General features: G+C 64.9%; 48 protein-coding genes and 4 tRNA genes. 31 read left to right on the top strand and 21 right to left on the bottom strand.

The window, feature by feature from the left end:
- Positions 1 to 34: 34 nt before the first annotated feature.
- The 6 genes from ACLQI9_RS13350 to orn form a co-directional block, all read right to left on the bottom strand.
- Positions 35 to 172, bottom strand: a complete 138-nt coding sequence (locus ACLQI9_RS13350; protein WP_442380583.1) for a helix-turn-helix domain-containing protein — start codon at positions 170 to 172, stop codon at positions 35 to 37.
- A gap of 280 nt (positions 173 to 452) precedes the next feature.
- The gene (locus ACLQI9_RS13345; protein WP_442380582.1) at positions 453 to 719 is read right to left on the bottom strand and encodes a hypothetical protein; all 267 of its coding nucleotides are present in this window, start codon (positions 717 to 719) and stop codon (positions 453 to 455) included.
- Between the two features lie 372 nt (positions 720 to 1,091).
- Entirely contained in the window at positions 1,092 to 1,739 is a 648-nt protein-coding gene (locus ACLQI9_RS13340; RefSeq protein ID WP_442380580.1) for a hypothetical protein, read from the bottom strand.
- Positions 1,736 to 1,939 (bottom strand): excisionase family DNA-binding protein, encoded by a 204-nt coding sequence (locus ACLQI9_RS13335; RefSeq protein WP_442380578.1) that lies wholly within the window; start codon positions 1,937 to 1,939, stop codon positions 1,736 to 1,738. Before ACLQI9_RS13335 ends, ACLQI9_RS13340 begins: the two co-directional genes overlap by 4 nt.
- Before the next feature lie 390 nt (positions 1,940 to 2,329).
- Positions 2,330 to 2,402: transfer RNA gene (locus ACLQI9_RS13330), tRNA-His, on the bottom strand.
- A 47-nt stretch (positions 2,403 to 2,449) separates the two neighbouring features.
- Positions 2,450 to 3,097 carry an oligoribonuclease gene (gene orn, locus ACLQI9_RS13325; RefSeq protein WP_442380576.1) on the bottom strand — a complete coding sequence of 216 codons (648 nt, stop codon included), beginning with the start codon at positions 3,095 to 3,097 and terminating at the stop codon, positions 2,450 to 2,452.
- 115 nt (positions 3,098 to 3,212) lie between these two features.
- Between orn and ACLQI9_RS13320 the strand changes: the two genes are divergently transcribed.
- Entirely contained in the window at positions 3,213 to 4,742 is a 1,530-nt protein-coding gene (locus ACLQI9_RS13320) for a helicase HerA-like domain-containing protein (RefSeq protein WP_442380574.1), read from the top strand.
- Between the two features lies 1 nt (position 4,743).
- Here the strand turns inward: ACLQI9_RS13320 and cmrA are convergent, their stop codons facing one another.
- A complete protein-coding gene (gene cmrA, locus ACLQI9_RS13315; RefSeq protein WP_442380572.1) occupies positions 4,744 to 5,547 on the bottom strand; it encodes a mycolate reductase CmrA in 804 nt (267 codons plus the stop codon).
- 23 nt (positions 5,548 to 5,570) lie between these two features.
- On the opposite strand from cmrA, the gene ACLQI9_RS13310 reads away from it, so the two are divergent.
- Positions 5,571 to 6,899 (top strand): MFS transporter, encoded by a 1,329-nt coding sequence (locus ACLQI9_RS13310; protein WP_442380570.1) that lies wholly within the window; start codon positions 5,571 to 5,573, stop codon positions 6,897 to 6,899.
- A gap of 7 nt (positions 6,900 to 6,906) precedes the next feature.
- Here ACLQI9_RS13310 and ACLQI9_RS13305 read toward each other — a convergent pair whose 3' ends face one another.
- The 3 genes from ACLQI9_RS13305 to ACLQI9_RS13295 form a co-directional block, all read right to left on the bottom strand.
- Positions 6,907 to 7,662, bottom strand: coding sequence for an MmpS family transport accessory protein (locus ACLQI9_RS13305; protein WP_442380568.1), 756 nt, complete (start codon positions 7,660 to 7,662; stop codon positions 6,907 to 6,909).
- 91 nt (positions 7,663 to 7,753) lie between these two features.
- Positions 7,754 to 9,424, bottom strand: a complete 1,671-nt coding sequence (locus ACLQI9_RS13300; RefSeq protein ID WP_442380567.1) for a GMC oxidoreductase — start codon at positions 9,422 to 9,424, stop codon at positions 7,754 to 7,756.
- A gap of 119 nt (positions 9,425 to 9,543) precedes the next feature.
- Positions 9,544 to 10,185 carry an SACE_7040 family transcriptional regulator gene (locus ACLQI9_RS13295; protein ID WP_442380565.1) on the bottom strand — a complete coding sequence of 214 codons (642 nt, stop codon included), beginning with the start codon at positions 10,183 to 10,185 and terminating at the stop codon, positions 9,544 to 9,546.
- A 98-nt stretch (positions 10,186 to 10,283) separates the two neighbouring features.
- Here ACLQI9_RS13295 and ACLQI9_RS13290 point away from each other — a divergent pair, with 98 nt between their 5' ends.
- From ACLQI9_RS13290 to ACLQI9_RS13255, 8 genes are all read left to right on the top strand, one after another.
- Positions 10,284 to 11,834 (top strand): carboxyl transferase domain-containing protein, encoded by a 1,551-nt coding sequence (locus tag ACLQI9_RS13290; protein WP_442380563.1) that lies wholly within the window; start codon positions 10,284 to 10,286, stop codon positions 11,832 to 11,834.
- Positions 11,835 to 11,839: 5 nt separating this feature from the next.
- Positions 11,840 to 13,846 (top strand): acetyl/propionyl/methylcrotonyl-CoA carboxylase subunit alpha, encoded by a 2,007-nt coding sequence (locus ACLQI9_RS13285; RefSeq protein ID WP_442380561.1) that lies wholly within the window; start codon positions 11,840 to 11,842, stop codon positions 13,844 to 13,846.
- The gene (locus ACLQI9_RS13280; RefSeq protein WP_442380559.1) at positions 13,843 to 15,003 is read left to right on the top strand and encodes an acyl-CoA dehydrogenase family protein; all 1,161 of its coding nucleotides are present in this window, start codon (positions 13,843 to 13,845) and stop codon (positions 15,001 to 15,003) included. The genes ACLQI9_RS13285 and ACLQI9_RS13280 overlap by 4 nt, the downstream gene beginning before the upstream one ends.
- Entirely contained in the window at positions 15,000 to 15,509 is a 510-nt protein-coding gene (locus ACLQI9_RS13275) for a MaoC family dehydratase (RefSeq protein ID WP_442380557.1), read from the top strand. The genes ACLQI9_RS13280 and ACLQI9_RS13275 overlap by 4 nt, the downstream gene beginning before the upstream one ends.
- Complete coding sequence (locus tag ACLQI9_RS13270; RefSeq protein ID WP_442380555.1) at positions 15,509 to 16,327, top strand: HpcH/HpaI aldolase/citrate lyase family protein; 819 nt, start codon at positions 15,509 to 15,511, stop codon at positions 16,325 to 16,327. Before ACLQI9_RS13275 ends, ACLQI9_RS13270 begins: the two co-directional genes overlap by 1 nt.
- Before the next feature lie 129 nt (positions 16,328 to 16,456).
- A complete protein-coding gene (gene pdhA / locus ACLQI9_RS13265; protein WP_442380553.1) occupies positions 16,457 to 17,548 on the top strand; it encodes a pyruvate dehydrogenase (acetyl-transferring) E1 component subunit alpha in 1,092 nt (363 codons plus the stop codon).
- A complete protein-coding gene (bkdB, locus tag ACLQI9_RS13260) occupies positions 17,548 to 18,597 on the top strand; it encodes a 3-methyl-2-oxobutanoate dehydrogenase subunit beta (protein ID WP_442380552.1) in 1,050 nt (349 codons plus the stop codon). Before pdhA ends, bkdB begins: the two co-directional genes overlap by 1 nt.
- Positions 18,594 to 19,841 (top strand): dihydrolipoamide acetyltransferase family protein, encoded by a 1,248-nt coding sequence (locus tag ACLQI9_RS13255; protein ID WP_442380550.1) that lies wholly within the window; start codon positions 18,594 to 18,596, stop codon positions 19,839 to 19,841. The genes bkdB and ACLQI9_RS13255 overlap by 4 nt, the downstream gene beginning before the upstream one ends.
- A 214-nt stretch (positions 19,842 to 20,055) precedes the next feature.
- On the opposite strand, the gene ACLQI9_RS13250 is transcribed toward ACLQI9_RS13255, so the two are convergent.
- From ACLQI9_RS13250 to ACLQI9_RS13230, 5 genes are all read right to left on the bottom strand, one after another.
- On the bottom strand, positions 20,056 to 20,556 hold the full coding sequence (locus ACLQI9_RS13250) for a hypothetical protein (RefSeq protein WP_442380549.1): 501 nt from the start codon (positions 20,554 to 20,556) through the stop codon (positions 20,056 to 20,058).
- A gap of 23 nt (positions 20,557 to 20,579) precedes the next feature.
- Positions 20,580 to 21,338, bottom strand: a complete 759-nt coding sequence (locus ACLQI9_RS13245; RefSeq protein WP_442380547.1) for an enoyl-CoA hydratase — start codon at positions 21,336 to 21,338, stop codon at positions 20,580 to 20,582.
- Positions 21,339 to 22,535: 1,197 nt separating this feature from the next.
- Entirely contained in the window at positions 22,536 to 23,936 is a 1,401-nt protein-coding gene (locus tag ACLQI9_RS13240; protein WP_442380545.1) for an FAD-dependent oxidoreductase, read from the bottom strand.
- Between the two features lie 427 nt (positions 23,937 to 24,363).
- Positions 24,364 to 24,633 carry a DUF3761 domain-containing protein gene (locus ACLQI9_RS13235; protein WP_442380543.1) on the bottom strand — a complete coding sequence of 90 codons (270 nt, stop codon included), beginning with the start codon at positions 24,631 to 24,633 and terminating at the stop codon, positions 24,364 to 24,366.
- A 211-nt stretch (positions 24,634 to 24,844) separates the two neighbouring features.
- Positions 24,845 to 24,918, bottom strand: a tRNA-Arg gene (locus ACLQI9_RS13230).
- A 191-nt stretch (positions 24,919 to 25,109) separates the two neighbouring features.
- Here ACLQI9_RS13230 and ACLQI9_RS13225 point away from each other — a divergent pair.
- The 10 genes from ACLQI9_RS13225 to ACLQI9_RS13180 all read left to right on the top strand — a co-directional run bounded on the left by ACLQI9_RS13225 (position 25,110) and on the right by ACLQI9_RS13180 (position 42,818).
- Positions 25,110 to 26,363, top strand: coding sequence for an alpha/beta hydrolase fold domain-containing protein (locus tag ACLQI9_RS13225; RefSeq protein ID WP_442380542.1), 1,254 nt, complete (start codon positions 25,110 to 25,112; stop codon positions 26,361 to 26,363).
- 225 nt (positions 26,364 to 26,588) lie between these two features.
- Positions 26,589 to 28,064: a wax ester/triacylglycerol synthase family O-acyltransferase gene (locus tag ACLQI9_RS13220; RefSeq protein WP_442380540.1), complete on the top strand. Its 1,476-nt coding sequence runs from the start codon at positions 26,589 to 26,591 to the stop codon at positions 28,062 to 28,064.
- Positions 28,061 to 29,737, top strand: a complete 1,677-nt coding sequence (locus ACLQI9_RS13215) for an HAD-IB family hydrolase (protein WP_442380538.1) — start codon at positions 28,061 to 28,063, stop codon at positions 29,735 to 29,737. Before ACLQI9_RS13220 ends, ACLQI9_RS13215 begins: the two co-directional genes overlap by 4 nt.
- Positions 29,734 to 32,070 carry a glycerol-3-phosphate 1-O-acyltransferase gene (locus ACLQI9_RS13210; RefSeq protein WP_442380536.1) on the top strand — a complete coding sequence of 779 codons (2,337 nt, stop codon included), beginning with the start codon at positions 29,734 to 29,736 and terminating at the stop codon, positions 32,068 to 32,070. Before ACLQI9_RS13215 ends, ACLQI9_RS13210 begins: the two co-directional genes overlap by 4 nt.
- A gap of 33 nt (positions 32,071 to 32,103) precedes the next feature.
- Positions 32,104 to 34,110, top strand: coding sequence for a cytochrome c oxidase assembly protein (locus ACLQI9_RS13205; protein WP_442380534.1), 2,007 nt, complete (start codon positions 32,104 to 32,106; stop codon positions 34,108 to 34,110).
- Between the two features lie 406 nt (positions 34,111 to 34,516).
- On the top strand, positions 34,517 to 34,984 hold the full coding sequence (gene ssb / locus ACLQI9_RS13200) for a single-stranded DNA-binding protein (protein WP_442391752.1): 468 nt from the start codon (positions 34,517 to 34,519) through the stop codon (positions 34,982 to 34,984).
- Between the two features lie 128 nt (positions 34,985 to 35,112).
- A complete protein-coding gene (gene ettA, locus ACLQI9_RS13195) occupies positions 35,113 to 36,789 on the top strand; it encodes an energy-dependent translational throttle protein EttA (protein ID WP_442380530.1) in 1,677 nt (558 codons plus the stop codon).
- A 49-nt stretch (positions 36,790 to 36,838) separates the two neighbouring features.
- A complete protein-coding gene (locus ACLQI9_RS13190; RefSeq protein ID WP_442380528.1) occupies positions 36,839 to 41,749 on the top strand; it encodes an NAD-glutamate dehydrogenase in 4,911 nt (1,636 codons plus the stop codon).
- Positions 41,746 to 42,159 carry an acyl-CoA thioesterase gene (locus tag ACLQI9_RS13185; protein WP_442380526.1) on the top strand — a complete coding sequence of 138 codons (414 nt, stop codon included), beginning with the start codon at positions 41,746 to 41,748 and terminating at the stop codon, positions 42,157 to 42,159. Before ACLQI9_RS13190 ends, ACLQI9_RS13185 begins: the two co-directional genes overlap by 4 nt.
- A 32-nt stretch (positions 42,160 to 42,191) precedes the next feature.
- Positions 42,192 to 42,818, top strand: coding sequence for a hypothetical protein (locus tag ACLQI9_RS13180; RefSeq protein ID WP_442380596.1), 627 nt, complete (start codon positions 42,192 to 42,194; stop codon positions 42,816 to 42,818).
- Between the two features lie 33 nt (positions 42,819 to 42,851).
- On the opposite strand, the gene ACLQI9_RS13175 is transcribed toward ACLQI9_RS13180, so the two are convergent.
- Genes ACLQI9_RS13175 through ACLQI9_RS13165 form a run of 3 tightly spaced genes read right to left on the bottom strand, consistent with a single transcriptional unit; the run spans position 42,852 to position 45,909 of the window.
- Positions 42,852 to 43,886 carry a pyridine nucleotide-disulfide oxidoreductase gene (locus ACLQI9_RS13175; protein ID WP_442380524.1) on the bottom strand — a complete coding sequence of 345 codons (1,035 nt, stop codon included), beginning with the start codon at positions 43,884 to 43,886 and terminating at the stop codon, positions 42,852 to 42,854.
- Positions 43,887 to 43,939: 53 nt separating this feature from the next.
- Entirely contained in the window at positions 43,940 to 45,514 is a 1,575-nt protein-coding gene (locus ACLQI9_RS13170; protein WP_442380522.1) for a glycoside hydrolase family 13 protein, read from the bottom strand.
- The gene (locus ACLQI9_RS13165; protein WP_442380520.1) at positions 45,514 to 45,909 is read right to left on the bottom strand and encodes a globin; all 396 of its coding nucleotides are present in this window, start codon (positions 45,907 to 45,909) and stop codon (positions 45,514 to 45,516) included. The genes ACLQI9_RS13170 and ACLQI9_RS13165 overlap by 1 nt, the downstream gene beginning before the upstream one ends.
- A 156-nt stretch (positions 45,910 to 46,065) precedes the next feature.
- Between ACLQI9_RS13165 and ACLQI9_RS13160 the strand changes: the two genes are divergently transcribed.
- The 3 genes from ACLQI9_RS13160 to ACLQI9_RS13150 all read left to right on the top strand — a co-directional run bounded on the left by ACLQI9_RS13160 (position 46,066) and on the right by ACLQI9_RS13150 (position 47,483).
- Positions 46,066 to 46,728 carry an HNH endonuclease gene (locus ACLQI9_RS13160; protein ID WP_442380518.1) on the top strand — a complete coding sequence of 221 codons (663 nt, stop codon included), beginning with the start codon at positions 46,066 to 46,068 and terminating at the stop codon, positions 46,726 to 46,728.
- A 64-nt stretch (positions 46,729 to 46,792) separates the two neighbouring features.
- Complete coding sequence (gene ctaJ / locus ACLQI9_RS13155) at positions 46,793 to 47,029, top strand: aa3-type cytochrome oxidase subunit CtaJ (RefSeq protein ID WP_442380595.1); 237 nt, start codon at positions 46,793 to 46,795, stop codon at positions 47,027 to 47,029.
- Positions 47,016 to 47,483, top strand: coding sequence for a DUF5130 domain-containing protein (locus ACLQI9_RS13150; protein ID WP_442380516.1), 468 nt, complete (start codon positions 47,016 to 47,018; stop codon positions 47,481 to 47,483). Before ctaJ ends, ACLQI9_RS13150 begins: the two co-directional genes overlap by 14 nt.
- A 15-nt stretch (positions 47,484 to 47,498) precedes the next feature.
- Here ACLQI9_RS13150 and pepN read toward each other — a convergent pair whose 3' ends face one another.
- Positions 47,499 to 50,078 carry an aminopeptidase N gene (gene pepN, locus ACLQI9_RS13145; protein WP_442380514.1) on the bottom strand — a complete coding sequence of 860 codons (2,580 nt, stop codon included), beginning with the start codon at positions 50,076 to 50,078 and terminating at the stop codon, positions 47,499 to 47,501.
- A 130-nt stretch (positions 50,079 to 50,208) separates the two neighbouring features.
- Between pepN and ACLQI9_RS13140 the strand changes: the two genes are divergently transcribed.
- From ACLQI9_RS13140 to ACLQI9_RS13125, 4 genes are all read left to right on the top strand, one after another.
- Complete coding sequence (locus ACLQI9_RS13140; RefSeq protein ID WP_442380512.1) at positions 50,209 to 50,820, top strand: mycothiol-dependent nitroreductase Rv2466c family protein; 612 nt, start codon at positions 50,209 to 50,211, stop codon at positions 50,818 to 50,820.
- 42 nt (positions 50,821 to 50,862) lie between these two features.
- Positions 50,863 to 51,345: a ribose-5-phosphate isomerase gene (locus ACLQI9_RS13135; RefSeq protein ID WP_442380510.1), complete on the top strand. Its 483-nt coding sequence runs from the start codon at positions 50,863 to 50,865 to the stop codon at positions 51,343 to 51,345.
- Between the two features lie 5 nt (positions 51,346 to 51,350).
- On the top strand, positions 51,351 to 52,157 hold the full coding sequence (locus tag ACLQI9_RS13130; protein WP_442380508.1) for an Fpg/Nei family DNA glycosylase: 807 nt from the start codon (positions 51,351 to 51,353) through the stop codon (positions 52,155 to 52,157).
- A 385-nt stretch (positions 52,158 to 52,542) separates the two neighbouring features.
- Positions 52,543 to 53,289: a hypothetical protein gene (locus tag ACLQI9_RS13125; RefSeq protein ID WP_442380506.1), complete on the top strand. Its 747-nt coding sequence runs from the start codon at positions 52,543 to 52,545 to the stop codon at positions 53,287 to 53,289.
- A 389-nt stretch (positions 53,290 to 53,678) separates the two neighbouring features.
- On the opposite strand, the gene ACLQI9_RS13120 is transcribed toward ACLQI9_RS13125, so the two are convergent.
- On the bottom strand, positions 53,679 to 54,881 hold the full coding sequence (locus ACLQI9_RS13120) for a serine hydrolase domain-containing protein (protein ID WP_442380593.1): 1,203 nt from the start codon (positions 54,879 to 54,881) through the stop codon (positions 53,679 to 53,681).
- 125 nt (positions 54,882 to 55,006) lie between these two features.
- Positions 55,007 to 55,080, bottom strand: a tRNA-Gly gene (locus ACLQI9_RS13115).
- A gap of 125 nt (positions 55,081 to 55,205) precedes the next feature.
- Here ACLQI9_RS13115 and ACLQI9_RS13110 point away from each other — a divergent pair.
- From ACLQI9_RS13110 to ACLQI9_RS13095, 4 genes are all read left to right on the top strand, one after another.
- A tRNA-Pro gene (locus ACLQI9_RS13110) sits at positions 55,206 to 55,279 on the top strand.
- 66 nt (positions 55,280 to 55,345) lie between these two features.
- Positions 55,346 to 56,806, top strand: a complete 1,461-nt coding sequence (tig, locus tag ACLQI9_RS13105) for a trigger factor (protein WP_442380504.1) — start codon at positions 55,346 to 55,348, stop codon at positions 56,804 to 56,806.
- Between the two features lie 95 nt (positions 56,807 to 56,901).
- The gene (locus ACLQI9_RS13100) at positions 56,902 to 57,510 is read left to right on the top strand and encodes an ATP-dependent Clp protease proteolytic subunit (protein WP_442391751.1); all 609 of its coding nucleotides are present in this window, start codon (positions 56,902 to 56,904) and stop codon (positions 57,508 to 57,510) included.
- On the top strand, positions 57,507 to 57,671 hold a 165-nt coding region (locus tag ACLQI9_RS13095), incomplete at its 3' end, for an ATP-dependent Clp protease proteolytic subunit (RefSeq protein ID WP_442391753.1). The genes ACLQI9_RS13100 and ACLQI9_RS13095, both read left to right, overlap by 4 nt.

Raw genomic sequence — 57,671 nt, 5'->3', positions numbered from 1 at the left:
ATTGGCCTGGGGCTGGTGATTAGTTCGTTGGACGTCAGTGGCGGCGGTACCGTACGTGCCGTCCGATTTTGGCGCTCCTGGGACCTTGGCCGGTGTACCGCCATTCGTAAAGTGTTTTGACGGGTAGCCGCAGGATGGCGGCAACGTCATTAATGTCAAGTAGCTCTGTCATATATTCACCTATTCGGGGGGTTCTGGGGGTGGGATTGTGGAGCGGCGAAAGTGCCGGGGTAAGGGATTTACACGGGCCACCGGGTTAACGTGGCTCAGCGTGGCGTCTAGGGGCCATTACGGGGCACGGTCAAACGGGGCCGCCGCGAACCTGACCAGCCGCTCAACCTCGCTCAGACTTAACGCAATGGTGCGCGGCCCACGAATCACAACCCCGCCACCGGGGCGGCGCTGAACAATCAACGGTCCACGCCCATCATCGCTGATATCAGAATAATCATTCACAAACGCTCCTCTAATTCGTCGGACTGCCGTTTTTGGGCGGCGCGCTGGTCCGCTTTACGTCGACGGTCAGCTTCCCGCTGCTCGTCGCGTTTCCTCAGCTCCTCGGCGCTGGTCTGCCACGACTGGTAAACCTCCGCGATCCGGTAATTCCCAGCATCGTCACACTCAATAACGCCAACCTCAACCAGGCGGGGGATGTGCTTGGTTTCCGCAACCATTTCCGCCTCGTCGGGCTTAAAAACCCCGTCCGACACCAGGGACACGGACCAGACCAACAGGTTGGTGAACGCCCTAAACTCGTCGCCGGTTAGACAACGTTGGAGGCGTCGGTCTGTCAGCATCGCGTACTGTAGTCGGGTGTCTAAAGATGTTTTAATCAATTCAATATTCCGTTTCGTAATCGTTTCTGCTCGGCCTCCTAGCCGAACCTTTCCTGTTCCTGTCCTAGCCTGTCCTTAGCCTTTGCTATCCTGTCCCTGTCCTGTCCTCTCCTAGGCAGTCCGCGTGACATCCTGCGGACAGTCACGTGGACATCCTGCGGACAAGAAACTTGAGGGAATTACGCGCTAACGCGCGGCATGGAAGAGGCGAATGGTCGGGGGTTGCGGTCAAGTTTCACCTTTGCGCACAGGGGCCTATTCCAGTCTCCTGCCGACGTACGGTGACACCCGAAATAGCACGCCGTTCGCGACGCGGTCATATTCCTCATGGAAACGCTCGAACAAATCGAAATAGCTCCTAGCTGTGTCCGGGTCCAGGTCGTCCAGGCTGGCTATTTTTCTCGCGCATCGAATCGCCGATTTCAGATGGTCAAGGAAAGCGCCCAGTTCGTCCAGGTCGGTGCGAGGGGCGGCCGTGGGAGGTGAATCGGCGCGTGGCTCCGGCTTCGGTGTGTTGTTGTAGGTCTTGCCGTCCGGGCCGGTGACCGCTCGCGGTGCAGTTGGGGAATTCTCCCCACCTGCTTTGGCTAGGTCGGATCGCACGGTGTTCTTGTCCACGCCCGTGACCGCCCCGATAGCCCGGTTGGACATACCCGACTCGGCAAGCCCTGTCACCACTGCCCGGCGCTCCTCGATCGGCAACTTGAATCCACCAAGCTCGCAGTCGCACCACTCAGCCCACGAGTCGTAACCCATCGGGAGCCAGATGCGACCGAAGTAGGCGCGTTTCACATCTTCGGCGGGGAAAGCTTTCACCCATGTTCGGATGCGGCCGGTGATCTTGGTGGCCTCATCTTCGGTCAGGTCGACAATCTCGGCGTTGACCACCGGCTCGACGGTCACACCGCTCCCCCAACCCTGCGACCCAACGCCAACACCTCGGCCCGGTCCAGCCGGATTAGTCGCGGGCCGACGCGGTAGGCGGTCAGTCGGCCTTCTGCGATCCAGCGCCGGATGGTTTTCGGGTCCACGCCGTGAAACTCGGCGGCCTGCCTGATACTGGGGCGTGGCGGCAGGTTTGCCGCGTGTGTCTGGTTTTGCATGGACAAATCGAACCACCGACTCGCGAAACGTCCCGGAACTCAAAAGGGGGCACACCCCCCATCGAAGCCCTCAGAGCCCACAAAAACCGAGGTCAGACCGATCAGACCGATTGTGCAACTCCACCTCGTTGTTGATCACCTCGGTGCAGAACGGCAGGTCAGCCGGTCTATGCGGTTTCGGCCCCCGGCTTGGTGTTCAGAGAATCAGCAACACTAGCCGTACCCGCAGGTCGTGTTGGTGACAACCTTGCTCACCAGCGCGGGGCAGGCAATGTTGAAGTTCTAGGCGATGTACTTGTAGTACCCAAATCCCCGCGAGGGTGCGCTAGGGGTGCAAAGGTCCATGGAATATAAAAAGGTCAGAGGGCGAAAATACCCTCTGACCTGCGGGGTGAGTGACGGGACTCGAACCCGCGACATTCAGGATCACAACCTGACGCTCTACCAGCTGAACTACACCCACCATTGCCGCCAGCCGGACCCGTAAGGCGACAGGCAGCAGCGTCGATACTAGCGGTTCGGGCCCTCGGCGGCCGAATCGATTCCCTCCGGCGTGGCCGCTTCATCGCCGAGCTCGACGGCTACCGCGGCAATGTCGCTGGTGGCAGGGCCCGGCGGCGGCACGAACGCGGTGCGCCGGTAGTATTGCAGTTCGCGGATGGATTCGTGAATGTCGGCCAGCGCCCGGTGCGCCAGCCCCTTGGCCGGCTGGCCGTAGTAGATACGCGGGTACCAGCGGCGGCACAGCTCCTTGATCGAGCTCACATCGATCATCCGGTAGTGCAGAAACGAGTCCAGGGCAGGCATATCGCGGGCAATGAATCCACGGTCGGTGGCGATCGAGTTGCCGGCCAGTGGCGCCGTTTTAGCTTGTTTGACGTGCTCACGGATGTAGTCGAGCACCATCGTCTCCGCGGCCGCGACATCCACGGTGGATGCCCGCACCTCCTCGATCAGGCCCGAGCGGGTGTGCATCTCGGTGACCACATCGATCATCGACGACAACGCCGCGTCGTCGGCGTGGATCACCACGTCGACGCCATCGCCAAGAACGTTCAGGTCAGCATCGGTGACCAGGGCGGCGATCTCGATCAACTTGTCCGAGCGCAGGTCCAGCCCGGTCATCTCGCAGTCAATCCACACCAGTTCGTCCCGCACAGACTTCACAGTAGGCAAAGTTAGCTGGCAGACCTGCAGCCACCCCGTCGAGGCGCCGCAGCAAGTAAGGTCATGCGTTGTCGGTACTACGACCAACAGGGGAGGCGGACGTCAGATGAGCTCCGATTCGACACCGGCCAGCGCATCGCCAACGTCGCCAGCGCAGGAGATCGCCAAAGGTTATGCCTTTCAGGGCCACGCCCTGGAGTTGGGCACGGTCGTCGTCGACGGCACGACCGACCCGGCCGCGCAGATCCGCATCCCGCTGGCCACTGTCAACCGGCACGGTTTGGTAGCCGGAGCGACCGGCACCGGCAAGACCAAGACGCTGCAGGTGATCGCCGAGCAGCTGTCGGCCGCGGGCGTGCCGGTGCTGATGGCCGACGTCAAGGGCGACTTGTCCGGCCTCTCGCGGCCCGGCGACAGCAACGACAAGATCACCGCGCGCGCCAAGGAAACCGGCGATAACTGGGAGCCGAGCGCATTCCCCGTGGAGTTTTTGTCGCTGGGCACCAAAGGCATTGGTGTTCCGGTGCGCGCCACCATCGCCAGCTTCGGACCCATCCTGCTGTCAAAAGTGTTGGGGCTTAATAGCACCCAGGAGTCGACGCTGGGCCTGATCTTCCACTGGGCCGGCCAGAAAAACTACGAGCTGTACAACCTGGCGGACTTGCGGGCGGTGATCAGCCACCTGACCAGTGACGAAGGCAAGGCCGATCTGAAGGATTTGGGCGGCGTTTCCGCGCAAACCGCGGGCGTCATCCTGCGTGCTCTGGTCAACCTGGAAGCCGAAGGCGCCGACACCTTTTTCGGTGAGCCGGAACTCGATCCCAACGACCTGTTGCGGCTCGACGACAAAGGCCGAGGGATCATTTCGCTGCTGGAACTCGGCGACCAAGCCGCGCGCCCGGTGCTGTTCTCCACCTTCTTGATGTGGGTGCTGTCCAACCTCTTCACGAACCTGAAAGAGGTCGGCGACGTTGACAAACCCAAGCTGGTCTTCTTCTTCGACGAGGCACACCTGTTGTTCACCGATGCGTCGAAGGCGTTTCTGGAACAAGTCGAGCAGACCGTCAAGCTGATCCGCTCTCGGGGCGTTGGGGTGTTCTTTTGCACCCAGTTGCCCACCGACGTGCCCAACGAAGTGCTGTCGCAGTTGGGTGCGCGGATCCAGCACGCGCTGCGCGCGTTCACTCCCGATGACCAGAAGGCGTTGACCAAAACCGTTCGCACCTACCCGAAAACCGATGTCTACGATCTGGCTTCGGCGTTGACGTCGCTGGGCATCGGCGAAGCCGTCGTCACCGTGCTATCCGAGCGTGGCGCGCCGACCCCGGTCGCGTGGACCAAGCTGCGCTCACCGCGCTCGCTGATGGCCGCCATCGGCGATGACGCGATCGGCGACGCGGCCAAACGCAGCTCGTTGTACGGCAAATACGGCACGACCAAAGACTCGGAATCGGCCTCGGAGAAACTGCAAGCCAAAAAGGAGCAGGACGCCCCGGCCGGTCAGCCCGCAGAAGCCAAGAAGCCCGGCCGGTGGAAGCGGTTCGTGAATAGCCGCGGCTTCCAGACCTTCCTCAGGGCGCTCGGTACTGAGCTCATCCGCAGCATGTTCGGCGGCAGCGGGCGTCGCCGTCGATAGGTCAGCCGCCCATCTTTTTGTAGAAACTTCCGACGATCGGCGCGACGATAGCGCGCGGGGCGTATTGACTCGCCACCGACATCGCCTTGGACGTCACGCCGGGCACGACGCGCATCTTGTTGCGCGCCAAGGCATCTAGCGACTTCTGTGCGGTGTACTCGGTGGAGATCCACAGGAAATCGGGCACCAGCTTCTCGACGATCGAGGCTTCGGCCGGGTCCGGTAGCTCGGTGCGCACCGGGCCGGGTGCCAGCAGCGTGACGTGCACACCGGACCTTCGCAGTTCACCGCGCAAGGATTCGCTGAACGTGTTCACGAACGCCTTAGTGGCCGCATAGGTCGCGTTGAACGGGATCGGTGAATTGCCTGCCGCCGAACCGGAAATCAAGATGCCGCCGGCCTTGCGCTCGATCATGCCCGGCAGCACCGCCAGCACCAGATCGTGCACGGCGATCGCGTTCAGTTGCACCTGGGCCTTTTCCGTCGCCGCGTCACGCGTCGAGACCGGTCCGAAGGTCGCGGTGCCCGCGTTGGCACACAGGATCGAGATGTCGCGGGTGGCCAACTCGTCGGTCAGTTTTGCGCGTTCCGCCGCATCGGCGAGATCGGCCGGTCGTACTTCGACAGCGACTCCGTATTTGTCGGTCAGGCGGCCCGCGATGTCGGTGAGGATATCCTCGCGCCGCGCGGTGATGATCAGGCTGTGGCCGCGGGCGGCCAGCTCGGTGGCCAGTGCTTCGCCGATGTTTTGCGAGGCTCCGGTGACAACGGCGCGAGCGTCGGGGCTGGGCGCGGGTACTGGCATCCGCCAATGGTAGACATGCGAGCATGAGCAACCCGGGATCGGGTTCGCGCAGATCCGAGCGATCCCGGGTGCTGACGTGGGCACTGTGGGACACCGGTGCTGCCGGCCTGAGCGCGATCGTGGTGACCTTCGTGTTCTCGGTCTATCTCACCGGTGCCGTCGCCAAGGGCTTGCCGGGTGGCGTCCCACCGGCGAGTTGGCTGGGTCGCGCGCTGGGGATCGCCGGGCTGACTGTTGCGCTCCTGGCGCCGCTGATCGGCGTGTGGGTGGAGGATCCGCATCGGCGGCGCACGTCCCTGACCGTGTTGACCGGTCTGACGGTGGCGCTGACGAGCGCGATGAGCCTGATCCGCGAGCAACCGCAGTATTTCTGGCTGGGGTTGGCGCTGCTGGCGGCTACTGCGGCGTCCGGCGATCTGGCCACCGTCCCGTATAACGCGATGCTGCGCCAGCTGTCGACTCCGGAGAACTCAGGCCGGATCTCCGGATTCGGCTTGGCGGCGGCATACGTCGGTAGCGTCATGCTGCTGCTGGTGGTCTATTTCGGTTTCATCTCCGGCAAGGGCGTTGCCCGCGGGTTGTTGCACTTGTCCGCCGGCGACGGCATGAACGTCCGGTTGGCGATGCTGCTTGCCGCCGGGTGGTTCGCGGTCTTCGCGTTGCCGCTGCTGCTGACCGCCCACCTGCTGCCTTCCGTCGTCGAGGTCGCCCGCCTCGAGGGGGGCATGCTGGCCGGTTACCGCAAGCTGTGGTCGGATCTAACGGCCGAATGGCACCGGGATCGCAACCTGGTCTATTACCTGGTGGCCAGCGCGCTGTTTCGGGACGGGCTGACGGGCGTGTTCACCTTCGGCGGCGTGCTCGGTGTCAATGCGTACGGCATCTCACCGGCCGAAGTGCTGATATTCGGCGCGGCCGCGAGTGTGGTGGCGGCGGTGGGCGCCGTGCTCGGCGGGCTGTTAGACGACCGCATCGGATCCAAGCCGGTGATCGTCGGATCACTGGCCAGCATCATCGCAGTGGGACTGACCTTGGTGGCGCTGTCAGGTCCCCGGTTGTTCTGGATCTGCGGACTGCTGTTGTGCCTGTTTATCGGGCCGGCGGTGTCGTCTGCGAGGACGCTGCTGTTGCGTATGTCGGGAGAGGGCAAGGAAGGTGTGGCCTTCGGCCTCTACACGATGACCGGACGCGCGGTGTCGTTCGTGGCGCCATGGCTCTTTTCGGTCTTCGTCGACGTGTTCGGCGCCGTCCGCGCCGGAATGGGCGGCCTATGTCTGGTCATGGGCGTCGGGCTGGTGGGCATGCTGATGGTGCGCGCCCCGCACCGAACCCTCACGGCCGACGCGGGTTGAGCCCGGTTCAGCCTGATCCGTTGCAGACCGTCAGGCCGGCGCCGGTGCGCTGGCTGACCTCGACCCCGTCCACAGTCACCGAACAGGTGACATCGTGGCCGATGTTGATGATTGTGATGTTGGGTTGCCGGCTGCCCGAATCCGGCAGGCTGACTTCCTTGCTCCACGGCAGCGCGACGTTGAATTCGGTCTGCATCATCCCGTCGTTGTCCACGTAGGTGATGCTGATCGCGCGGCCTTCGCCGGTGACGTTGTAATCCACGGTCTGCATCGCGCTGGCGTTCGCCGGCGGACTGGATTCGGTGCTGGATGGCTCGGAAGTGGCGGCGGGCGGCAAGGGCGACGTCGGTGCCGTCGACGCCGGGTTGGATGAACTCGGCATCTCCGGCAGTGGTGGCACCGCGGTTTGCTTCCTGGCCGTGCCATTGGCGATCACCAATGCGATGACCAGTCCAGCAACCAGCAGCACCGCCGCGGCAGCGACGATCCACAACCAGCGCGGTGCTTTCGGTCGCCTGGGTTCGGGTTCTTCTATCAGTTGATCCGTCGGAGGCTGACCGTGCAGCCAGTACTGGGGAATCTTCTCGGTCGGGTTCGTCGCGTTCGTGTTGGGTGATGAGCCGGGGTAATACGGGGGCGGGTAGAACGACTGCCCGCTGTAGGCCGGGTCGACGTACTGCGGATAAGGCTGACGGATTCGTCGGGTTTCCTCGGTCCCCTCGTGAGCCGAACCGGCGTGCTCGGACCGACGTGGATCGCTCATACCCACCTCATGCGTGCAGGGTACCTAAAGCACGACGCCCGCTGCCGAGACATCCGCTGAGCTGCCGGGATCCGTACTCGCTGTCCGTTTATCAGATTGCTGTTAGGCGAAGCGCCGCCGGTGCGCTGTCGGGCACGATCGGATTGTGCGGCCGAACCGGCGAAATCCGCTGATAAGTGGACTCCAGTGGAGGACGTGGGTCGGGTTCGCCCTTGTTGGGCCAGAGTGCGACCGCCCGTTCCGATAGCGCGGTGATGGTGAGGGCGGGGTTAACGCCCAGGTTGGCCGTGATCGTCGAGCCATCAATGATGTGTAGGCCGGGATACCCGTATAGCCGCTGATACGCGTCGACGACGCCCGTTGCCGGCGAATCTCCGAGGGGGCAGCCGCCGATGAAATGCGCGGTGCTCGGTCGGTTGACGATGTCGAAGTACCAGCCGCGCGGGTCACCATCGATCTTTGCGGCAGCACGTCGGGCTACGTCATTGCCGACCGGATTCCAGTTCGGATTGGGCGCGCCCACTCCCTGTCGGGAGGTCATCATCGCGCCGAACAGGCCGCGTTTGAGGTAGGTGGTCAGCGAATTGTTCAAATCCTGCATCACAAGCAGCGATATTGATCTCTCCGAAGCTCTCCGAGCGTTGAAGGAGCGGGCGAATGCGGTCGGATGGCGCAGATTTGTCAGCACCCATTTGGCGAGGCGGTGTCGGTCGCCGTCGACCAGGGTCGTGGTCAGTAGGAATGCCCAGTTGCTGCCCTTGCCAACGCGGAAGGCTTCGATGTGTGTGTTCGCGTCGGGGTGGATCGATGACGTCCCGGCCACACCGTGGGCCAGATCCGTGCGGGTTCGCGAGGTAGCCAGAAGGCTGACCTCGGAGTTGGTCCGCGCCAGTTCACCCAACCGCGCCGATATCCGGGGTAGTGATCCATTGGCCCGCAGTCGATGGAGCAGGTTTTGCGTGCCGAGCGCGGCAGCGGAGAACACCACCTGATCGGCGCGCCAGGTCTGGTGTTGTTTGCGAACCCACCGTCCAGTGTGGACGGTTTCAACCTGGTATCCGCCGGCAGGCGATTCATGGACGTCGACGACAGTTGTCATCGGGTGGACCTGCGCGCCAGCCTTTTCCGCGAGGTACAAGTAGTTGCTTTCGAGGGTGTTCTTGGCGTCGTGCGCGCATCCGTTGATGCAGCGCCCACAGAAGACGCAGCCGGCACGGTCTGGTCCGATGCCGCCGAAGTACGGGTCGGAAACCGTCTTGCCGGGCTCGCCGAAGAACACGCCCACCTTGGTCGGGTGAAACGTCTCGGCGACACCCAAATCGTCTGCGATCGATTTGAAGACGTCATCTGCGGGCGTCAACCTCGGATTCGTCGCAACGCCGAGCATCCGCTTGGCCTGGTCATAATACGGCGCTAATTCGGCCTTCCAGTCCGCGATCGAGGACCATTGGGGATCGTTGTAGAACTTCTCCGAGGGTTCGTAGAGGACGTTGCCGTAGATCAGCGAACCGCCACCCACGCCCGCAGCAGACTGAATAACGACATTCTTCAAAACGGTGAGCTGCAGAGGGCCAGTGAGGCCGAAACGAGGCTGCCACAGGGTCTTCCGCATAGGCAGACTGTCGGGCGGGTAGTCCTCCGGCCGCCAGCGCGCTCCCTGCTCGAGCACGCCGACGCGATATCCCTTCTCGCTCAGGCGAAGAGCGGTAACCGAGCCGCCGAAACCCGACCCGATCACGATCACGTCATACTCGGGACTCATCGAAGTCCTCTCGCAAGCTGTATGAAGGCCATCGATCGACAGCGATCGAGCGTTAGCAGGTTGACGCTGAGAATAGGCCTCCGAACCGGCTCCGCACGCGAAAATCGCGCGCGTGACTGTCAGGAAGCGCCGACGGCCAACGCGGCAAGCGTCATCGCCCGCATCACCGCCCGTGACCGCGCCGCCCTGCCGTCGGCGGGCTTCAGGCTGTGTGGAGTCGAGTTGAGTAGCCCGAACACGGCGTGTGCCATCAGCCGGGCGTCGGCCTCGGCGAGCGCCGGTTCGAGCTCACGGAGCACTGCCACCCAGACCTCTACGTACTGGCGCTGTGCGCGGCGCACCTGGCGTTGGGCCGCTGCCGGCAGATGGGCGAGGTCGCGGTCCTGAATCCGGATGAGATCCGGTTCACCCAGCGCGAAGTCAAGGTGGAAGTCGATCAAGCCGTCGAGCGCCGTGGCCGCGTCGGCTTCGCGGGACCGGACCTCGCGTGCGCCGGCGAGCAACCGGGTGCTGATGCCGACCAACAACTCGACCAGCAGCGACTCTTTGTTGGGGAAGTGCCGGTAGATCGCCGGGCCGCTGACACCCGCTGCGGCGCCGATGTCGTCCAGCCGCACGGCAAGAAATCCGCGTTCGGCAAACAGCCGCTCAGCTGACGACAACAGTTGCAAGCGTCGGTCTGATTTGCGCCGACTTCGGCGATTCGGCCCCTCAGTCTGACCGTTGCGATCACTGTGGTCGGCCGGAGCAGACACTGCCATGACGGCCTCCCTCGACAACTCGTGCTGGACAGTTCGGTTAATCGCCACTAACATATCACGAGTTAGTGATCATTAACCGAAATTGGCGTGTGTAAACGATGACCTCTCCGGCGGAAAACCGCGACGCGCACCGCGCGCTTGTCGCGCAGCTGCGCGAGAAGCTGGCCACGGCCGCCCTTGGTGGCCCGGAACGAGCCCGCACACGCCACGTCGACCGCGGCAAACTGCTGCCGCGTGACCGAGTTGACGGCCTGCTCGACCCCGGCAGTCCCTTGCTCGAGATCGCTCCGCTTGCCGCCGACGGGATGTACGACGACGAATGCCCGGGGGCTGGCATCATCACCGGTATCGGCAGGATCTCCGGTCGCGAATGCATGATCGTAGCCAACGATGCGACGGTCAAAGGCGGTACCTACTACCCGATTACGGTCAAGAAGCACCTGCGCGCGCAAGAGATTGCCGGGCAGAATCGGCTGCCCTGCATCTACCTCGTCGACTCCGGTGGCGCGTTCCTGCCCCGCCAAGACGAGGTGTTTCCCGACCGCGAGCATTTCGGCCGGATCTTCTACAACCAGGCCAAACTCAGCTCCGAGGGCATCCCGCAGATCGCCGCCGTGCTGGGATCGTGCACGGCAGGCGGCGCGTACGTCCCGGCGATGAGCGACGAGGCGGTGATCGTCCGCAACCAGGGCACCATCTTTCTCGGCGGCCCGCCGCTGGTCAAGGCCGCCACCGGAGAAGTGGTCTCCGCGGAGGATCTCGGTGGCGGAGAGCTGCACTCCAAGATCTCCGGTGTCACCGATCATCTCGCGCACGACGACCGCGACGCGCTGAACATCATCCGGCGGATCGTCTCGACGCTGGGACCGCGCGAACCGCGCACCTGGGACATGCGGCCCGCCGTCGACCCGATTGCCAGTCAAACCGAGATCTACGACGTGGTCCCGATCGATCCGCGAATTCCCTACGACGTACACAACGTCATCACCCGGCTCGTCGACGGGGGTGAGTTCGTCGAATTCAAAGCCGAATACGGCAGTACGCTGGTGACTGGATTCGCGCACATTCACGGCCACCCCGTCGGCATCGTCGCCAACAACGGCGTGCTGTTCAGCGAATCCGCGCTCAAGGGCGCGCATTTCATCGAGCTGTGCGACAAGCGATTGGTCCCGTTGTTGTTCTTGCAGAACATTTCCGGGTTCATGGTTGGCCGCGACTACGAGGCCGGCGGCATCGCCAAACACGGCGCCAAGATGGTCACCGCGGTGGCGTGCGCGCGAGTGCCCAAGCTCACCGTGGTGATCGGCGGGTCCTACGGTGCGGGCAACTACTCGATGTGCGGACGGGCGTATTCGCCGCGCTTCCTGTGGATGTGGCCGAACGCCCGGATCTCGGTCATGGGCGGTGAGCAGGCGGCGTCGGTGCTGGCGACGGTGCGCGGGGAGATGACGGCTGAGGAGGAAGATGCGTTCAAGGCCCCGATCCGCGCACAGTACGAACACCAGGGCAATCCGTACTACTCGACGGCCCGGCTCTGGGACGACGGGGTGATCGATCCCGCGGACACCAGAACGGTTGTAGGTCTTGCGCTTTCGGTGGTGGGGAATGCGCCCGTCGAGCCGGTCTCCTACGGCGTCTTCCGGATGTGAATGCAATGGGCTTCGATACTGTTCTGGTCGCCAACCGGGGTGAGATAGCCGTCCGGGTGATCCGGACGCTGAAGGCCATGGGCATCCGGTCGGTCGCCGTCTACAGCGACGCCGATGCCACTGCACGCCATGTCGCCGCAGCCGACCTCGCGGTAGCAATCGGACCGGCGCCCGCGCGTGACAGCTACCTCAACATTCCTGCGGTCGTCGACGCGGCTGTGCGCACCGGTGCCCAGGCCGTACACCCGGGCTACGGATTCCTATCGGAGAACCCCGATTTTGCGGCCGCGCTGGCATCGGCGGGGGTGACGTTCATCGGTCCGCCGGTGAATGCCATTCAAACCATGGGCGACAAGATCGCCGCCAAGGGCACCGTGTCGGCGTTCGGCGTACCGGTCGTTCCCGGGATCGCACGGCCCGGGCTCACCGACGATGAACTGATCGCGGCCGCTGAGGAGATCGGCTACCCGGTGCTCGTCAAACCGTCTGCCGGCGGCGGCGGCAAGGGCATGCGCATGGTCGAGCAGCCCGCCGACCTGCCTGCCGCGCTGGTCAGTGCCCGCCGGGAATCGGCGGCTGCATTCGGCGACGACACGTTATTCCTCGAGCGATTCGTGTTGCGCCCCAGGCATATCGAAGTTCAGGTGCTGGCCGACGGCTACGGCAATGTTGTGCACCTCGGCGAACGAGAATGCAGCCTGCAGCGGCGACACCAGAAGGTCATCGAAGAGACGCCGTCGCCGCTGCTGGACGCCGCGACTCGGGCCCGGATCGGCGCCGCCGCATGCGATACCGCCCGGAGCGTGGACTACACGGGCGCCGGCACGGTGGAGTTCATCGTCTCGGCTGACCGGCCCGACGAGTTCTTCTTCATGGAGATGAACACCCGGCTACAGGTCGAGCACCCGGTCACCGAGATGGTGACCGGCTGGGATCTGGTCGAATGGCAAGTCCGGATCGCCGCAGGGGAGAAGCTGACCATAGGCCAAGCTGATATTGCCTTGCACGGACACGCGATTGAAGCGCGCGTCTACGCCGAGGACCCTGCGAACGGCTTCCTGCCTACCGGCGGCGACGTGCTGGCGGTGGTGGAACCGGACGGGGCGGGTGTGCGAGTCGATTCGGGCCTGTTCGCGGGGACGGTCGTTGGCAGCGATTACGACCCGATGCTGGCGAAGGTGGTCGGGCATGGCGCGGATCGGGCGGCGGCACTGCGGACCCTCGATCGGGCCCTAGCGGACAGCGCGGTCCTCGGCGTCGTCACCAACGTCGAGTTCGCCCGGTTCCTGCTGGCCGATCCGGACGTCACCGCCGGTCGGCTGGACACCGGGCTGTTGGACCGACGAGCCGGGGACTTCGTCGCGGCGTCCCCGTCGGACGAACAGTTCATCGCTGCTGCGGCTTTCCATTGGTTGCGGCTTTTCCCCGCCCCGGGCGCCGACTTGTGGGAGGTGCCATCCGGATGGCGCGTCGGCGCCAGAGCGCCGGTGAGCATCCGGCTGCGCGCCGGGGAACGCATCGACCACGTCCACATCACCGGCGCCCCGGGATTGGCCGAAGTGTGCATCGAAGATGGCGAATGTCGCTCGTTGCAGGCCGATCTGACGGGCGATCAGCTCACGGTGACGCTGGACGGGCTGCGGAGTGAGTACACCGTCGCCATCGCTGACAGCAAGATCTGGTTGGCCGGCGGCGGCGCCACCGCGGTGCTCGAGGAGGTCAGGGAAGCACCGGTACGCCCGGACGACGAGCCCACCGGCGACGCCGAATTGACCAGCCCGATGCCCGGCGCGGTCGTCGCGGTGAGCGTGGACGACGGTGCCGAAATCGAGGCCGGAACCGTTGTCGTGACGGTTGAGGCGATGAAGATGGAGCACGCGCTGGCGGCACCCGTCGGCGGTGTGGTCGAACTTCTCGTCGCCGCCGGCGATCAGGTCAAGGTGGGTCAGCCACTGGCCCGGATTACCGTGAACACCAACGCATTACCACAAGCAGAGGATAGCACGTCATGACTGATTTCTTATCCACCGCGACGCTCCCGGACGAGTACCAACAATTGGCCAAGACGGTCCGTGACTTCGCCCAGAGCGTCGTCGCACCGGTAGCCGCGCGTCACGACGCCGAACACTCGTTCCCCTACGAAGTGGTCGCCGGGATGGCTGAGATGGGCCTTTTCGGTCTTCCCTTTCCGGAAGAGTTCGGCGGAATGGGCGGCGACTACTTCGCCCTATGCCTGGCGCTGGAGGAACTGGGCAAGGTCGACCAAAGCGTGGCCATCACGCTGGAGGCCGGCGTCTCGCTGGGCGCCATGCCCGTATATCGGTTCGGCACCGATGCGCAGAAGCAGGAATGGTTGCCGCAGTTGGCAAGTGGTCGTGCCCTGGGCGCGTTCGGGCTGACCGAGCCCGGCGGCGGCACCGATGCCGGCGCAACCAAGACCACCGCCCACCTTGATGATGGCCATTGGGTGATCAATGGGTCCAAGCAGTTCATCACCAACTCCGGCACCGACATCACCAAGCTGGTCACGGTCACCGCGGTGACCGGCGAGCGGGACGGCAAAAAGGAGATTTCATCGATCCTGGTGCCGGTACCCACGTCGGGGTTCACGGTGGAGCCGGCCTACAACAAGGTCGGCTGGAACGCCTCGGACACCCATCCGCTCAGCTTCGACGACGTCCGCGTGACGGAGGAGAATCTGCTCGGCGAACGCGGTCGCGGGTATGCCAACTTCCTGCGCATCCTCGACGAGGGCCGCATCGCGATCGCCGCACTGTCCACCGGAGCTGCGCAGGGTTGCGTCGACGAGAGCGTCAAGTACGCAAAGGAACGCGAAGCGTTTGGTCAACCGATCGGCCGATATCAGTCCATCGCATTCTCGATCGCGCGGATGGAGGCTCGCGCGCACACCGCTCGCACCGCCTACTATGACGCCGCAGCGCTGATGCTGGCCGGTAAGCCGTTCAAGAAGCAGGCGGCGATCGCCAAGATGGTGGCCAGCGAAGCGGCGATGGACAACGCGCGTGATGCCACCCAAATTCATGGCGGCTACGGGTTTATGAATGAATTCACCGTCGCCCGCCACTACCGGGACAGCAAGATCCTGGAGATCGGTGAGGGCACCACCGAAGTGCAGTTGATGCTGATCGCGAGAGAGGTAGGTCTGTGACTTCAGAGAACGGCGAACAGCCTGCCAAGACGGTCATCCAGCGCGGGTTGTGGTTCGAAGAATTCGAGACCGGCGTGCGGTACCTGCACCGCCCGGGTCGGACCATCACCGAGGCCGACAACGTGTTGTTCACGACTTTGACCATGAACACCCAAGCGCTGCATCTGGATGCCGCGTTCTCCGACGCGCTGCCGCCGTTCCATCAGCGATTGGTCAACTCGATGTTCACCCTGTCGACCCTGGTTGGATTGTCGGTCGCGCAGCTGACCCAGGGCACAATCGTGGGCAATCTCGGCTTCGCTGATATCGCGTTCCCCAAACCGCTGTTCCATGGCGACACGCTTTACGCCGAGACCGTGATCACCGAGAAGCGAACATCAAAGAGCCGTCCGGGGGAGGGCATCGTGACGTTCGCGCATACCGGTCGAAATCAGCACGGTGACGTGGTCGCCACCGCGAACCGCAAAACCCTGGTGCGTATGCGGCCGGCGGAGGCCGTCGACTGATGGGCTTGCACAATCCCGGGCCGGCATGGTTGTTCTGCCCGGCTGACCGTCCGGAGCGTTACCAAAAGGCCGCGGCCGCAGCGGATATCGTGATCCTCGACCTCGAGGACGGCTGTGCCGCCGCCGACCGGCCCGCAGCGCGCGAAGCGCTCGTCGACGTACAGCTCGACCCGGCCCGCACCGTGGTGCGTGTCAACCAGTTCGGCACCGCCGACCAGAAGCTCGACCTCCAGGCCCTGAAAAAGACGCCCTACGACACCGTGATGCTCCCGAAATGCGAAGCGGCCGAACAGGTCAGCGCGCTGGCGCCGTTGCACGTCATCGTTCTGGTGGAGTCGCCGATGGGCGCGCTGGCCGTAACGAAGACCGTCCGGGTGGACAACGCCTTCGCGGTGATGTGGGGTGCGGAGGATCTGTTCGCGGCGCTCGGCGGTACTGCAAACCGCTACCCCGACGGGACATACCGCGAGGTAGCCCGCCACGTCCGTTCACAATCCCTGTTGGCCGCCAAGGCGCACGGTCGCCTCGCTCTGGATTCGGTCTACCTCGACATCAAAGATCTCGACGGGCTGCGCGCCGAAGTCGACGACGCGGTCGCGGTGGGCTTCGACGCGAAGGTTGCTATCCACCCCACCCAGCTACCCGTGATACGGGCCGGTTATGCGCCGTCCACCGACCAGGTGCAGTGGGCGCGACACGTTCTGGCCGCAGCTGCCGATGAACGCGGTGTCTTCGCATTTGAGGGCATAATGGTAGATGCGCCTGTGTTGCGGCGAGCCGAGCGAATAGTGCAGCTGGCGGCTGCCACCGGCTCGTAGCAGCTCCGGTCTTTGGGTTTGCTCTGACCCGCCGCACACCTGCGCCGTTATTGGTTGGCTGCGTCTCACAGGGTCTTAAAGGGAGGACACATCCACTGACCTTGTGACCGCGCAATCAAAGGAGGCGGCATGGCTGAGGTCTCTGCGATGCCGATGACTGTCGACCTTGAGCCGGTACAACTTGTCGCCCCGGATGGGACACCCACGACAGAAGTCCGTTACAGCCGCGACCTTCCCGCCGAGACACTGTGCTGGCTCTACGAGATGATGGTGGTCACGCGCGATGTGGACGCCGAATTCGTCAATCTGCAGCGACAAGGTGAACTAGCACTATTCGCGTCGTGCTGCGGCCAAGAGGCGGCACAGGTCGGTGCGGCGGCCTGCCTGCGCAAGACCGACTGGTTGTTTCCGCAATATCGCGAACTGGGCGTCTATCTCGTGCGCGGCATCCCGCCCGGCCATGTCGGTGCCGCCTGGCGCGGAACCTGGCATGGCGGGCTGGATTTCACCAAGAAGTGCTGCGCTCCGATATCCGTTCCGATCGGCACTCAGACGCTGCATGCCGTCGGCGCAGCCATGGCGGCCCAGCGGCTCGGCGAGGACTCGATGACGGTGGCCTTTCTCGGCGACGGTGCCACCAGCGAGGGCGACGTGCACGAGGCACTGAACTTCGCGGCGGTGTTCAAAGCACCGTGTGTTTTTTACGTGCAGAACAACCAGTGGGCGATCTCGGTGCCGCTGCGTAACCAGACTGCCGCTCCGTCCATCGCGCACAAGGCCATCGGGTACGGAATGCCCGGCATCCGGGTGGACGGCAACGATGTGCTGGCCTGTTACGCGGTGATGGCCGACGCCGCCGCCCAGGCTCGAGCCGGCGACGGGCCGACGCTGATCGAGGCCGTTACCTACCGGCTGGGCCCGCACACCACTTCGGACGATCCGACGCGGTACCGCACCCAGGAGGAACTGGACTGGTGGCAGACACTGGACCCCATTCCGCGCTACCGGACCTATCTGCAGGGTCAGGGACTATGGTCGGCACGGCTGGAAGACCGAGTCGCCGCTCGGTGCAAGCGGCTGCGCGCTGACCTGCGCGATGCGGTGTTCGCGGCGCCCGATATCGACATCGACGAGGTGTTCACCACGGTATACGCCGAAATGACGCCGGGACTTGAAGCGCAACGCCAACAGTTGCGGGCTGAAATCCTCCGGGAGGCGTGATGACCCAGATCGCCGAACCGCCGACCCGCCCGACTGCAGACGTGCCGGTAGCGACTGATGAGCTCAGCGCCTCGCCGTTGACCATGGTTCAGGCACTCAACCGCGCGTTGCACGACGCGATGGCAGCCGACGACCGGGTGCTGGTATTCGGCGAGGACGTGGCGACTCTGGGTGGGGTTTTCCGGGTCACCGAGGGACTCACCGCGACATTCGGCGCGGACCGCTGCTTCGATACTCCGTTAGCCGAGTCCGCGGTGATCGGCATCGCGGTGGGCTTGGCGCTGCGAGGCTTCGTGCCGGTACCCGAGATCCAGTTCGACGGATTCTCCTATCCCGCCTTCGATCAGGTGGTCAGCCATCTGGCGAAGTACCGAACCCGCACCCGCGGCGAAATCGACATGTCGGTCACGGTTCGGATACCGTCCTTCGGCGGTATCGGCGCGGTCGAGCATCATTCGGAATCCACCGAGTCCTACTGGGCGCACACCGCCGGCCTGAAGGTCGTGGTCCCGTCGACACCATCGGACGCCTATTGGCTGCTGCGCCACGCGATCGCGTGCCCGGACCCGGTGATGTTCTTAGAGCCCAAGCGACGCTATTGGGGTCGCGAGGTCATCGACACAGTCCGGCCCGGACTGCCGATCGGGCAGGCTGTGGTGCGCCGAGCCGGTACCGACGTCACCGTCCTGACCTACGGTGGCCTGGTAGGTACCGCATTGTCAGCCGCTGAAATAGCTGCCCTGCAACATAATTGGAGCATCGAGGTCGTCGATCTGCGGTCACTGGTCCCGCTGGATTTCGACACGGTGGCCGCGTCGATCCGCCGCACCGGGCGGTGCGTGGTGTTGCACGAGGGTCCGCGCAGCCTGGGCTACGGCGCCGGGCTGGCGGCCCGCATTCAAGAGGAGATGTTCTACGAACTCGAAGCACCGGTGTTGCGCGCCTGCGGATTTGACACCCCGTACCCGCCAGCGCGACTGGAGAAGCTGTGGTTACCGGGTCCCGATCGGCTGCTGGATTGCGTTGAGCGCGTGCTGGAGCAACCGTGAACCCGCCCGTTGGGCATGATCGCGTCAAGCCGTTCGTGGTCCCCGATCTTGGCGAGGGCTTGGAAGAGCTGACGCTGTCGTGCTGGCACGTGGCCGCCGGCGACGACGTCGAACTCAACCAAACGTTGTGCTCGGTGGAGACCGCCAAGGCTGAAGTCGAGATCCCCAGCCCGTACGCGGGTCGGATCGTCGAAATACACGGGGCCGAAGGTGATGTGCTGGCGGTCGGCTCGCTGCTGGTACGTATCGACACCGCGCCCGACGCGACGGACGAGGCACCACGGCCGGCGGCGAACCCGGTTGCGGCCACGGCGTCCAACGGTGAGTCGTCCACGCGAAGACCGATACTCGTCGGATATGGCGCTGATGACGCACTTGACACCAGCCGAAGACGTCCGAAAGCCAAACCGTCCGTGCGGAAATTGGCTGCCGAGCTGCTCGTGGATCTGGGCGACGTGCCGCCGGGCCCGGACGGCCTGATCAGTCGGGAGGCGGTTCTGGCGGCCTCTGGAGTCGGCGCCGAGCGGCCCGGCGTGTCATACGACGTCTTGCCGGTGCGCGGAGTCCACGCTCACATGGCAGAACGCATGACTCTGTCGCGCAGCAAGATTCCTGACGCGCACGCCAGCGTACAGGTCGACTGCACTGGCCTGATGCGACTGGGCGATCGACTGTGCGCGGCTGTTGGTGAAGGCGACGAGGTCATCTCCCCATTCCTGCTCACACTGCGGTTACTCGTCATCGCGTTGACGCACAACAAGATTCTCAACTCCACGTGGGTTGACGGCCCGGACGGCGGCCCGCAGGTGCACTCTCATCACGCGGTCCATCTGGGGTTCGCGGTCGCCGCCTCCCGCGGCCTGCTGGTTCCCGTGGTCATCGACGCGCAGGACAAGACCACCCGCCAACTCGCGCAATGCGTGGCCCGGCTGATCCGGGAAGCCCACGCAGGCACTTTGAAACCGGCCGAGCTTGCCGGCTCGACGTTTACCGTGTCGAACTTCGGGGCCCTCGGTCTTGACGACGGCGTCCCGGTGATCAACTATCCGGAAGCGGCGATCCTGGGCATGGGGTCGCTCAAACCGCGGCCCACGGTCCTTGACGACACGATCGTCATCCGTCCACAGATGACCCTGACCTGTGTGTTCGACCACCGGGTCGCTGACGGCGCCAACGTGGCCCAGTTCTTGGGAGAGCTGCGCCGGCTCATCGAATCACCGGAGACCGCGCTGCTTGATCTGTAGCGGTCGCGGTTCGGTGCGACCACGGCCAACGCTTACTTGCCGACACACGTCTCGCATATGCCCGATCTTTGACGGGGGCGACCCGCGCTGGGGGCCGTATGGTGCCACGCTGCATCCAAGATTAATTCAGCGTCGTGGGGTCTTCTTTCATTAGCATAATGCAAACGGCCCCTTCGGCATTGGAGGGGCCGTTTGGCTGCGGATTGACTTCCGCTCAGGGGAAGAGAGTAAGCAGAGTTGAGCCCAGGTCCGTAACCATGCCGGACAATGAACTGAGGCTGATGTCGGACAGTGCGCTCAGGTCCGGCAGTGTGCCCAGGTCCGACAGTGCGCTGGCGTCGGCCGCTACGGGCTGGCCCGTTAGTAGGTCAAACAGCGCCGACCCGAAGTTGACTAGCTGTACCGGAATGTCAAACAGGGGCGTGTCGATGGCCGGCACGGTGTTGACGCCAAAGTCTTGGATCCCGTTTCCGATGACCGTGGACAAGTTGCCGAGATCGTCAAAGATCGTGCCGATGGGTCCGAGCACCGGGCTGATGTTGCTTATCAGCGCACCGAGGTCGTCCAGCCCGGTTCCCAGAGGTGAGAACAGCACTTCGTTAGTGATGACGCCCACCACCAAGGTGACGTCGTTAATCGCATTGCGCACGAGTTCGAAACCGAAGAGGTTGAGCGTTTGTTGGATGGTGTTTTCGATTTCGTCGAGGATCGGCAACAGTCCCGGAAAACGCAAAAGTTTTACTTGCGGCGCGCAGCGGCCAGCCGGGCGGCAAACTCCGGTGACCGGATCGAGGTGGCCTGCGGCCCGAGTTCGGTGTCCTTGGCGAGTTCGTGCTGTTCGGCATCGACCGATCCGGGGTTGGCCGTGGCACGCATGGTGGCCTTCGTCGCGAGCACCACCTCGCGCGGGGCAGCCGCTGGCCCGGCCGCCAGTTCCAATGCGGCGGCGACCGGGTCGTCGGCAATGCTGAGCGCCAGCCCATGCCGCACAGCTGATTCGGCGTCGAAGCGCATACCGAACAGCAAGGCCGCCCGGGCCACCTGCGGTCCGACCCCGCGCTGAAGCATCCAGGTCGCCCCGCCGCCGGGATGCAGTCCCAACTTCTGAAAACGCGCGTCGAACAACGCGTTCGGCCCGGCGATGCGCACGTCGGCAGCCAGCGCCAAGTTCAGGCCTGCCCCCACGGCCGGGCCGTTGACGGCGGCGATCGTGGGCAGCGTGCACTTGCCCACCGCCATAAAACCGTCGTAGATCCGTAGCAGTCCCTGTTCGGCCGCACTGCCTAAGGCACTCAGGTCGGCGCCCGCGCAGAACGCTTTGCCGGCGCCGGTGACGACGACGGCGTGCACATCGGGATCGGCCTCGGCCCGTTCCACAGCCGCGCGCAGCTGCGCTGACATCTCCTCGGTGACGGCGTTGCGGCGGTCGGGGTCATTGACGGTGATCAGCGCGACATGACTGTCGACGCTGAACAAGACCAGATCAGACTGGGGCATCGGGTACCTCCGCAGGTTCGCCGCTGACGGCACGTCGCACTATCTGAGAACAGGTGCCACATAGACCTCACTGCTCACAGGGCGCCTAAGTGTGCCCCCGGCAGGACTCGAACCTGCGACCACAAGATTCGCCGCGAACGCTTATCAGTGTTTGTGTCAAGTTGCCGTGACTCGGTGCGCCACAGCGCAATCGGGCGATACAACCTTATCAACGATTGACGCAAGTTATCTTCGCTTCTCGACATTTAGCGCCGATTAAACGCCGACCCGGGCGCGGGATCATGCCGACAGCCGACTAGGCACGACAGCCTCCGGTGCTTCACTTTGGTTGGGCCGCGATGCGCGCAGTGCCACTGCCGACTGGGCACGCCGCTGACCGCCGCGATAATTCACGCCGTCCCGGTTCCCCACCAGGAGATGAGGTGAACCATGGCCGCCCTAAGCCACCGTTCCCAAGGCGTTGGCTCTGTGCCCTTTCAACAACGCCTTGGGTCGGCGCCCGAAAAGGAAGTCCTCGGCGTCGTCAAGCCAGCAGGTTCGGATAACCGAAAGAGCGGGGTGGATTTAGCGCCGGCCATTCTGGCCTCAGCCTGCTTAACCGCCGCGAGCATGCGTTCACTGAGATCCAGGCATTGCCGCTCGCCCACGCCCCCGCCCCCGCCGAGGGAATATCCAAGCTGGCGTACCTGAATGGCGAATTGGCTTAGGTCATCACAGAGCTGTTTCATGGCACCTTCCTCCCGGTTGGCCGGGGGTAGTCGGCCCGAGACAATTGCGATTCGCTAACCGATAGTCTCAGGAGACACCGGGGCGGACATAGAGTAATGCACTACTCGCTTTGTGCTTGAAAGTTCCAACACACCTGATTCCCGCCGGCCGCAGTGCGCTAAGCCGCTCATCAAGCAGTTCGTCGACCTGGCGACTTGACGGTCGCCGCCGTGATCGCGGATTGAGCGGCGTACGGCAGCCAGCAGCCGCAGTTCGGAGTCGATGGTGTCCCGATCGCGCATGTCGGTGAACCTAGCGGTCGGGCTGGGTCGCGCAAGTCAGCTGGTGAATGTGGGGTCGTTCGCCAGCACGGATGCATCGGCGTCGATGGTGCCGATGTCGCGCATGCGCGGACCTTAGGTCGGCGCGCCAGCACCAGCACTTCACCGTCGAAGAGGACTTGGCCCTCGGCGGTCAACTGTCCCGGAATCAAGAAACGCTTCCCCGGTCACCGAGCGTTTCGCGCGCCGCCACGGCTGGTTGACGGCGTTGCCGGCGGCGCAGGTTGGCGGTCGCGACGCGGATCATCATCTTCGGGTGCAGCAGCCGAATGGGCGGGTCGATCAGTGCGATGACCTTTGTGAACTGTTCGGCGACAACGAGATCGGACTCGGCGGCGGTCTGAAGCCGGTCGACGTGCCTATTGGCGAGGCGCAACGACAGTGGCCTGGGGCCTTCGACCTCGCTCAGGTTAAGGTCAGCGCCAACATTGAACTGCCAAGCCACCCCGATCGGTTTCGCGGCGGCACGGAAGTAGCGCCGCGCCAAGCCATCCGCCCCGCGGTGTAGACACTGGCGCAGCGCCTGCGCCTGCAGAGCGGCCACCGTCATGCCCTGGCCGTAGACGGGGTTGAAGCTGCAGATCGCGTCGCCGAAAACCAGCAGACCGGCGGGAAACCGCCGCATCTTGTCATAGCGCCGCCACCGACTCTCGGGGAAACGGAAACGACAGACTTCGGTGAGCGGCTCGCCCGCACGGATCGCCGCCAGCACATGCGCTGGAGCCAAACCCTCGGCGAAGGCCAACATTTCGGCTGGCTCGCTCGGCGGCTCGCACCCCACCATGCCGGCTACGGTGAACATCCAGGTGTCGTCCTCGTGACCGAATAACGCCATCCCGGTGGGCCGGCCCGGGCGGGCACCGCCGAGAACCATCAGCTCCTTGAGCGTGCCGGGCGGGATCCGCAGCAGCTGACTGGAATACACCAGACGCACAGCGACTTGGTCTTCGACCGGACGGCCATAGCCCAAGGCGTCCAAGAACGCCGGTGTTCGCGCACCCCGACCGGTGGCGTCAGCGACCAGATCCGACGTCAACACCCGTTCACTGCCACCGTCACGGGAACGGACCCGCGCGCCGGTGACACGATCGCGCGCCGTGGTCGACGTCAGATCAACAACGTCATAGCCCTCCAGCAGCGTGATATTCGCCGTCTCACGCACCCGTCGCCGAACAAGACACTCCAACAATGGTCTGCTTGGGATAAAGATGGGCGGGATGTCCCTGAACGCTCCGGTACGCAGCATTTGGTGGCCAGCAAAAGAAATGAACGCCTTGGACAGATCGGTGTAGTCGAAGACAGGGACGCCAGCCCCGACGAGTTCGTCAAGGAACCCGGGAAACAGCTCACCCAGGACCTGGGACCCTCGCCCCAGCAAGGCATGCACATGGCGGCCCTGCGGAACGCCCCACCGGTTGACTGCATCGTCGGGCAATACGTCCCGCTCGACCACAGTGACCGTCTCATAGAAGTCGGCCAGCACCCTCGCGGCCAACAGCCCGCCCATGCTGGCTCCGAGAACCACCGCATGCTCACCGATCTTCGGCACGAGCCACCACCTAATCCCGACGTTAGCTGATCGCAACCGATCGTCCTCCACTTGCCGCACGCGGGCACGAGTAGTCCACTACTTCTCTGTTCCGTCCCTCGCGTATCCCTCGGTGTTTCCATTTAATGGTTGCCTAGGCACGTTGTCACGCCGGTCAAAATCGCAGCGTTGGCTAGCGTGAGCATCGAGGCGTGGAGGACTTTAACTACTTCGCGCAGTTGGTACTTCTCTGGCAGAGCCAGCGATGACGTGACGGCGCAAGGAGTGCTAGGCATTGCAGCAAGCCGAGCGGGATTGTTTGCCGCTGTGGCCGGGTAGCACCGAGGCCGAGTTCGACCAGGTGGTGACCGATTTGCAGAAGGTGGCGAATGAAATAAATTCTCGGCCGCAGTAGCCAGCGCCGATGAAAAAGCTTTTCAGACGTCGATTACAGGTACTGTGCAACGCCTCCATGGCCGTGACATGTACCACCGGAATGGGGGTGTTTGCTAAACGAGTAGTCGCCATCTGCAGAGATCGCGGCCGCGCCCGGTGGTGGTGGGGACCCCTTCGGCACCTGCTCCGGGTCATGAACGCAGACGCCATCGGAATTTATATAGTCCGGACCCATACACTCCGGCGCCGCCCTCGCTGGTGACGCCACACCAATCGTCGCCGTCGCGATAGCTGCCGCGACGAGAATTGCACGAAAGAGCATGAGCCCCAACCTCCTCGTCGGACAACGTTGTCCGATGGGATGGCAGCGTATGCCCTTGGCGACTAGATCACTCGCTGATTGGCCAAGACTGTGGTCAGGCCGCAAAGGCACCGGGCCACCGCCTTGGGCGGAGTCGGCGCCTTCTTTGGTTAGGTCACGCCACCTAGTTGCACGCATCTTGCGCAGTGAGTTATTTGCGCTGGTCAGACTGTGCCCCCGGCAGGACTCGAACCTGCGACCACAAGATTAGAAGTCATGTGCTCTGTCCAGCTGAGCTACGGGGGCCGAAGACTACTAAGCCCAGGTCAGTGTATCCAACGGTGCCGCAGGTGGACTCGAGGTGCGCAACGCCGACAGAAATGTCGTTGGCAGGAACAGTGATTCGCTAGTGTGAGGCCCGCCACACACGTACGCTACCGACGGCTGGTCCGCGTGCAGGCCGGCGGCGTGTGCTCAACGACGAGGAGTGGCAGGGCATGACGGTAGCCATAGGGGGCCGATACTCGCGGGCCAGCGCCGAGATGCTGCGACACGGACTGCAGCTGGCGGGCGGGCCGATCGATGCATACCGCACTGGTGCGCTGCTTCTCCGCGGCTCGCCGTGGGTAGTGCGCTTTGTGGCGGAGTGGCTATCGGCTGAATTTCCCCCGCAGGTGGTCACCGGGCATGCCCTGTCCGGGGTGACGCCGCTGTCGGTCGGCCGTATTGCGACGAGCTGGGCAGCACAGCGGGCAGACCACATCCTCACCGCCGCGCTGCAGGAGTCGTTGGGGCCCGAATACCGGGAAAACGCCCGTCATCCGATCAGCGATTTGCCCGTGTGCACCCCCCGCGGGGGATTGTTGCAAGCAGCCGGCCACCGCCGTCGGTACGCGGCGCAGACGTCGGATATCGCCTATGGGTCAGACAGTCGCGACAACCTGCTGGACATCTGGCGCCATCCCGCCAGCAAAGCGGGGGACCGGGCGCCGGTGGTGGTGCAGATACCGGGCGGCGCGTGGGTCGTCAACGGTAAACGGCCTCAGGCATATCCGCTGATGGGCCGGCTGGTCGAACACGGCTGGATCTGCGTGTCCATCGATTACAGCAAGAGCCCGGGCAAGGCGTGGCCGGCGCACATCATCGACGTCAAACGCGCGCTGGCGTGGGTCCGCGACAACATCGCCGACTACGGCGGTGACCCCGACTTCATCGCCGTCACGGGTGGCTCGGCGGGCGGGCACCTGGCCTCCCTGGCCGCGCTCACCGCCAACGACGAGCGACTGCAGCCCGGTTTCGAGGAGGCTGACACAACCGTTCAAGCGGCGGCGCCCTATTACGGCGTCTACGACCTGACTGACGTCAAAAAGATGCACGAAATGATGCTGCCGTTTCTGGAGCGTTTCGTTATGCAAGCGCGCCACGCTGACCAGCCTGACCTTTTTGAATCGGCATCGCCGATTTCGCACGTGCACCGCGCGGCGCCACCGTTCTTTGTGCTGCACGGCGAGAACGATTCGGTGATCCCCAGTGTGCAGGCGCAGGCCTTTTGCGCCGCACTCCGCGACGCCGGCGCCCCGACCGTGTGCTACGCCGAGCTTCCCAACGCCCACCACGCGTTTGACATATTCGCCACGGTTCGGTCCCAACTGGCCGCGGACGCCGTCGCCGACTTTCTCGGTGTCGTTTACGGACGATATCTGCGGTCGCGGTCGACGGTTTCGCGCAGACGCGCCACGCCTGCCAGTTGAATTGCTCGGCGGGCAACCGTATACGTATTTCTCAATTTGACAGTCGGCCAGGCTATTTCGCAGGCTATCTGAAACGCATTTAAACTCTCGCCCTGATCCGCACAATCGGCTACCGCCACCGCGCCAACCGGGCTAGCGTTGGAGTGGCCCGCGGCGCAACGCTGGGCCTTGGCAAAGCGTATTGGCGCGTCGAGCAGCGCGCGCTGACAGGACGGAGGAGTACCGGTGGCTGAGACGGTCGACGCGGCCGGATTGCCCGCGGCGCTGGGGGCGGTCGATTACCTCTTGCATCGCGGGGAGGCCAACCCGCGTACCCGCTCGGGCATCATGGCTCTGGAGATCCTCGACACCACGCCGGATTGGGATCGGTTCCGGACCAGGTTTGAGAATGCGTCCCGACGAGTGTTGCGGCTGCGGCAGAAGGTGGTCGTGCCGACCTTGCCGACGGCCGCGCCACGCTGGGTAGTCGATCCCGACTTCAACCTGGACTTCCACGTGCGAAGGATGCGCGTCGCAGAACCGGGCTCGCTGCGGCAGGTGTTCGATCTGGCCGAGGTGATGCTGCAGTCGCCGTTGGACATCGCCCGACCGTTGTGGACGGCCACCCTGATCGAGGGCCTCGCCGACGGGAAGGCGGCGACGCTGCTGCACCTGTCCCACGCCGTCACCGACGGTGTCGGCAGTGTGGAGATGTTCGCTGAGATCTACGACCTCGAGCGGGAGACACCGCCCCAGCCGACGCCCGCGCAACCCATTCCGCAAGATCTCTCGGCCAATGACTTGATGCGCGAAGGGTTCAACCACCTGCCCGCCAATGTCGTCGGTGGGGTCTTGGGCGCGCTATCGGGGGTCGTATCGATGGTCGGGCGGGCGGCGCTCAACCCCGGAGCCGCGGTGGCGGGTGCGGTCGACTACGCGCGCTCGGGGGTGCGGGTAGTGAGCCGGGCCGCCGAACCGTCGCCGCTGCTTCGTCGCCGCAGCCTGGCCACCCGCAGCGAAGCACTCGACGTCCCGCTGGCTGACTTGTATAAGGCGGCAAAAGCGGGTGGAGGCTCAATCAACGACGCGTACCTGGCCGGTTTATGCGGCGCGCTGGGGCGCTACCACGAGGCACTCGGCGTGCCGATCGCCACCTTGCCGATGGCGGTGCCGGTTAACCTGCGCGCCGAATCCGATCCGGCCGGCGGCAACCGGTTCACCGGCATCAATCTGGCGGCCCCGATAGGTACTGCCGATCCGATGGCCCGCATGCAGAAGATCCGCGCGCAGATGACCCAGCGCCGCGACGAGCCCGCTATGGACATCATCGGTTCCATCGCGCCGGTGTTGAGCGTCTTGCCGACGCCGTTGTTGGAGTCGGTGACCGGTTCGGTGGTCGGCTCGGACGTGCAGGCCAGCAACGTTCCGGTCTACCCGGGCGACACCTACCTCGTCGGCGCAAAGATTCTGCGGCAGTACGGTATTGGCCCGTTGCCCGGCGTGGCGATGATGGTCGTGCTGATATCCAGGGGCGGCTACTGCACCATCACCACGCGCTACGACCGCGCCGCGGTGCGCGACGAGGCGCTTTGGGCCCGTTGCCTGCTCGAGGGTTTCGACGAGATCCTCGCGCTGGCCGGTGATCCCGCCATCCATGCGGTGCCCGCGTCGTTCGCCGCCGAGCCGTCGGGTTCGCAGAACCGATCGGTGTCGGGCTCATGACTCGCCCCGCCGGGGAGCGCCAGTCGCGGAGGCCGACGCGTGATATTCGGTTGCCCGGGTCGGTCGCAGAAATCGTGGCCAGCCCGCCCGGACCCAAGATCGGCGCGTTCTTCGACCTGGACGGCACCCTGGTTGCCGGCTTCACCGCGGTCATCCTCACCCAGGAGCGGCTGCGCCGACGCGATATGGGTGTCGGCGAGCTGTTCAGCATGGTTACCGCGGGCCTCAACCACCAGCTCGGGCGCATCGAGTTCGAAGAACTGATCGGCAAGGCCTCCGCGGCATTGGCCGGGCGCGCGTTGAGCGACCTGGAAGAGATCGGCGAGCGGCTGTTCAACCAGAAAATCGAGTCACGGATCTACCCGGAGATGCGTGAGCTGGTCCGCGCCCACCTGGCTCGCGGTCACACCGTGGTGCTGAGCTCGTCGGCGCTGACCATTCAGGTCGGACCCGTGGCCCGCTTCCTTGGCATCCTCAACACGCTCACCAATAAGTTGGAGACCAACGCGGACGGGCTTCTCACCGGAGGTGTGCTCAAGCCGATCCTGTGGGGACCGGGCAAGGCCGCCGCAGTACAGAAGTTCGCCGCCGAGAACGACATCGACCTCAAGGACAGTTACTTCTACGCCGACGGTGACGAAGATGTCGCGTTGATGTACCTGGTCGGCAATCCGCGGCCGACCAACCCCGAAGGCAAGATGGCCGCCGTTGCTCGCCGGCGCGGCTGGCCAATCCTGCAGTTCACCAGCCGCGGCGGCGGCGGTATCGGCTCGCAGCTGCGGACCTTGGCCGGCTTCGGCTCGGTCGTCCCGGTGGCCGCCGGCGCAGTAGGTATCGGACTGCTGACCCGCAGCCGCCGCCGCGGCGTGAACTTCTTCACCTCCACCTGGTCACAGCTATTACTGGCAGCCAGCGGTGTGCATCTCAATGTCATCGGCGCCGAGAATCTGACCGCCGAACGCCCGGCTGTGTTCATCTTCAACCACCGCAACCAGGCCGATCCGGTGATCAGCGGCGCGCTGGTCCGCGACAACTGGGTTGGCGTGGGCAAGAAGGAATTGGCCAGCGACCCGGTCATGGGCACGCTCGGCAAGCTGTTGGACACCGCATTCATCGACCGCGACGATGCGGCCGCCGCGGTCGAGACGCTGCACCAGGTCGAAGAGCGCGCCGAGAAGGGGCTGTCCATCGTGATGGCCCCCGAGGGCACCCGGCTGGACACCACCAGCGTCGGGCCGTTCAAGAAGGGGGCCTTCCGGATCGCGATGACGGTCGGCATCCCGATCGTGCCGATTGTCATCCGCAATGCGGAGTCCGTCGCCGCGCGCGACTCGATGACGATGAATCCGGGCACGGTGGATGTCGCTGTGTTCCCGCCAATCTCGGTCAAAGATTGGACACTTGACACGCTGCCGGATCGGATCGCAGAGGTCCGCCAACTGTATGTGGACACTTTGGCCGACTGGCCGGTCGACGAGCTGCCCAAAGCCAGCCTGTACCGCCAACAAAAAAAGGCGGCACCGAAAAAGGCGCCGCGGAAGGCCGCAAGCAAGCCGGCCAAGGCCGCGCCGGCGAAAGCCGTGAAAGCCGTGAAAAAGGCCCAGCCTAAAACCCCGGCGAGCAAGGTCACCAAGGCTCAACCGCGTGCACCGCGGCCGAGAGGACGATCGTGACCAGATCGGCCGCCGACACCGGCACTTTCACCACGACCGACGACACCTTGGTGTTGGCGTCGGCGTCCTCGCCGGTGGAATCGGAGCTGCTCGCGGCGTGGTTGGACCAGCAACGCGCCCAGCACCCGGAGACCAGGCTCGAGGTGCTGCCGTTGCCCGCACGCAATGCGCCACCCGCGGCGCTCGCGCAGCTGGTCGAACAGCTCGAGTCGGACGAAGACCGGTCGATCGTTCCGGTGCGGGTCTTCTGGATGCCGCGCGCCGACGCGTCGGCGTTGAGCCGGGTGGCGGCGCTGCTTCCCGGACGAAATCCGTACCAGCCCAGTGAGCGTCAGCAGCGTCACATCCTGCGCACGGATCCCTCACGCGCCCGGGTGGTGGCCGGCGAGTCCGCCAAGATATCCGAACTTCGTCAGCAATGGCGAGACATCACGGTTGGCGACAACCCGCGTGACTTCGCGCATTTCGTCACCCGCCGAGCGCTGCTGGCGATGGAACGCGCCGAATACCGAATCCTCGGACCGCAGTACAAGTCTCCGCGACTGGTGCGCCCGGAAATCTTGGCGTCCGCGCGATTTCGCGCCGGTTTGGAAAAGATTCCGGGTGCCACCGTCGAGCAAGCCGGAAAGATGCTCGACGAACTCGCCACCGGGTGGAGCCGAGTTTCCATCGACCTCGTCTCGGTCTTAGGCAGGATGCTCAGCCGGGGATTCGACCGGGAAATCGACTACGACGAGTATCAGGTGGCGGCGATGCGCACCGCGCTGGAGGCGCATCCGGCGGTGTTGTTGTTCTCCCACCGGTCCTACATCGACGGCGCGGTCATGCCGGTGGCGATGCAAGAGAACCGACTGCCGCCGGTGCACGTCTTTGCCGGCATCAACCTGGCATTCGGGGTGATGGGCCCAGTGATGCGCCGCGCCGGCGTGATCTTCATCCGGCGCAATATCGGCGACGACCCGCTGTATAAGTACGTACTCAAGGAGTACGTGGGCTACGTGGTGGGGAAGCGCTTCAATCTGAGCTGGTCCATCGAGGGCACCCGCTCGCGCACCGGGAAGATGCTGCCGCCCAAGCTCGGACTGATGAGTTATGTGGCTGACGCATATCTCGACGGCCGCAGCGACGACATTCTGCTGCAAGGAGTTTCGATCAGTTTCGACCAGTTGCACGAGACCGCCGAGTATGCCGCTTACGCTCGCGGCGGCGAAAAGCGCCCGGAGGGTTTCAGCTGGCTGTACAGCTTCATCAAGGCTCAGGGCGAACGCAACTACGGCAAGATCTACGTTCGTTTCCCCGAAGCCGTCTCGATGCGGGAGCATCTCGGCCCGGCGCACGGCCCGATTGCTGAGGACCAAGCCGCCAAACGGCTTGCCCTGCAGAAAATGTCGTTCGAAGTCGCATGGCGGATTCTGCAAGCGACTCCGGTGAATGCCACCGGTCTGGTTTCGGCGCTGCTGCTGACCACCCACGGGGTGGCGTTGACGCTCGGGCAGCTGCACCACACCCTGCAGGACTCACTGGACTATCTCGAACGCAAGCACACCCCGGTGTCCACCAGCGCGCTGCGGCTGCGCACGCCCGAAGGCGTCCGCGCGGCCGTGGACGAGCTGTCCAACGGCCATCCGGTCACCCGCATCGACAGCGGCCGAGAACCCGTGTGGCGCATCGCCCGCGAGAACGAGCACACCGCGGCGTTCTACCGCAATTCGGTGATACACGCATTTCTGGAGACCGCCATCGTCGAGCTGGCGCTGGCCCATGCCGGTCATGCCGACGGTAATCGGCTGGAAGCATTCTGGAATCAAGCCATGCGGCTGCGAGATCTACTGAAATTTGACTTCTACTTTGCCGATTCGGCGGCTTTCCGGCAAAACATCGCCGACGAGATGGCATGGCACGAGGATTGGGAAGCGCACATCGCCGGGGGCGGCGCCGAGATCGACGCAATGCTGTATGCGAAGCGACCGTTGATGTCGGACGCGATGCTGCGGGTGTTCTTCGAGGCCTACGAGATCGTGGCTGATGTGCTGCGCGACGCGCCGACCGATATCGGTGAGAAGGAACTCACCAAGTTGGCGCTCGGCGTCGGCCGCCAGTACGTCGCGCAGGGTCGGGTGAGCAGCAGCGAGCCGGTATCCACGCTCCTGTTCGCGACCGCACGCCAGGTCGTCGCGGACCAAGGCCTGTTGAAGCCGGCACCGGATCTGGTGGAGCGCCGGATCGCGTTTCGCCGCGAGTTGCAGGCCATTCTGCAGGATTTCAACCACGTCGCACGGATCGCCCGCAGCCAGTTCGTCGCCCGCGAAGCGGAGTCGCGGCGACAGGCTTAGTAGCCGGCGGGCACGGGCCCATACTCTTGATGCATGACGGTTGCCCCGGCTAACAGGCGCGGCGCGGCGGTGTGGCCGCTGCTCGCCGGAGTGGCGGTGCTCGCTGGCTGCGTCGCTGCCGGGATCGGGGCGTTGTCGGTGGCTGCAGCGCTGACCGCGACCGGGTTGCCCGACCCGGGTCCGGTGACCACGCTGGGTTTGCCGTTCGTCCGGGCCGCCGGTGAGGTCGCGGCTGTGGTGGCCGTGGGAGCGTTTCTTTTGGCCGCCTTCTTGGTTCCGCCGCAGAAAAACGGCGTCCTCGATATCGACGGCTACCGTGCGGTCCGGATCGGCGCGGTAGCGGCCGGGGCATGGGCGGTATGCGCCGCGCTGCTGGTCCCACTGACGATTTCCGACGTCTCCGGTCAGCCGATTACCGCCCACCTCAACCCCGCGACGATCTGGTCGCTGGCCAGCCTGATCAACATCGCGACGGCATGGCGGTTGACGGCGGTGCTGGCTGCGGCCGTGATGTTGGCCAGTCTGGCGGTGCTGCGCTGGTCATGGACGCCGCTGCTGCTGGTCGGCGCATTGGCGACTCTGATACCGCTCGGGTTGACCGGGCATTCGTCGGCGGGCGGTTCCCATGACCTGGCCACCAACAGCCTGCTGATCCATCTGGTGGCCGCGAGCCTGTGGGCCGGTGGCCTGTTGGCGCTGCTGGCCCACGTCATCCGCGGCGGGCAGCACGCCGACCTGGCCGCACGGCGATTCTCCAGTATCGCTTTGTGGTGCTTCGTCGCGATGGCGGTCAGCGGAATCGTCAACGCCCTGGTACGAATTCTGCCGTCGGACCTGCTGACCACCAACTACGGGCGGCTGGTGCTCGCCAAGTTCGCCGCGCTGTGCCTGCTCGGTGTCGCCGGCTGGCGTCAACGCCGGAGCGGAGTCGCTGCGCTGCAAGCGAATCCGAGTTCGCGTACCGCCCTGATCCGGCTGACGCTGATCGAGGCGCTGATCTTTGGCGTCACGTTCGGCATCGCCGTCGGCCTGGGCCGCACGCCGCCACCGCCGCTGCCGATCGGCATCCCCTCGATTCCCGACGTGAAAATCGGCTACGACTTCGCCGGACCGCCCACCCCGGCGCGGGTGCTGTTCGACTGGCGTTTCGACCTGATCTTCGGCACCGCCGCCGTCGTGTTGGCCGCGCTGTACTTGGCCGGCGTGCGGCGGCTCCGGCGCCGGGGTGATGGCTGGCCGGCGGGCCGGACCGTGGCTTGGCTGCTGGGCTGCCTGGCGTTGCTGTTCGTCACGTCGTCGGGTTTGGGCCGATACATGCCGGCGATGTTCAGCATGCATATGGCCGATCACATGATGCTGTCGATGCTGGTTCCCATCCTGCTGGTGTTGGGCGGTCCGGTCAGCCTGGCGTTGCGGGCACTGCCGACAGCCGGGCGCGACGACCCCCCGGGCATGCGGGAGTGGCTGCTGGCCGCCCTGCACAGCAGGCTCTCGCGTTTCCTCACCAATCCGGTAGTCGCCACGGCGTTGTTCGTCGCCGGTTTCTACGGGCTGTATCTGGGCGGTCTTTTCGACGCTGCGGTCGGCAGTCACATCGGGCATGTCGCGATGAATGTGCACTTTCTGTTGAGCGGCTACCTGTTCTACTGGGTGGTGATCGGTGTCGACCCGACGCCGCGGCCGATCCCGCCGCTGGCCAAGGTGGGCGTGGTCTTCGCGTCGTTGCCCCTGCATGCATTCTTCGGGGTATTGCTGATGGGCACGCAGAACGTGCTCGGGGAGAGCTTCTACCGGTCGCTGCACCTGAGCTGGCATACCGACCTGCTGGGCGATCAGCGGCTCGGCGGTGGAATCGCTTGGGCGGCAGGGGAAATACCGCTGGTCGTGGTGATGATCGCGTTGCTCGTGCAATGGTCGCGCAGCGACCAGCGGACCGCCAGGCGACTGGATCGCGCGGCAGAACGCGATGACGACGCCGAGCTGGCGGCTTACAACGCGATGCTGGCCGAGCTGGCCCGTCGCGACGCATCGCGGCATTAGCTGCGCGGCTCGCTTCGCAGGCTGCTTGGATTAGCAAGAGCCACACCAGCACCAATGTCAGACCATGACGTGCTGCTGCAAAGCGATATCGCATGCGATACCACCAGCCAAAAGTGACGGGGTAGTGGTGGCGACTTGCCCTGATACCGCATGCGCAATCAATGCGGAGAAGGCACTAAGCCCTCAGCCGGCGACTCAAGGTACTGCTCGGGCTGGTGAGGTCGCTTACGCGTTCTTTGTCTATCCACAGTCGCGTCTCTATCCACCGGGTCCGTTCCTCGTCGGGTCGGCACGTCCGAGGTTGTCGGTCTGGCCGCGCTGACTGGAGCCAGCACCGGCGGTGTGGCGTCACCGGGATTGCCCGGGTCGTTCGGCAGGGCACCGCCATTTTCAGAAAGGAAAAGCAATGTTCGAAACGCCGGTAACCGTGGTCGGAAACGTAGTGACTGACCCCAAACGCCGACAGGCGGGTGCACAGGAAGTAATGAAGTTCCGGGTGGCCAGCAATTCACGCCGCCGCGGCGCCGACGGCAATTGGGAGGCCGGCAATTCGCTATTCGTCACGGTCAACTGCTGGGGCCGGCTGGTCTCCGGTGTGGGCGCATCGCTGGGCAAGGGCTCGCCGGTGATCGTCGTGGGCCACATCTACACCAGCGAATACGAGGATCGCGAAGGCATTCGTCGATCGACGTTAGAGATGCGCGCCACCTCTGTCGGACCCGACCTGTCCCGTTGCCACGCCCGAATCGAGAAGACGGTCTCTGTGGGGACGAATGCCGCGAGCACACCAGCGGTCGAGGGTGCCGCGGCCGACACCGAAGCCGGAGATGACGCCGCGCCGGTGACCGAGACGGGGTTGCCGCTGTCGGCGTGAGAGGGAGCCGGACCATCTGCCCGTCCGGTGACGATGCGCGCCGTGTAGCGGCGCGAGAAGGAGCCGGACCATCTGCCTAGGATGGGTCGCGGGCAACCTCGCGACATTCAGAAAGGCAAAAACGCTGCATGGCTGAGTTCATCTACACGATGAAGAAGGTCCGCAAGGCGCACGGCGACAAGGTGATCCTTGACGACGTCACGTTGAGCTTCTATCCGGGCGCCAAGATCGGCGTCGTCGGCCCCAACGGGGCAGGTAAGTCGAGCGTCTTGCGGATCATGGCCGGGCTGGACAAGCCGAACAACGGTGAAGCCTTCCTGGCCACCGGTGCCACCGTCGGCATCCTGCTACAGGAGCCGCCGCTGAACGAGGAGAAGACCGTTCGCGGCAATGTCGAAGAAGGGCTCGGCGACATCAAAGTCAAGCTCGACCGGTTCAACGAAGTCGCCGAACTGATGGCCACCGACTATTCCGACGAGTTGATGGAAGAGATGGGCCGGTTGCAGGAGGAGCTCGACCACGCCGACGCGTGGGATCTCGACTCGCAGCTCGAGCAGGCGATGGACGCACTGCGCTGCCCGCCGCCTGACGAGCCGGTCACGAACCTGTCCGGCGGCGAGCGCCGTCGGGTGGCGCTGTGCAAGCTACTGCTGTCCAAACCGGACCTGTTGCTTCTCGACGAGCCGACCAACCACCTGGACGCCGAGAGCGTGCAGTGGCTCGAGCAGCACCTGGCCGCTTACTCAGGGGCGGTCCTGGCGGTAACCCACGACCGATATTTCCTGGACAACGTCGCGCAATGGATCTTGGAGCTCGACCGCGGCCGCGCCTACCCCTACGAGGGCAACTACTCGACCTATCTGGAGAAGAAGGCCGACCGGCTGGCGGTGCAGGGCCGCAAAGACGCCAAGCTGCAGAAGCGGTTGCAGGATGAGCTGGCGTGGGTGCGTTCCGGCGCCAAAGCCCGCCAGGCCAAGGGCAAAGCCCGCCTGCAGCGCTATGAGGAGATGGCCGCCGAGGCGGAGAAGACGCGCAAGCTCGACTTCGAGGAGATCCAGATCCCCACCGGCCCGCGGCTGGGCAACCTGGTGGTCGAGGTCGAGCACCTCGACAAGGGGTTCGAGGGCCGCACGCTGATCAAGGACCTGTCGTTCACGCTGCCGCGCAACGGCATCGTCGGCGTCATCGGTCCCAACGGCGTCGGCAAGACCACGCTGTTCAAGACCATCGTCGGGCTTGAGCAGCCCGACAGCGGCACCGTCAAGGTGGGCGAGACGGTCAAGGTGAGCTACGTCGACCAGTCGCGGGGCGGCATCGACCCGAAGAAGACGGTGTGGCAAGTCGTCTCCGACGGGCTGGACTACATCCAGGTCGGGCAGAACGAGATTCCGTCGCGGGCCTATGTCTCGGCGTTCGGGTTTAAGGGACCCGATCAGCAGAAGCCGGCCGGGGTGCTGTCCGGTGGTGAACGCAACAGGCTCAATCTGGCGCTCACGCTCAAAGAAGGCGGGAACTTGATCCTGCTGGACGAGCCGACCAACGACCTCGACGTCGAGACGCTGGGCTCGTTGGAGAACGCGTTGGAGAAGTTTCCCGGCTGCGCGGTGGTGATTTCCCACGACCGCTGGTTCCTCGACCGGACGTGCACCCACATCCTGGCGTGGGAGGGCGACGAGGACAACGAGGCCAAGTGGTTCTGGTTCGAGGGCAACTTCGGAGCCTACGAGGAGAACAAAGTCGAACGGCTCGGAGCCGAAGCGGCGCGTCCGCACAGGGTGACTCACCGAAGGCTGACCCGGGACTAGTGTCAGGCCTACCAGCGCTGGTGTGCGTGCTGAGGCAGGAGCAGTCGGCATGACGGGTCACCGCGGATCCAGGTCAGAGTGGCTGGCTTCTCCTCCGCCCGCTGCGCGGGCGGCATCGTCGCCCGGCCGCAGCCTTCAGGGTGCTGCGGACTGGACGAAGTTCGCTAAGCCTGAGGACATTCCCGAGTGGATCTCGAAGGCGTACACAGACACCTACCAGGGCCCGCACGACGACGATGCCGCAGCCGACCGAGGGTCGGCCGACGGCTCCACTGCTGCCGCGGCGGTGACGCCAGCACTGCTTGCCGCGCACTACCGGCTTGGTCTGCACCGGTCGACTGGAGAAAGCCGAGTCGCCATCTATCCGCCCGACGATCCGGGCGGGTTCGGCCCCGCGCTGCAGTTGGTCACCGACAACGGCGCGATGCTGATGGATTCGGTGACGGTGCTGCTGCACCGGCTTGGTGTGGCGTACGCGGCGATCATGAACCCGGTGTTCCAGGTCCGCCGCAGCCCAGACGGAGATCTGCTGAGCGTCGAGCCGAAGACCGCAGAGAGCTCAGCGAGCGGCGGTGTCGAAGAGACCTGGGTCCACGTACAGCTTTCGCCCTCGGTTGAGCGCGAGTCGCTGCAGGAAGCCGAAAGACTGTTGCCGGGTGTGCTCGCCGATGTGCGTCGGGTCGCAGCGGACTCGGCCGCGATGATCGCCATACTCAGCGACCTGGCCAACGACGTGGAGACCAACGCGAACGGTCGTTACCCGGGGCCGGATAGCGGCGATGTGGCGGCGCTGTTGCGCTGGCTGGCCGACGGGCATTTCACGCTGCTGGGCTATCAACGCTGTCCAGTGCGCGACGGACGCGTGTCGGGCGATGACGCGACCACCAGCCTCGGTGTGCTGCGCCGGCGCAAGGGCTCCCGTCCTCGTCTGACCGACGACACCGAACTGCTGGCGTTGGCGCAGACAAACGTTGCCAGCTATCTGCGCTTCGGCGCTTACCCGTATGTCGTCGCCGTCCGCGAAAACGCCGACGGCAGTGTCTTCGAGCACCGCCTGATCGGGCTCTTCACAGTCGCTGCCATGAACGCCGATGTGCTGGAGATCCCGATCATTTCGGGCAGGGTCCGCGAGGCGCTCGGATTAGCCGACCTCGATTCTGGCCATCCGGGGCAGCTGCTGCTCGACGTCATCCAGACCGTGCCGCGCTCGGAGCTTTTCGCGCTCAGCGCCGAGCAGCTGTTGGCGATGGCCAAGTCCGTGGTGGATCTGGGATCCGGGCGCCGAGCACTGCTGTTCTTGCGCGCTGACCGACTCGAGTACTTCGTCTCGTGTCTGGTCTATCTGCCCCGCGACCGCTACACCACGGCCGTGCGCTTGCAGATCGAGGACATCCTGGTCCGCGAGTTCGGTGGCTCCAGCCTCGAATTCACCGCTCGCGTTACCGAATCGCCCTGGGCGCTTCTGCATTTCATGGTCCGGCTGCGCCCCGACGGCGCCTCGCAGATCGACACCTCCGAAACCAACCGAGTCCGCATTCAGGCGATGCTGACCGAAGCCGCGCGCACCTGGTCCGACCGGCTGATCAGCGAGGCGGCGGGCGCCGCCGTCGGACCCGTCGAGGCTGAGCATTACGCGGCGGCGTTCTCCGAGGCGTACAAACAGGCCGTCACCCCGACCGAGGCGATCAACGACATCGCCATCGTCGAAGAGCTCACTGACGATTCGGTCAAACTCGTGCTCTCCGACCACAACTATGACGACACCGCCCGGCTGACTTGGTATTTGGGCGGGCGAACGGCCTCACTGAGTCAGTTGCTCCCGATGCTCCAATCCATGGGTGTGGTGGTGCTCGAGGAGCGACCGTTCACCGTCACCCGGCCCGACGGACTGCCGGTGTGGATCTACCAGTTCAAAATCACGCCGCAACCGACCATCCCGCTGGCGCCGACCGGTCCTGAGCGCGCGGCGACCGCGAAGCGCTTCGCCGATGCGGTCACCGCGATCTGGGAAGGCCGCGTCGAGACCGACCGGTTCAACGAGCTGGTGATGCGCGCCGATCTGACCTGGCAGCAGGTCGTGCTGCTGCGCAGCTACGCGAAATATCTGCGACAAGTCGGTTTTCCGTACAGTCAGTCCCACATCGAATCAGTGGTGAACGAAAACCCAAATACCGCAAAGTCGTTGGTCAGGCTGTTCGAGGCGTTGTTCGATCCGGCGCCTTCCGGTTCGGCGAAGAGCCGAGATGCTCAAGCTGCCGCTGCGGCGGTCGCCGCGGATATCGACGCATTGGTGAGCCTGGACACCGACCGCGTCCTGCGGGCATTCGCCTCGCTTATCCAGGCCACCATACGCACCAATTACTTTGTGACACGCAAGGGCTCGGCCCGCAGTCAAAATGTGCTGTCGCTGAAGTTGGATGCGCAGCTGGTCGAGGAGCTTCCGCTGCCGCGGCCCAAGTTCGAGATCTTCGTGTACTCGCCCCGCGTCGAAGGTGTGCACCTGCGATTTGGCTATGTGGCGCGCGGCGGCCTGCGTTGGTCGGACCGTCGGGATGATTTCCGCACCGAGATCCTCGGTCTGGTCAAGGCCCAGGCGGTGAAGAACGCCGTCATCGTGCCGGTCGGCGCCAAGGGCGGCTTCGTCGTCAAACGGCCGCCCCTGCCCACCGGCGACTCCGGTGCCGACCGCGAGGCCACCCGAAACGAAGGCATCGCCTGCTACAAGCTGTTCATCTCTGGATTGCTCGACGTCACCGACAACGTCGACCACACCACCGGCAAGGTCAGCACGCCCGCAGAAGTGGTCCGGCGCGACGACGATGACGCCTACCTGGTGGTGGCTGCGGACAAAGGCACCGCGACGTTTTCCGACATCGCCAACGATGTTGCAAAGTCCTACGGGTTCTGGCTGGGCGACGCCTTCGCGTCCGGCGGGTCGGTCGGCTATGACCACAAAGCGATGGGCATCACCGCCAAGGGCACCTGGGAAGCGGTCAAACGGCACTTCCGGGAGATGGGGGTCGACACCCAGACCGAGGACTTCACCGTGATGGGCGTCGGCGACATGAGCGGCGACGTGTTCGGCAACGGCATGTTGCTGTCCAAGCACATTCGATTGCTGGCCGCGTTCGACCACCGCCACATCTTCCTCGACCCCGATCCCGATCCGGCCGCCTCCTGGGAGGAACGACGGCGGATGTTCGATCTGCCCCGCTCCAGCTGGGACGACTACGACAAGTCACTGATCAGCGAGGGCGGCGGGGTGTACAGCCGTGAACACAAAACGATTCCGATCAGCGACCAGGTTCGCGCAGCCCTGGGAATCCAGGACGACGTCACCGAGATGGCACCACCCAATCTGATGCGCGCGATCCTGCAGGCGCCGGTGGATCTGCTGTTCAACGGCGGCATCGGCACCTATGTCAAGGCCGAGGCGGAATCCGACGCCGACGTGGGCGACCGTGCCAACGACCCGGTGCGGGTCAACGCGAACCAGTTGCGCGCCAAGGTCGTTGGCGAGGGCGGCAATCTCGGCGTGACGGCGCGGGGCCGGGTCGAGTTCGATCTCTGTGGCGGCCGGATCAACACCGACGCGATGGACAATTCGGCCGGCGTGGACTGTTCCGACCACGAGGTCAACATCAAGATCCTGATCGACGCCCTGATCACCGCGGGCAAGGTCGAGCCGGGTGAACGTACCCAGCTGCTAGAGTCGATGACCGACGAGGTCGCCGAATTGGTGCTCGCTGACAACGCCGACCAGAGCGACCTGATGGGCACCAGCCGCGCCAATGCGCCCATCCTGCTGCCCGTGCATGCCGACCAAATCAGATACCTGGTGACCGAGCGGGGGCTGAACCGCGAACTCGAGGCGCTGCCCTCGGATAAGGAGATAGCACGACGACTCGAGGCCGGCCTCGGGCTTACATCACCGGAACTCGCGACGTTGATGGCGCACGTCAAGCTGACGCTCAAAGACGAACTGTTGAACACCGATCTGCCGGATCAAGAAGTATTCGCCAGCAGATTGCCGCGATACTTCCCGTCGGTGCTGCGCGACCGTTTCGGTCCGGCGATCCGCTCCCACCAGCTGAGGCGGGAGATCGTGACCACGATGCTGGTTAACGATCTGGTCGATACCGCCGGCATCAGCTATGACTACCGGATCGCCCAGGACGTCGGCGTCAGTCCGGTGGACGCGGTGCGCACCTATGCGGCGACCGATGCCATCTTCGGGGTGGACCAACTGTGGCACAATATCCGCGCGGCGGACGTGTCGATCGCGGTATCTGATCGGATGACATTGGATACCCGTCGGCTGATCGACCGAGCCGGACGCTGGTTGCTCAACTACCGTCCGCAACCGTTGGCGGTCGGTGCCGAAATCAACCGATTCGCCAAGAAGGTGGAGACGCTGACCCCGCGCATGTCGGAGTGGCTGCGGGGTGACGACAAGGCGATTGTGGGAAAGGAAGCCGCGGACTTCGTCTCGCAGGGCGCATCCGGAGAACTGGCCTACATGGTCGCCGGCGGTTTGTACCGGTACAGCTTGCTTGACATCATCGACATCGCCGACATCGAGGACCACGACCCCGCCGAGGTCGCTGACACGTATTTCGCGCTGATGGACCGCCTGGGCACTGACGGTCTGCTGACCGCGGTCTCCGCGTTGCCACGCAGCGATCGCTGGCATTCGTTGGCGCGCTTGGCGATTCGCGACGATGTTTACGCCTCATTGCGGTCGTTGTGTTTTGACGTGCTCGCTGTCGGTGAACCGGACGAAAGCGGTGAAGAGAAGATCGCCGAATGGGAACACACCAGCGCTTCGCGGGTGGAGCGCGCGCGGCGGACGCTGACCGAGATCTACGAGAGTGGCCAGACGGATCTGGCCACCCTGTCGGTGGCGGCACGGCAGATTCGCCGCATGACGAGTACCAGCGGGCGGGGATCCTCAGGGTGAGCACGGGTTTCGTCGCGCCTGTCCCGGTCCGGTGGTCGGACATCGATATGTACCAGCACGTCAACCACGCGACCATGGTCACGATTCTCGAAGAGGCCCGCGTCCCATTCCTTTCGCATGCGTTCGGTGCGGACATCACCAGCATCGGTCTGCTGATCGCCGATGTGCGCGTCACATACAAAGGGCAGCTGCGCCTGGCCGATTCGCCGCTGCAGGTCACCGTGTGGGTGAAACGTTTGCGGGCGGTCGATTTCACACTCGGCTATGAAGTGCGGTCGGTCAACGCCGACCCGGAGTCGAAGCCCGCCGTGATCGCCGAGTCCCAACTGGCCGCATTCCACATCGACGAGCAGCGGCTGGTGCGCCTTTCGCCCCACCATCGGGAATACTTGCAGCGGTGGCTCCGGTAGCCGAGCGGGGACTGTGGCTGGGGCCAGAATCCATGGCCGGCCAGCGCGCGGACTTGGCCGCGTTCGTCGAGCGGACGGCGCGGCTCGACTCCGCCGCGGTGATCCGGCTTCGCGCCCGTGCGGGCGGGCTAATCACGGCTTGGGCGGCCACCGGCTTCGACGTGCTGGCCAGCCGGGTAGTGGCCGGCACCCTGCGGCCCGACGACTTATCCGTTGGCGCAGACGAATTGGCACGTGGACTGACCGCGGTAGACAGCACCGGCTACGTCAATCCCGGCTCCCCGATGGATTCCGCGTGGCGGGGTGGTTTGCCGCCGGACTCAGGTTTCACCCACCTCGACGACGTACCCGCGCGCCTGATGCTGGATTTGGCGCAGCGCGGCGCGCAGCTGGCCAAAGAGCACGGCAGCGCCCAGGGCCCGCCGGTGTCGCTGCTCGACCAGGAGGTGATCCGGGTCAGCTCAGCCGACGTCAGCGTGGGCGTACCCATGCGGTGTGTATTCGCCTTGACTGCAATGGGTTTCCTACCGCAGTCATCGGAGGCTGTGGACGCCGACGAGATCGTGCGGGTCCGCGCATTGCCGGTCTGGTTGCGCATCGACGCGCGGTTCGGTTCGGTGTATCGGCGGCGCGGCGACCCGGCGCTGGTGCTGCGCTGATCCGTCCCCTTGTTCGCCGGATAGGAATTTCCGCTATGCGGGATACCGGAACCACAACGGCAGAACCGAATGAAGGTGATCTATGAACTTCTTCAAGCCCACTCGGTATTCTACGTAGCCGTAGCGGTCTGTCGCGCGCGCGGGAAACGCAATGCCGAGACCGAATAGTCCGGGAGCCAGAATGCCGTTGTTAGGGTTGTAATCTAGCTGGCCCCACTGCTTCGTCTCAGGCAACGTTCTCCGCTCGAAGCCGACCGTGTAAACGGCGCGGTCGCATTCGGCAAGCTTTTCTTCGAAGTCCGGGCTAGATATCCAGCACCGCTCCAAGCGGTCTGGGTACACGTCGTCGATATTTTCTCGAGCCCACACAGCCGCTCGTCCTTTGAGACCGGAATCGTCGAACAGGATCCAGTCGTCCAGGTTTACCGCGTATCTGAGCGGGCTGCGGTAGAAATTGATCACTTTCTCGACAGGGTGACGCAACAGATGCGGCAACGCGATCATCGAGGAGTGCGAAGAACCAAACACGGCGACTGTGGCGTCTCCCAAGGGTTCTCCCGCGAGCTTCTCGGGATCGAGCGCGACTTCTACGGGAATCTCCTTTAGCTGGGGGTAGGCGAGCTTTTTGGGAACCGCGCCAACGGCCAAGACCACGTTTTTCGAGGTAAGTTGCTGCTGCTCCGTTTCAATTCTCCACTGCCTTCTTTCTAAGAAGAGAGCGGTCGCCGTCGTTTCAAAGGGCTGCACCCGCTCACGCAGGTGTTCGGTGACCCACACCAAAGGATCAGCGACCAAGGCGAGGGTGCAGGTCTCTTGAGGGTCCGCGTCGCGCAGTGGCATACGAGGCGCCGCTGAGAACCGGAATGCGGATGAGCCATTCAAATAGCTCAGGAAGAGGCCAACCTGCGTGTTACTCGACACCGACCGCCACTTGCCGCCGAGGTCGCCGGCCGCGAAGGCAGGATCGATCCAGGCGATGTCCTCGGGCGCTATGCCGTGATCGAGGAGCTTGCCTACCGCCGCGATTCCCGCAGGTCCGGCGCCGATGACTGTCCACGCGTAGGCCATGGGTTATGTATAGAGACGCGGGTGGCGATGCGCTACTGGTGGGGGTCGGGCGACTACACGAGCCACGCCGCCGCGTTCGGCGGCAACTTCCGGTCAACCAGCGGCGCGCTGCTCAGAATCAGGTCTCCGTCCGGCAGCGGCAGCGGCCGCTTGCCAGTGTTCAGTGCACAACGCAGCCCGTCGTCACCGCGGGCGAACACCAGCGCGCCGCGCGGTGCGGCCAGCCACTCGACCCGATTTCCGGTGAACTCCACACGGCTACGCCGTATTTCGAGCGCGTGCTGGAAGAACGCCAACGTCGAGTCGGGTTCGCCGAGCTGATTTTCGGCGGTCAGGGCCGCCCATTCCGGCGGTATCGGCAGCCAGGTGTCGGGTGATGTGGAGAACCCGAACGGGGGAGAGTGGCCGTGCCACGGCATCGGAATGCGGCACCCGTCGCGGCCGCGTACGGTGTGCCCCGAGCGTTCCCACGTCGGATCCCGCAGCGCTTCGTCGGGCAACTCGACGTTGGGCAGCCCCAACTCCTGCCCGTTGTAGATGAACACCGCGCCCGGCAGGGCGAGCGTAACCATCGCCATCGCCCGCGCCCGATCGAGTCCGACGGCGCGATCGCCGTAGCGGCTGGGTCCCCGCTCGACATCGTGATTTTCCAACGTCCATGTGGGAGTTGCGTTTTCAATCGCCGCCGCAGCCAGGGTGTTCTCGATCGCATCGTGGATGTCTGCGATGTCGAATTCGGCTCGCACCATGCGGAAATTGAAGCCCAGGTGCAGCTCGTCGGCGCGCAAGTACTCGGCCCAGCTGGCGTTGTCGAAAACCCAAACCTCTCCGATGGTCACTGCCTCGGGATAGTCGTCCATGACCGTGCGGATGTCGCGGTGAATCGCGTGCACATTAGGGTGATTGAACCGTGGATCACCGTCGCTGAGCATCCTTGGCCGCATTTCGACATCGGTGTCCGGAAGGCCCGGCGGCTTAGCCATCCCGTGCGCGACGTCGATGCGGAACCCGTCGACGCCACGCTCCAGCCAGAACCGCAACGTCTTCTCAAGATCGTCGAAGACCTCTGGGTTGTCCCAGTTGAGGTCCGGCTGTTCGACGTCGAAGAGATGCAGATACCACTGGCCCGGATTACCGTCCGGCTCCACGACCCGGGTCCAGGACGGTCCGCCGAACACGGACTGCCAGTTATTCGGCGGCTCCAGCCCACCGGGTCCCCGACCGTCGCGGAAGATGTAGCAGTTCCGGGCGGCGCTGCCTGGTTCGGCGGCCAGCGCCTCCTGAAACCAGGGATGCTGCGAGCTGGTGTGGTTGGGCACCAAATCCATGGTGATCTTGATGTCGCGCTCATGGGCTGCGGCGATCAGTCGCTCAAAAGCGGCCAGGCCGCCGAACAGCGTATCCACATCGCGCGGGTCCGCCACGTCGTAGCCATGGTCGGCCATCGGCGACACCATGACGGGGCTGAGCCAGAGCGCGTCGACGCCCAGCCGGACCAGATAGTCCAGCCGCGACGCCACTCCGTCGAGGTCACCCACGCCGTCGCCGTTGCTATCGGCAAAGGACCGCGGATACACCTGATAGAACACCGCGCGCGACCACCACGGCTCACGTTGTTGGGATGTCATCAGAAGGCGGAATTCACCAGCGAGTGCGCGGCCATCTCCAGGTAGTCGAGCAGCTCCTTACGATGCGCGTCGTCGAGAGTGTCGGAGTCGATGGACGCGATTGCCGTGTGCATGCACCGCAGCCAGGCGTCGCGCTCGAACGGGCCGATCTGGAACGGAGCGTGCCGCATCCGCAGCCGGGGATGGCCGCGCTGGTCGGAGTAGGTTCGCGGGCCGCCCCAATACTGCTCGAGGAACATCCGCAGCCGTTCCTCCGCGCCCGCCAAGTCGTCTTGCGGGTACACCCGACGCAGAATTTCGTCCTCGGCGACCAGCTCGTAAAAACGCGACACGATCGCGTGGAAGGTGTCCGCGCCACCGACCGCGTCGTAAAAGGACTGTTGTAGTTGTTCCATCACCTCCATTGTGGGGCATCGGGACCGACGGCCGGGTGCATGTCACCCGTCGGCGCAGAAGTTGGCACCGCCTGTTCACCGGATTGACCAGCCAACACCAGCCAATTTGGCGTGCGATCGATGGCGAATCGTGGTGGACTGGTCGGCGGAGGACGTATGTCGCAGGGCAAAAGACGCCGCAGCCACCGCAGTTCAGGTGCCGCGGCAGGGCTAACCGGGCCCGCAACCGGCCCATGCCTGCACAGTGTGTCCAGCGTCCCCCCCGTCTCTCACTCGCCCGTTTCGCATGACACCGGATCTATCTGGAATCGCCGGCGTGTGCTGCTGCTGAACTCCACCTACGAGCCGCTGACCGCGTTGCCCGTCCGTCGGGCCATCATCATGCTGATCTGCGGCAAAGCCGACGTCGTGCACGACGATCCGTCCGGACCCGTCCTTCACTCGGCGACCAGATCGATCGCGTTGCCGTCGGTGATTCGGCTGCGGTCATACGTCCGAGTGCCCTACCGGGCTCGTGTCCCGATGACCCGGGCCGCACTGATGCACCGTGACCGCTTCTGTTGCGCGTACTGCGGGGCCAAGGCCGACACCGTCGACCATGTGGTGCCACGGAGCCGCGGCGGCGATCACTCCTGGGAGAACTGCGTCGCATGCTGCTCAACCTGTAACCACCGAAAGGGTGACAAGTTGCTCACCGAACTCGGCTGGTCGCTGCGGTTGGCGCCGACCTCGCCGAAAGGCCAGCACTGGCGGCTGCTGTCGACGGTCAAAGAACTCGACCCGTCGTGGGCGCGATACCTGGGCGAAGGCGCGGCCTAGCACGGTTTGTTGTCTGACTGCACCCGATGACCGCCGGTGGGATACGGTTTGCGTCGTGAGCATGATGGAAATCCACCTCTACTTAGTGGGCATCCCGTTGTTGCTGGTGATCGTGCTGGTGGCGCTGATCTGGTCGCACAAGGGACCGCACCCAGCGACCTACAAGATGTCCGAGCCATGGACGCATGCCCCAATTCTGTGGGCCGCCACCGACGAGGTTCTCGGTAACGGTCACGGGGCGCATTCTGGCCACGGCACATCGGAATTCAGCGTGGGGGGTGGCGCGAGTGGCAAGTGGTGAGGTCGCAACCGTCACGCCCGCGGAGTTGCCCAACGGCTCGGTGATCACCACCAGCGGGCGGATCTCCGGGGTCACCGAACCCGGAGAGGTGTCGGTGCACTACCCGTTCCCCATCGACGACCTGGTCACCCTTGACGACGCGTTGACCTACGGGTCGCGGGCCGCCGGCGCGCGGTTCGCCGTCTACATCGGGGACCTGGGCAGCGACACCGCAGCGCGAGCCCGCAAGGTCCTGGGCAGGGTACCGACGCCGGATAACGCCGTGCTGATCGCCGTCTCACCCGACCAGCATGTGATCGAGGTGGCCTACGGCTCCCAGGTGCGCGGCCGGGGCGTCGAGTCGTCCGCACCGCTTGGTATCGCCGCCGCGGCGTCGGCGTTCCAGGAGGGCCACCTGATCGACGGCCTGGTCAGCGCGGTCCGGGTGACCAGCGCCGGTATCTCGCCGGCCTAGCCGCTTTCCGCGCCGTCAGGCCGCCCCGCCGTCGAACCGACGCGCCCGCAGCGACCGCTCGACGCCGGCCCGGCCCTCGAGTACCAGTCGGCGCAGCGCCGGAGGCAGTCCGGGGTCGGCAAGAAATTGGTCCGCGGCCGCGAGGCCGTCGTCACTGATGTCCCACGACGGGTACAGACCGACCACCACTGTCTGGGCGACCTCGCTGGACCGGCGGTCCCACACGCCGCGGATCGCGGCGAAGTAGCGGGCGCCGAACGGCTTTAGCAGCTCGGCCTGCCCGGGCTCGACGAAGCCGGCGATGATCGAGCGCCCGACGATGTTGGGCAGTGTGTCGTCTTCGATGACCTGGCTCCAGGCCTGCTCCTTGACGGCCAACTGCGGCCGCGCCGCCGAGGCTTGGGCCCCTTGCCGCTTGCCTGCTGCCGTCGGGTCGCGCTGCACCTCGGCATCGATGAAGGGCGTTTGCGGGCCGTCGGCGTCGACATCGCCGGCCGCGGCCAGCGCAGTGACGATGCGCCAACGCAGATCGGTGTCGATCGACAGACCGGCCAGTCCCAAGTCGGCGGGGTCATGGTCGAGCAGGTCGGCCAGCACCACGACATGCCGGGTCGACAGCACAGATGTGCACAGCGCATTGACGAAGGCCAGCTGATGGTCCGAACCCGCCTGCGCCCCGCGGGCCAACTCCAGCAGCCGGTCAGCGAAAGCCGGCCAGCCGTCCGAACGGGCCCAGTCGGGGTCGGCGTAAGAACCCAGTGCGGTCTGCGCCTGCAGCAGTAGCCGCTGCGCTACCCCTACTTCGGTCTCGGCCTGAACGCCGCCGGCGACCAGTGACACGAAGTCGCGGGCGCGCAGTTCGGCGTCGCGGGTCATCTCCCAGGCCGCCGACCACACCAGTGTGCGCGGCAGCGGCTCGGCGATGTCGGCGATGCGGTGCAGCGCGGTCTGCAGCGACTCGGGGTCCAGCCGCAGCGAGCAGTAGGTCAGGTCGTCATCGTTCACCAGAATCAACTTGCCCCGCGAAACATTAACCAGCGCAGGAACTTCAGTGCTCGCGCCGCTGATGTCGAGCTCTTCGCGATGCACTCGCACCAAGCGACCGGTTCCGTCGTCGTCGTAGATGCCGACCGCCAGCCGGTGCACCCGAGTCTCGCCGGCGCCGGGCTCAGCGCCGCTTTGCGTCACCGCGAACCGGGTGAACCGGCCCTGCTCGTCAACGTCGAAGTCGGGGCGCAGCGTGTTCAGGCCGGTGGTCTTGAGCCACTGTCGGCCCCAGTCGGACAGGTCGCGGCCGGAGGCCTTTTCCAGCGCGGCCAGCAGATCGTCGAACGTGGCGTTGCCGAACGCGTGAGCGCGGAAATAGTCGCGCAGACCGGCCAGGAAATGCTCCAGCCCGACATAGGCCACCAGCTGCTTGAGCACACTGGCGCCTTTGGCGTAGGTGATGCCGTCGAAGTTGACCTCGACGGCGGCCAGGTCGGGAATGTCGGCCGCCACCGGATGCGTCGTGGGTAGCTGATCCTGCCGGTAGGCCCACGACTTTTCGGTGTTGGCGAATGTCGTCCAGGCTTGGGTGAATTCGGTGGCCTCGCTTTCGCACAGCACCGAGGCGAAGGTGGCGAAAGACTCGTTGAGCCACAGGTCGTCCCACCACCGCATGGTGACCAAATCGCCGAACCACATGTGCGCCATCTCGTGCAGCACCGTTTCGGCGCGACGCTCATAGGACGCGCGGGTGACCTTGCTGCGGAACACGTAGTCCTCCAAGAAGGTCACCGCGCCGGCGTTCTCCATGGCGCCCGCATTGAACTCCGGGACGAACAGCTGGTCGTATTTGCCGAACGCGTATGGGACGCCAAAGTTCTTGTGATAGAAGCCGAATCCTTGCTTGGTCTGGGTGAACAGCCGGTCGGCATCCATGAACTCGGCGAGCGTGGCGCGGCAGAAGATGCCCAGCGGAATTTCGCCGTACTCGTCGCTGTAGGTGTCATCCCAGCGTGCATACGGGCCGGCAATCAGCGCCACCAGGTAGGTGCTCATCCGCGGTGTGGTGGCAAACATGTGCACGCCGCCCTCGACGCTGAGCGCGGCACCGTTGGACACGACGTGCCAGTGCTGCGATGCGGTCACCGACAGATCGAACGTCGCTTTGAGGACGGGCTGGTCGAAGCAGGCGAACATCCGCTTGGCGTCGGCAGTTTCGAACTGCGAGTACAAATAGACTTCGTTGTCGACCGGGTCGACGAATCGGTGCAGACCCTCGCCGGTGTGAGAGTAAAGGCAGTCCGCGTCGACCACGACGATGTTGCGCTCGGCCAGACCGGTCAGCGCAATTCCGGTCGACTCGTTGTACGCGGACACGTCGAGGTCGCGGCCGTTGAGAGTCGCACTGCGCACCGTCTCGGCGGCGAGGTCGATGACGGTGTCGGCGCCGGCGAGCGCATCGAACTGCACGGTGGTGATCGAGCGGAAGGTGCGTTCGCCCGGCCCGCCGTTGCCGTCGGTCAGATCCAGGTCGATCCGGTAACTGTCGACGGTGATCAGCGCAGCGCGTTCGGCGGCTTGGTCACGGGTGAGGTTCGGAAGTGCCACATGTCCAACTTAAGCGGTGCGACGATGCTGGCCGCTTGGTGGCGGGGCAAACAGTCCCAGGGACGGGAACAGGACCGCCGCGGCTAAGGTTGTGCTGGACGGCTAGTCGACCGTCGAGGAGAGGACTCCCATGCCTGACAAGTCAGTTGCCGATTTTTGGTTCGATCCGCTGTGCCCGTGGGCATGGATCACCTCCCGCTGGATCTTGGAGGTGGAGAAGGTCCGCGACATCGACGTCAATTTCCGGGTGATGAGCCTGGCGGTGCTCAATGAAAACCGCGAAGGTCTGCCCGAGGAATACAAGGAACGGTTGGCCAAGGCGTTCGGGCCGGTACGGGTGGCGATTGCCGCCGAGCAGGCCCATGGCGCCAAGGTGCTCGCGCCGCTGTACACGGCGATGGGCACCCGCATTCACAACGAGGGCAACAAAGACCTGGACGACGTTATCAAGCAGTCGCTCGCGGAGGTCGGTTTGCCGAGCGAGCTGGCCGACGCCGCCAACACCGACGTCTACGACGACGCCTTGCGCAAGAGCCATCACGCCGGGATGGACGCCGTCGGCGACGACGTCGGCACACCGACCATCCACGTCAACGGGGTGGCGTTCTTCGGCCCCGTGCTGTCGAGGATTCCGCGCGGCGAGGAGGCCGGCAAGCTATGGGACGCCTCGGTGACCTTCGCGGCCTACCCGCACTTCTGGGAGCTCAAGCGGAGCCGTACCGAGCCACCGGAATTCGACTGATCGCATTGCGCCGTTCAGTTCAGCCGGGTAAGGATTGCGGGCATGCGCGTCTACCTGGGTTCTGACCACGCCGGATTCGAGCTCAAACAGCAGATCATCGAGCACTTGAAGGAAACCGGACACGAGCCGATCGACTGCGGTGCCTTCAGCTACGACCCCGAGGACGACTACCCGGCGTTTTGCATCGCGGCCGCGACGCGCACACTCGCCGACCCGGGCAGCTTGGGCATCGTTCTGGGTGGATCGGGCAACGGCGAACAGATCGCCGCGAACAAGGTGCCTGGAATCCGATGTGCATTGGCGTGGAGCGTCGAAACCGCATCACTCGCTCGTGAGCACAACAACGCCCAGCTGATCGGCATCGGTGGTCGCATGCACACCGTTCCCGAAGCGTTGGCCATGGTTGACGCCTTCTTGACCACGCCGTGGTCGAAAGCCGAACGGCACCAACGACGCATCGACATTCTCGACGAGTACGAGCGCACCCACCAGGCACCTTTGGTGCCCGGCGGCGAAGCTGGATAGCCTCCGTGCCCGAAGGGCATACCCTGCATCGACTGGCCCGGCTGCACCAGCGCCGATATGCCGGTGCGCCAGTGGCAGTCTCGAGTCCGCAGGGGCGGTTCGCTGCGGACGCATCCGCAGTCGACGGCCGGGTATTGCAGCGCGCCAGCGCGTGGGGTAAGCATCTGTTCCACCACTATGTCGGCGGCTCGACCGTGCATGTGCACCTCGGGCTGTACGGCACCTTCACCGAATGGCCACTGCCGCGCGATGTTGCGATGCCGGTTGCCGTCGGGCAGGTGCGGATGCGGATGGTCGGCGCGGAATACGGCACCGATCTGCGCGGCCCGACGGTGTGCGAGATTCTCGACGATGCGCAAGTCGCCGATGTGGTGGCTCGGCTCGGGCCCGACCCGCTTCGCCGCGACGCCGATCTGGCGTGGCCGTGGGCACGGATCACCAAGTCGCGCAGGCCAATCGGCGCGCTGTTGATGGATCAGACGGTGATCGCCGGCGTCGGCAACGTCTACCGAAATGAGCTGTTGTTCCGCCATGGCATCGACCCGTATCGGGCCGGCCGGGCGATCGGTCAAGCCGAGTTCGCCGCCGCATGGACCGACTTGGTGGACTTGATGAAGATCGGCTTGCGGCGCGGCAAGATCATCGTGGTACGCCCTGAGCACGACCACGGTGCACCCTCTTACGGCCCAGGTCGGCCGCGCACATACGTGTACCGGCGCGCCGGGGACCCATGCCGGGTGTGTGGGACCACGATCGGCACTGCCGAACTGGAGGGCCGAAACGTCTTTTGGTGCCAAACCTGCCAGACGTGAGCCGGCTGGTTGCAGCATGACGGGATGAACGAAAACGGTCGGGTTGGTAGTTGCTCATCTGACCAAAAGCGTCCGCTAGGCAATCACATAGCTTGCCCCAGTATTCATACTCGCATGAACAAGTTCGCAAGCAGTGTTGCCGCGGCAGCGGTGATGGCCGCCGGTTTGGGGTGGGTCGGTTTGGCCGCCGCTACCGAGGTTCAAGCGCAACCTGGGCCCAACATCAATTGGTGCCCGGGCGATTTCTGGGATCCGACGTGGGGCACTAACTGGGACTGGAACGCCTGTCACGGCAGCTGGCAACCGCCCCCAAACAACATTCCTGGACCTACCGTCACCCGAGCTGTACCAGGTGGGCCGGGACCGGTCCGCCCCGGAGGCCCTGGTGGGCCAGGAGGACCGGGTAACCCTGGTGGACCTGGGCCTGGTAGGCCTGGTGGGCCAGGACCTGGAGGCCCCGGCGGACCTGGAGAACCCGGCGGGCCAGGAGGACCGGGTGGGCCAGGTGGACACGAACCCGGCGGCCCTGGGGGTCACGGCGGACACGGGCCTGGCGGACCGGGAGGGCCCGGCGAACCGGGTGGACCTGGAGGACCGGGTGGACATGGAGGCCCCGGCGGACCTGGAGAACCCGGCGGGCCAGGAGGACCGGGTGGGCCAGGTGGACCTGGAGGCCCTGGGGAGCCTGGTGGGCCTGGTGGACACGAACCGGGCGGTTCGGGGCCCGAGGGACAGGGACCGGGTGGCCCCGGATCTGGGCCAGAAGCGGGCGCACCTGGGCCGAACGGCTCTGAGCCGGGCGCGCCTGCGCCGGAACCTGCCGGACCCGGACCGGATGCCGGCGCACCTGCACCTGACGCGGGCTCACCTGCACCGGATGCCGGCGCGCCTGCACCAGATTCCGGCTCGTCTGCGGGCGCCGACTCATCCGGGGGTGTCGACTCATCTGCCGGTGCGGACTCGTCTGGCGGAGGCGATTCATCCGGTGGCGGCGACTCATCCGGTGGCGGCGACTCATCCGGGGGAGGCGACAGCTGATACCGAAGGCGGCGAAACCGCGCGGCTGCGAATTCGTCTGGCAATTGAGGGGTTTCGGGTGTTATATCCAACTCTGCATTCCTATGCAGTGTGAAGAACGCACCCCCAATGAGGACAGAAGGGCCGCATGAAAAACGTCGTGCGGTTTGCCGCAGCAACCGCCGTGATGGCCGCCGGTTTGGCATCAGCCGGTCTGGGCGCTGCAACGGAGGCTCGAGCTCAGCCAGGCCCGCTCCCGTGGTGGTGTCCAGGTGAATTCTGGGACCCGGGTTGGGGCCCCAACTGGGACTGGGGAGACTGCCACGGCAACTGGCAGGGACCTGGGCCTAACCCTCATCCCGATCCGCACTGGGGACCGGGATGGGGTCCCGGGGAACCGCCTCCGGGCGGGCCGGAATAGTTGTTCATCACCGCCTTGCCAATGCAGGTTCTCCGGCCTGGCGGTGCGGTTTTGCAAGACAGGGGCCAGCGCGAGCGGTCGGCTCAGTTCTTCTTGACCCCGAGCGCCGCGTAAATCTCGTCACTGAGCGCCACGCTGCGCGGGTCGGCGTTGGCCTTGGTGGCGTCATACCGGTTCATCACGTACGCGTAACCGATGCGGTGCTCGAGGTCGACGAAACCGAACGAGCCGCCCAGGCCGCCATGGCCCAAAATCCGCGGATTGGGTCCGTTGACGCAGCGCTGGTTGAGCATGTAGCCCAGACCCCACCCGTGGTCGGCGACGCGCGGGCCGAGGACCAGATCCGTGTCGAAGCCGCCCTGCGACACCCGGATCAGATCCATGTGCCGGCGACTGAGCAGTTGCTCCTGCGCCAGCGCGTTGTAGAAGGTCGCCAGTCCCAGCGCCGAGACCTGCCCGTTGGTGCCCGGGAACTCGACCTCGCGCCACAGCTCGAGATCGTTGGAGCCGACTTCGTCGTCGGGTGCGAACCCCATCGATACGGCCAGGCCGGCCTTGGGGTGTTCAGCCAGCGTGGTGGGGTAGCCGGGAGCGTTGACGTCGGCCAGCATCTGGCGGATGTGCGGCTTCTCCACCAGATCGGCGCAGCGGCGTTGCTCGGTGCGCGACAAGCCGATGTGGACCTCGGCGCCGAGTGGCTCGGCGATCTCGGTGCGCAGGTACTGACCCACCGTGCCACCGGTGACCCGGCGGAACACCTCGCCGAGGATGAACCCGAAGGTGGTCATGTGGTAGCCCTGCGCGGTGCCCGGCTCCCACCACGGTTCGGCGGCGGCCAGTCGTTCGCAGACCAAATCCCAGTCGGTGACTTGCTGCCAGGGCAGTCGCTTGCGCGGCCCGATCACCCCCGACCGGTGACTCATCACCATGGCGATGGTGATGGCCTCCTTGCCGGCCTGCCCGAACTCGGGCCAGTAGCGGGCCACCGGCGCATCCAGATTGAGCTCACCGCGCTCGACGAGCTGATGTACGCATGTGCTGGTCAGGCCTTTGGTGCCGGACAGCACGGTGGCCAACGTGTCCACCTGCCACGGCCGGGTACCGGCGGCGTCGGCCGTACCGGCCCACAGGTTAACGACAAGCTCGCCATCCACCCAGGCTGCGACCGCTGCACCGACCTCGTGGCGCAGCGCGAAGTTCTGCTCGAACGCCTCGCGTACCCTCTCGAAGCGCGACGCGCATGAGCCTTGAACATCGCGAGCGGCCGTGGCGCCTGTGTGCTGAATTTTAGGCCTCCTCAGCCTGGCCGGATTGGGCCCAATCGGCCGCCGGCTGCATTTGTCGGCCTCCGGGGCTTCGTCGGCCTGCTCAGCCTCTTCAGCCTAGTCGGCCGTTGTGTCAAATGCCCGCTTGGAGCGGGCGACGGGAATCGAACCCGCGTAGCTAGTTTGGAAGACTAGGGCTCTACCATTGAGCTACGCCCGCGTGTATTAGTCGAGCGCGACTGTACGTCGCGGCAGACATCAAATCCAAATGATGCCGTCCCGTGATCTGGTTGTGAGGCCGTTACTGGAATGGCGCGGCTTGGCCGTAGGATCGCGAGGTCAGCGCGGGGTGTAGCGCAGCTTGGTAGCGCATCCGCTTTGGGAGCGGAAGGCCGCAGGTTCAAATCCTGTCACCCCGACCGGCACGCCACGGCCAACGGGCATCCACCAGCAGAAGACCGCCAGTACAAACGAGGAGCAAACCCGTGAAGAGCACCGTCGAGCAGTTGAGCCCCACCCGGGTTCGCATCAACGTTGAGGTGCCTTTCACCGAGCTGCAGCCCGACTTTGACAGGGCCTACAAAGAGCTGGCCAAGCAGGTGCGACTGCCGGGGTTTCGTCCCGGCAAGGCGCCGGCCAAGCTTCTGGAGGCGCGCGTCGGCCGCGAGGCGATGCTCGACCAGGTCGTCAACGAGGCATTACCCGGCCGCTACGGCCAAGCCGTCACCGAATCCGACGTGCGACCGCTGGGCCAGCCCGATATCCAGGTGACCAAAAAGGAGTACGGCCAGGAGCTGGTTTTCACCGCCGAGGTCGACGTACGACCTGAGATCACGCTGCCCGACCTGAGTTCGCTGGCGATCACGGTGGATCCGATCAAAGTCGGCGACGAGGACGTCGATGCCGAACTGCAGTCCTTGCGTGCCCGGTTCGGCACCCTGACCGGAGTCGAGCGGCCCGCCGCGACCGGCGACTTCGTCTCGATCGACCTGTCGGCCAACATCGACGGCGAAGACGTGCCCGAGGCATCGACGAAGGGCCTGTCACATGAGGTCGGCTCCGGCCAGCTCGTCGACGGCCTCGACGATGCGATCGTCGGCCTGTCAGCCGGGGAAAGCCGGACCTTCACCACCACGATGGCAGCCGGTCCGCACGCCGGGAAGGAAGCCGAAGTCACCGTGACTGTCGGCCCGGTCAAGGAACGCGAGCTGCCCGAGCCCGATGACGAATTCGCGCAGCTGGCAAGCGAATTCGACACCATCGACGAGTTGCGCGCCAGTCTGGCCGATCAGGTGAGCGGGGCCAAGCGCGTCCAGCAGGCGGAGGAGATCCGCGTCGCCGCGTTGGATGCCTTGCTAGAGCAGGTCGACATGCCGCTGCCGGAAGCGATCGTGCAGGCCCAGGTGGACAACACCTTGCACAGCGCGCTGCATGGCCTCGATCACGACGAAGCCAAGTTCGCCGAAGCGCTGGAAAAGCAGGGTTCGTCGCGCGAAGAGTTCGACGCGAACACCCGCTCGAACGCCGAGAAGGCCATCAAGACGCAGTTGCTGCTGGACGCACTGGGCGACGACCTCGACATGCAGGTGAGCCAGCAGGACCTCACCGAACGGCTGGTGCTGTCGTCGCAGCAGTACGGCATCGAACCCCAACAGTTGCTCGCCTACCTCCAGGAGAACAATCAGCTGCCGGCGATGTTCGCCGACGTGCGGCGCGGGCTGACCATCGCCGCCGCGGTCGAGGCGGCGACGGTCACCGACACCGACGGCAACGTCGTCGACACCGAGGAGTTCTTCGGCACGCGCTCCCAACCGGAGGCCGGGAATGATGGGAAGGCCGCGGGAGTCGAAAAGGTCGGCGAGGAGGGCGAGGAAGAGGAAGCTGAAGCCGTGGACGCCAGAGAGGCCGCTGCCTCCTCCGAGGAGCCGTCGGGCGATACGAAGTGACGCTGTGAGCGAACGCGGGGACTTCGGGGAGTGCGCGGCGGCCCCGGTTGGTTAGTGTCGGTGAATACGGAACTCGAGAAAGCAGGTAAGCCACTGTGAGCCGTGCGACTGAAATGCGGGCGAACGCGGGGGGTCTGAACCTCGTCGATTCGGTCTATGAGCGTCTGCTCTCTGAGCGCATCATTTTCCTGGGGTCGCAGGTGGATGACGACATCGCGAACCGGCTGTGCGCGCAGATCTTGCTGCTCGCGGCCGAAGACTCCAATAAGGACATCTCGCTGTACATCAACTCTCCGGGCGGATCGATCAGCGCCGGGATGGCGATCTACGACACGATGGTGCTGGCGCCGTGCGACATCGCCACTTACGGGATGGGGATGGCCGCGTCGATGGGCCAGTTCCTGCTGGCCGCCGGCACCAAGGGCAAGCGTTACGCGCTGCCGCACGCCCGCATCCTGATGCACCAGCCGCTGGGCGGCGTGACCGGCAGCGCGGCCGACATCGCGATCCAGGCCGAGCAGTTCGCCGTCATCAAGAAGGAGATGTTCCGGCTCAACGCGGAATTCACCGGCCAGCCGATCGAACGCATCGAGGCGGATTCCGACCGCGACCGATGGTTCACCGCCCCGGAGGCCCTCGAATACGGTTTCGTCGACCACATCATCACCCGCGCCGCTCACATCACCAACGGAGAAGCCCAATGAACCCCGAGACCCAGCCCCAGGCGCGCTATATCCTGCCGTCGTTCATCGAGCACTCCAGCTTCGGCGTCAAGGAGTCCAACCCCTACAACAAGCTGTTCGAGGAACGCATCATCTTCCTGGGCTCGGACGTGAACGACGAAGTCGCCAACCGGCTGTGCGCA

It is taken from the genome of Mycobacterium sp. (assembly GCF_052143115.1).
In the GTDB taxonomy this organism is placed as follows: Bacteria; Actinomycetota; Actinomycetes; order Mycobacteriales; family Mycobacteriaceae; genus Mycobacterium.
The sequence above is the reverse complement of the archived record's forward strand: the minus strand, read 5'-3'. Positions and strand labels throughout refer to the sequence as shown.

Coding starts and splice junctions, on each gene's coding strand:
- ACLQI9_RS13350 (WP_442380583.1), bottom strand. CDS start 172: ATGACAGAGCTACTTGACATTAATGACGTTGCCGCCATCCTGCGGCTA.
- ACLQI9_RS13335 (WP_442380578.1), bottom strand. CDS start 1,939: ATGCAAAACCAGACACACGCGGCAAACCTGCCGCCACGCCCCAGTATC.
- ACLQI9_RS13320 (WP_442380574.1), top strand. CDS start 3,213: ATGAGCTCCGATTCGACACCGGCCAGCGCATCGCCAACGTCGCCAGCG.
- cmrA (WP_442380572.1), bottom strand. CDS start 5,547: ATGCCAGTACCCGCGCCCAGCCCCGACGCTCGCGCCGTTGTCACCGGA.
- ACLQI9_RS13310 (WP_442380570.1), top strand. CDS start 5,571: ATGAGCAACCCGGGATCGGGTTCGCGCAGATCCGAGCGATCCCGGGTG.
- ACLQI9_RS13305 (WP_442380568.1), bottom strand. CDS start 7,662: ATGAGCGATCCACGTCGGTCCGAGCACGCCGGTTCGGCTCACGAGGGG.
- ACLQI9_RS13300 (WP_442380567.1), bottom strand. CDS start 9,424: ATGAGTCCCGAGTATGACGTGATCGTGATCGGGTCGGGTTTCGGCGGC.
- ACLQI9_RS13295 (WP_442380565.1), bottom strand. CDS start 10,185: ATGGCAGTGTCTGCTCCGGCCGACCACAGTGATCGCAACGGTCAGACT.
- ACLQI9_RS13290 (WP_442380563.1), top strand. CDS start 10,284: ATGACCTCTCCGGCGGAAAACCGCGACGCGCACCGCGCGCTTGTCGCG.
- ACLQI9_RS13285 (WP_442380561.1), top strand. CDS start 11,840: ATGGGCTTCGATACTGTTCTGGTCGCCAACCGGGGTGAGATAGCCGTC.
- ACLQI9_RS13280 (WP_442380559.1), top strand. CDS start 13,843: ATGACTGATTTCTTATCCACCGCGACGCTCCCGGACGAGTACCAACAA.
- ACLQI9_RS13270 (WP_442380555.1), top strand. CDS start 15,509: ATGGGCTTGCACAATCCCGGGCCGGCATGGTTGTTCTGCCCGGCTGAC.
- pdhA (WP_442380553.1), top strand. CDS start 16,457: ATGGCTGAGGTCTCTGCGATGCCGATGACTGTCGACCTTGAGCCGGTA.
- bkdB (WP_442380552.1), top strand. CDS start 17,548: ATGACCCAGATCGCCGAACCGCCGACCCGCCCGACTGCAGACGTGCCG.
- ACLQI9_RS13245 (WP_442380547.1), bottom strand. CDS start 21,338: ATGCCCCAGTCTGATCTGGTCTTGTTCAGCGTCGACAGTCATGTCGCG.
- ACLQI9_RS13235 (WP_442380543.1), bottom strand. CDS start 24,633: ATGCTCTTTCGTGCAATTCTCGTCGCGGCAGCTATCGCGACGGCGACG.
- ACLQI9_RS13225 (WP_442380542.1), top strand. CDS start 25,110: ATGACGGTAGCCATAGGGGGCCGATACTCGCGGGCCAGCGCCGAGATG.
- ACLQI9_RS13215 (WP_442380538.1), top strand. CDS start 28,061: ATGACTCGCCCCGCCGGGGAGCGCCAGTCGCGGAGGCCGACGCGTGAT.
- ACLQI9_RS13205 (WP_442380534.1), top strand. CDS start 32,104: ATGACGGTTGCCCCGGCTAACAGGCGCGGCGCGGCGGTGTGGCCGCTG.
- ssb (WP_442391752.1), top strand. CDS start 34,517: ATGTTCGAAACGCCGGTAACCGTGGTCGGAAACGTAGTGACTGACCCC.
- ettA (WP_442380530.1), top strand. CDS start 35,113: ATGGCTGAGTTCATCTACACGATGAAGAAGGTCCGCAAGGCGCACGGC.
- ACLQI9_RS13190 (WP_442380528.1), top strand. CDS start 36,839: ATGACGGGTCACCGCGGATCCAGGTCAGAGTGGCTGGCTTCTCCTCCG.
- ACLQI9_RS13180 (WP_442380596.1), top strand. CDS start 42,192: ATGGCCGGCCAGCGCGCGGACTTGGCCGCGTTCGTCGAGCGGACGGCG.
- ACLQI9_RS13175 (WP_442380524.1), bottom strand. CDS start 43,886: ATGGCCTACGCGTGGACAGTCATCGGCGCCGGACCTGCGGGAATCGCG.
- ACLQI9_RS13170 (WP_442380522.1), bottom strand. CDS start 45,514: ATGACATCCCAACAACGTGAGCCGTGGTGGTCGCGCGCGGTGTTCTAT.
- ACLQI9_RS13165 (WP_442380520.1), bottom strand. CDS start 45,909: ATGGAACAACTACAACAGTCCTTTTACGACGCGGTCGGTGGCGCGGAC.
- ACLQI9_RS13160 (WP_442380518.1), top strand. CDS start 46,066: ATGTCGCAGGGCAAAAGACGCCGCAGCCACCGCAGTTCAGGTGCCGCG.
- ctaJ (WP_442380595.1), top strand. CDS start 46,793: ATGGAAATCCACCTCTACTTAGTGGGCATCCCGTTGTTGCTGGTGATC.
- ACLQI9_RS13140 (WP_442380512.1), top strand. CDS start 50,209: ATGCCTGACAAGTCAGTTGCCGATTTTTGGTTCGATCCGCTGTGCCCG.
- ACLQI9_RS13135 (WP_442380510.1), top strand. CDS start 50,863: ATGCGCGTCTACCTGGGTTCTGACCACGCCGGATTCGAGCTCAAACAG.